Source organism: Chitinophaga oryziterrae (genome assembly GCF_009758125.1).
Taxonomy (GTDB): Bacteria; Bacteroidota; Bacteroidia; order Chitinophagales; family Chitinophagaceae; genus Chitinophaga; species Chitinophaga oryziterrae.
In genome coordinates, this window is the sequence record NZ_WRXO01000002.1 from 864,517 (window position 1) to 922,187 (window position 57,671).

Here is a 57,671-nt window from a genome sequence, read left to right on the forward strand (position 1 = left end):
CAGGTGTAAACGTTACATATTTCCCGGTAGCTGCATTATAGAGACTTGTAAAGAAGGTGACATTCCTGCGGGTATCATTCGCTGCAAACAACTGGTACAGGGTAGAATCGGCCGGTTGATCTCCGGGATATACCGCAGTATTAAAAGAAGAGAAATCGCCACTGCTTAAATTCTGTGTGCTGTTCTTGGCACCGAGGTTAGTACCAAACTGTACGGAGAAAATATGTTCTTTCCCGTTTTTGGTAGCCTGCTGAAAAGCATCTAAATAATTACTGAACAGGTCATAGCCATATCCGCCATTGATCACCGTGTTTAGTTCTGTCAATGCCTTCGCCCACTCTCTTCTTGTTACATATACCTTTGCCAGTAACGCATGTGCAGCACCACTGGTAGCCCTGCCTGTATTCGCACCGGAATAGGTAGCTGGTAATAAGGTAGCATCGGTAAGGTCAGCAATGATCTGAGCATAGATGCTGTCTTTGGGTGCTCTTGTTACTTTCTGTTTACTTACATCAATACTGGTAGGGTCATGTAAGATTAAAGGAGCCTCTCCCCAGAAACGTACAATATTGAAATACAGTAATGCCCTTATGAATTTAGATTCACGTATCAGGCGACTGCGAAGCGTTGTATCAAAATTGATATTCGGGATATTGTCTATCGCCACATTCGCCCTGCTGATACCGAAGTAGTGCTGTTGCCAGTTCTTCTTGATCCTGTCATTTGCAGGTACATAGGTAGCTGTACCCAACGCTCTTACGTCCGTATTGGTATTCGAAGGACTGAATATCTGATCATCGCTGCCATTGCCGGTCATCAGATTCAGGTTTCTGCCGTACATGGGAAAATCCCCGGCAGCATCTGTATTCAGTGTACTGTAAATAGCTGATACCGCAGAAATAGCATCAGATTGTGTTTTATAGAACTGGGATACTGTAATGATAGCATCAGGATTCTCGTCCAGCTTATTGCAGGATACGAACAGTAATAATAATATTGATAATTTTTTCATCGTACTAAGTTTTAGAAAGTGATGTTTAAGCCAGCCAGGAGGGTTTTAGTGCTTGGATAAGCGCCATAGTCTATACCCTGTTTGGTATTATCACTGTCAAAGAAATTCACTTCAGGATCTAAGCCTGTGTATTTCGTCCAGGTAAGGATATTCTGTGCCGTTACATATAAGCGCAGTTGTTTGATATGTATTTTTTCAAGCGCAGCTCTGGAGAATGTATAACCCAGCGAAAGGTTCTTCAGTTTTACATAAGAGCCATCTTCTATATACCTGTCTGTTACCTGAGCAACAGGAGCATTGGTCGCCTTTGCTACTGTACCATTGGGATTGGTCGCGCTGTACCTGTCTAACAAAGTAGCGGAAGCATTCAGAGAAAGGGTAGGGATTTCCAGTTTCTGTTGCAGGAAGTTGAATATTTTGTTCCCGTAAGAACCCTGGAAGAGGAAAGTAAGGTCGAAGCCTTTATAGTTGATAGTGTTGGACAAACCGAAGGTAAATTTAGGTTGTGCAGTACCGAGGTTGTGTTTGTCTGCAGTGGAGATAACGCCATCTCCGTTGGTATCCACATATTTCGTATCTCCTACCTGTTGGGATACACCGGTTAAGGTAGGTACGCCTTTGGAAACATCTGTGCTGGTGAGTAATCCGTTGGTATTATATCCCCAGAAACTTCCAACAGGCAATCCTACTTTTACTATCACAGGAGATACATAGCCGGTAGGCGCTAATGGGAAGTAATAATCTGTACCTGCACCAAGGCTCAGGATTTTATTCCTGTTAGCTGCGAAAGTGAGTGTAGTCTTCCAGGTGAGTTGATCATTTTTGATATTATCCGAAGTGATGCTCAGTTCAATCCCTTTATTTTCTACGCTGCCCACATTCTGTAATACACTGGAATAACCGGTGTAAAGAGGGAAAGGTACATTGAGGAGCAGGTCTGTTGTCTTTTTATAATAAGCATCAAATGTTACATTGATACGACTGCTCAGCAAACCGAAATCCACCCCTGCATTATATTGCGTAGTAGTTTCCCATTTCAGGTCGGGGTTAGCGATCTGAGTAGGAGCAATACCTGTTACCAGTGTATTGTTGAAATAATAGTTGGTAGGAGACAGGGCCGCTAATGAACTGTAAGGAGGTACTTCCGAATTACCTGTTCTGCCAGCAGATAATCTTACTTTAAGATCGGTCAGTGTAGGGCCCCATTGTTTGGCAAAGTCTTCTTTACCTGCATTCCAGGATACACCCAGGGAAGGGAAATAGCCCCAGCGGTTGTTGGCGCCCAGTTTGGAAGAACCATCCGCACGTACTGATAATGTAACGTTGTATTTATGCAGATAGGAATAATTCGCCCTTGCCAGGTAAGAATTTAATGAAGACTGATGCGCGTCTGAAACAGATAATACCGCTGTGCCTGCATAATTCAGATTATTGAAAGAGGTAAGGTCGTTAGGGAATTTCTGTGCACTGGCCACTGCAGACTCATCTTTCTGGTGTTGCATGGTATAACCAGCCAGCAGGTTTAAAAAATGTTTATTCTCAAACGTATGATCATAAGTAAGTGTATTCTCATTGATCCATGTTGTAGCTGTCAGATTACCCACTGATGCATATCCACCTGAGGAATAACCGGTACCGCTGCCGCCGGGAGAACCTGCATAACTGGGAGAATAATAGTTCTGTTTTGTATTGATCAGGTCTGCCCCGCCGGTTACTTTTAAAGTAAGGTCTTTGAGCAGTTTATACTCCAGAGAAGCATTACCCAGTATCCTTCTTAAATAGGTACGGTTGATGGTAGAAACGATATCCTGTATAGGATTGGTAGGATTGGCAGAATAGGGGCTGGTAGTATTATAGCTACCATCCGCATTTTTTATTTTAGCCACCGGAGACACCTGTAACAGGTTGGCGAAAGCTGTATTCTGGAAGTTGATACTGTTGTAGGAATTACCGTAAAGTTTATCTTCTATAGACTGACTGCCAAAAACGTTTGTGGAGATTTTTAAGCGTTCGGAAACACTTCTCTCATAATTGACCCTGGCCGAATATCTTTTGAAACCGGTGTTTAAAATAATCCCGTCCTGGTTGAAGTAGTTACCGGAAACGAGGTATCTGGATTTCTCATCACCCCCTGAAAAAGATAATTCATGGTTTTGTACCGCTGCTTTGCGGATAGCCGCGTTTTGCCAGTCGGACCCTTCACCCAGTGCCGCCAGTGCAGAATCGCTGTATGTTTTGGCGCTACCTGTACTGGTATTGATATCGTTGATGAGAGAACCCCACTGGGTAGCATTGAGTAATTTAAGTGTTTTGCTCACCTGCTGAGTACCCGCATACATGCTGTAGCTCACCTCATCATGTCCTCTTCTGCCTCTTTTGGTGGTGATAATGATGACCCCGTTTGCTCCCCTGGAGCCATAAATGGCAGTCGCAGAAGCGTCTTTTAATACCTCTATAGACTCTATATCGCTTGGGTTGATGGTAGAGAGCGCATTTACACCACCCCCGTTGGAAGCGCCTGTATTTGCATAATCGTTGTTATTGTAGATAATAAAGCCATCTATCACGTACAACGGCGCATTTCCGAAGCTGATAGAGTTGCCGCCGCGCACCCTGATAGTAGCGGTACTGCCGGGCTGTCCGGAGCTTTGCGTCACTGCTATCCCGGGCACAGTGCCTTGCAGCAGGTTATCAAAAGAAGCAGCAGGCTGTGCCAGTAAGGTTTTTGGGATACTGGCCACAGAGCCGGTGATGTCGCTTTTACGCTGGGTACCATATCCTACCACTACTACTTCATTCAGCTGACTTTCATTTTCCACCAGGGATATCTGGAGGGGAGAGCTGGTAGCTTCTATTTCCTGTTTCTTATATCCTATGTAAACAGCTTCGAGTATATAGGGTAATTTCTGGCCTGTTTTGAAAAAGAATTTGCCTTTTGTATCTGTAAGTACCTGGTTGGTTGTCCCTTTAATTCTCACCAGGGCCCCTATGAGCGGGGTTTGTGTTTTGCTGTCAATGACTGTACCGGTAAGTGTTGAATTGATTACAGGATCTGAAACGGATTGTGCCAAAAGCGTTGCCGGTGCTATCCCTGATAACCAGGAGACCAGCAAGAGAACTTTTTTCATTAAATTTGTAATTAGTGATTAGACAATAAGATGCCCTTCGGCGATTTGTTTCGCTGATCCGGCATTTCCAAGCTTGTTTTAGTCCGGCCGGAACTGTTCCCGCAGCTCCGGCCATCTTTTTTTTGCACTCTCTGATTGTTTAGGGAGCGCCGCGATTATTCACATTTCTTTTTTCTGATAACATACGTTTGGTTTATCAATAATATATTGAAAACAATTTGCTGATTTAAGTCTTGATGTGGAAGATGGAATGGAACATTCCGGGAAAAGCGTCAGTATTAACAGCAACAACAACTGTCTGCTGTAGCATTACAGCCGTATTGTTTCTGATTAATGGTTGATACTTTTTCAGTCATTTGATCTGTTATTACAGGGGATGATAAGTTGACGATCTCTATCTGGGTCAAAAATAGAAACTATTTATTAGTCCACCAAATTAATGTACTAATAAATAGTAAAAAATTAAATCCTGCTGTTTTACGCTTAGAGGAACATTGTATAAGCTACCAGGGTAGCGGCCATGAAGGAAACAACTGCTGCGATGTATGTCAGCCTGAATTGTTTTTGAACAATGGGGGTTTCAGTTGATGAGGGTTTGGGCCATGCCATATTATTGATATTTGATAGAACAAGTTTACAGAATCAAATTCTTTCATTAGTTAATGACTAGTTAACAAAATCAATTTCCCACGTTTGTGGTATTTTTGATATTCGCTGATTTATCCGAATCTGCTGATTTTTAATTATATTCACTGCATGTCAAAATATAAAGATGTAGTTGTTACCCTTTCGAAAAAACATCCTGAGACCAGTGAGCCGGTTCAGCCCGGTCACACTTATGTTGTTGGTGCGCTAGGCGGTAAAAAACGCTGGTACGAAGTAGAGACGGAACAACTCAACAATCTCAAAAACGAAGATTTGCAAAAGGAGCTGTACAAATTGCTTCATCCCCAGACGCACCACTGAGCCGGATAAGCATATCCTTCACCTCTTCACCCCAAGGAGAAATCGTAAGATTTCCCCTTTTTTATTTTTTAGGGACCAGGATATTACTGTCGGTCATCCAGTTTTTCAACAGTTCCGGCCACGCTTTTATCGACTGTAAATTGGATCTGTATCCCATATTAAATGCGTGATTCCCGTTCGCAAAAATGTGTGCTTCCACAGGTACTTTCGCTTGTCTGTATCTTTGCAACAGATTAACAATAGGAACAGAACAACATTCATCATCATTTGCCGCAATTAAAAATGCTTTTGGCGCATCTGAAGGGACTACTTCCGGTACACCTAACGGACCGGGATACACCAGTATCTGGAAGTTGGGCCTGCCATTCAGTCTGTCTACCGGATCTTTTGCTTTAGGGTCTCCCGCACCGGATGCATACGCTACCTGCGATACTACTTCTCCACCTGCAGAGAAGCCCCATATACCTACCCGGTTTGTGTCTATACCCCATTCTGCCGCACGACTGCGAACAAAACGAATGGCTCTGTATCCATCCTGTCTTACTTCTTTTTCAAGGCTGTAGGTAGAGTCTTCCCGGAACAATCTGTATTTGAGTATAATAGCAGCAACGCCTATACTATTTAAAAAACGCGCCGGTTCCACACCCTCCGAATTATAAACGAGTAGCCGGAAACCGCCGCCAGGACAGATGATTACAGCGGCCCCGGTCGCTTTCTCTTTTGGCGGAAGATATACCGTGACGGAAGGGTTGTGTATGTTTTTTACATAATAATCTTTTGCTATCTCAGGCTCGTCTTTACGTTTTTCATACCCGGGCGCGCCGTTCGGCCATAGGTGGTATACTGTTGGGGAATCCTGTGCCATGGCCTGTATGAACGGTAATGACAGGAAAGCAAAAAGAAGAAATCTGCATTGCATATAGGAACTGTTTTAAGTTTGCTTAATATAAATTACTGCTGAAACGATATAAAGAATATCTATCGGGAAAAGATGTAAAACGTTGTCTAAAGTAGCAATTGTAGTTGTGAAATACTAGTGTCATGCATTGATAAATAATAAATTATGTGGCTAAAGACGTGTTTGTACCGACAATAATTGTGTTATAACGCTTAACATTTTTATTGTTGTTTTAAAAAAAATCAGATCGATTTTCTAAGCATTTATCATACATTCGAGCTTTATTAAATTGTCCCCCCCAAATTAACCATTAACAGACCTTGCTTATATTGGCGAGGTCTTATTTTTTTACTGAGTAATTCCCCAGGATGTACTGCATTCAATTCATTCGGATCAAACAGTTCAAACTCTCCCGACAGTTTTTTTCACTTCCTGCATAAATATCTTTTGTGAGTATTTCTTTGACGGCATCACGAATCTGTTCCGGGGTAGGCGTTTCCGTATATAAATTTAAAGGTATTCCTTTGTTATAAAAACGCAGGCAACGATTATCTTCCCCAATTTGTTACAAGCTGTGGTGGCATATGTTTTGCAACCCAATAGTATAATTCCTCACATCATGCAAAACGGTACAATGATCCAATATTTTCACTGGTATACACCGGCTGATGGCAGCTTGTGGAAAACAGTGAAAGATGAAGCCCGGCACCTGGCAGAGGTAGGTGTGAATGCGGTATGGCTTCCGCCCGCATACAAGGGAGCCGACGGAGCAAACAGTCATGGGTATGATGTATATGACATGTACGACCTGGGAGAGTTTGATCAAAAAGCATCTGTAAGAACACGTTTCGGGACCAGGCAGGAATATATAGATGCGATCAATGCTATTCATGACGCAGGCATGCAGGTATATGTGGATGTTGTAGCGAATCATCTGACAGGCGCTGATGAAACAGAAAAGATCAAAGTGAGGAAAGTAGACCCTGAAAACCGTAATAAATTCATCTCTGAGCCCATGGAAATAGAGGCGTTCACGAAATTTACTTTCCCCGGACGCAATGGGCAGTATTCCAATTTTGTATGGGATCACCAGTGTTTCTCCGGGATAGATTATGATAACCTCACAAAGGAAACGGCTGTTTTCTCTATCTTAAATGAATACGGGGAAGGATGGGAAGAAGTGATTGATACCGAAAATGGTAACTTCGATTACCTGATGGGAGCAGATGTGGAATTCCGTAATCCTGCGGTGAGAGAGGAGTTCAGAAGATGGGGAGAGTGGTATTATAATGCCGTGCATTTTGATGGTTTCCGATTGGATGCTGTGAAACATATTACCCCGGAATTCTTCAACACCTGGTTGGACCAGATGCGTGGATATGCGCAAAAAGAATTATTTGCGGTAGGGGAGTACTGGGCACCCGGTCGGCTCGACCTTCTTGTACGCTATATAGAGGCTACTAATGGCAAGATGTCTTTGTTCGACGCTCCCCTGCAGCATAATTTCCATGAGGCCTCAAAAGCCGGGAAAGATTACGATTTAAGGACCATCTTCCATGATACCCTTGTTGCAGTGAAACCTTTACTGGCAGTAACTGTGGTAGATAACCATGATACACAGCCGTTAGAGGCGCTGGAAGCCCCGGTGGAACCCTGGTTCAAGCCATTGGCATATGCGTTGGTCCTGTTGCGTGAACAAGGTTATCCCTGTATCTTTTACCCGGATATGTATGGCGCCAAATATACCGGCAAGGAGGGGGAAGGGAATGACCGGGAGATATACCTGCCAGGTGTGGAGAACATTGATAAGCTCATTTCTGCCCGCGACAGGTTTGCGTATGGTCAGCAACGCGATTACTTTGATCATGCTAATTGCATTGGCTGGACCCGTGAAGGGGATGGAGAACATCCTGGTTGTGCGGTGGTATTGTCAAATGGAGAGGATGGCTCCAAACATATGGAGATCGGCAGGCAGTATGCAGGCAAAAAGTTTGTGGACCATTACGGGAAACATGATGCGGAAATAGTAATAGAGGAAGAGGGATGGGCTACGTTTCTTTGCCGTGCCGGTTCGGTATCTGTATGGGTGATGGCGGGATAAATAAATCAATATACAAGAAAAGCTGGCTATGATCTATCATTGCCGGCTTTTTTTTGTGTATTATATTTACAACCTTAACCATTTATATGATCATAAAGTTTTTGCTTCCGTTAGTCCTGTTAAGCGGGGTGCTATCAGCCCAGGCTCCTTTTAAGAACGAACAACCGGTTTCTCCGGGCCGTGTACTGGCGCTGGATTCTGCTATTGTTACCCATCACGAAGTAACGATAAAAGGGGTGCGTGTACCCTATACTGCCACTGCCGGCAGCATTCCTTTATGGGATGAAGACGGCAAAGCGCTGGCGGGTGTGTTCTATACTTATTATGAAAGAGAAGATATAAAAGAGAAATCCGGTCGTCCGCTGGTGATCTCTTTTAATGGTGGCCCTGGTACACCTTCCGTATGGATGGAAATAGGGTATACCGGTCCGAGATTGCTGAATATTGATGATGAAGGATATCCGGTGCAACCTTTTGGGATGAGAGATAATCCTAATTCCATTCTGGACGTAGCGGACATTGTGTACGTAGATCCGGTGAATACTGGTTTTTCGCGCCCGGTAAGCAAGGACGTACCTGCTTCTAAATTCTATGGGGTAAATGCGGATATTAAATACCTGGCGGAATGGATCAATACTTTTGTTACACGTAAAGGTCGCTGGGCTTCGCCTAAATTCCTGATTGGCGAAAGTTATGGAACTACCCGTGTTTCGGGGTTAGCGCTTGAATTGCAGGATGCACAGTGGATGTATCTCAACGGTGTGATCCTCGTATCACCCACCGAATTGGGTATTGATCGCAACGGTCCGCTGGATGCAGCGTTAAAACTACCTTACTTTACAGCTACTGCGTGGTACCATAAAAAGTTACCTGCTGATCTGCAGCAGAAAGATCTCAACGATGTATTACCTGAAGTAGAGAACTTCACTATCAATGAGCTGATCCCTGCCCTGTCTAAAGGCGGTGCACTGGATGATGCGCAGCGCAAGAGCATTGCCGTGAAGATTGCCCGTTACAGTGGTATTACGGAGCAGGTCGTACAGGAGAACAACCTGGACGTGTCCTTCAATCTTTTCTGGAAACAATTGTTACGTGATCAGGGATTTACTGTTGGTCGCCTTGATTCCCGTTACAAAGGAATTGATAAAAGGATTGCAGGTGAGAGTCCTGATTATAATGCGGAGCTGACAGCCTGGTTACAGGCATTCACACCTGCTATCAACATTTATCTCCGGGAAGAGTTGAAATACAAAACGGATCTTAAATATAATATGTTTGGTCAGGTCTGGCCATGGGATAATACCAATAACAAGACAGGTGAAAATCTGCGACAGGCCATCTCTCAGAACCCTTTTTTACACCTGTTGGTGCAATCCGGTTATTATGATGGCGCCTGTGATTATTTCAATGCCAAATACAGCATGTGGCAGTTAGACCCCGGTGGCAAGCTTAAAAACCGCCTGAAATGGGAAGGTTACAGGAGCGGGCATATGATGTATTTACGTAAGGATGACCTGGCTACAGCTACAGAGAATCTCAGGACCTTTATCCGGGAGTCTGTACCTGCAAAAGGGCAGCCTGCAAAATATTAAATCCCCTAAGTGAAAAGTCCGTTCATTAACGGATTTTTCACTTCTTTTGCTGATGCAACGCCTCTTAGATCACATACAGAAATTTGTAGTGTTAAGTGAAGAAGAACAGGAAATCCTTCTTTCTTACATCACCTGCCAGGAAGTAAACAAGAAAGATTATTTGTTACGTCAGGGGCAGATCTGTTCTGCTAATTATTTCATTTTGCAGGGGTGTTTTCGTTTATACTATGTGAATGATAACGGCACCGAACAAATCCTTCACTTTGGTATTGATAACTGGTGGATCGCGGATTATGAGAGTTTGGAAAAACAAACACCTTCAGAGTTTTATATACAGGCTGTCGAAACAACGGAGATAGCGGTGCTTAAAAAATCCATACAGGAAGAGTTGTTTAGTAAAGTACCAAAGATGGAGCGTTATTTCAGGCTGGTGTTCCAGAAAGCCTATACAGCTTCGCAGATGAGGATTAAATACATTTATACTTTTACGGGGGAAGAGAGATATCGTCACTTTAATAAATCCTTTCCTGGTTTTGTACAGCGGATACCACAGTATATGCTGGCTTCTTATCTGGGGTTTACACCTGAGTTTCTGAGTAAGTTAAGAGGAAAGAAAGAGAAATAATACTTTAGGTCAGATAGGACGTAATTAGTTGTTGTATAGTTATCCGGTTGAGATGTTTTGCCCAGTCAAGAGCCGTTGAATTATAGATATAATCTCTTAACTGCAGATCAGGATTAGCTGATAAAGCCAGCGCTGCAAGCGCCATATCATTTCGCTCTGCTGCTAAGTGGAGTAGTGTGGCATGTCTTTCTCCGTATTGAAAATTTACGAGTGCAGGATCATTTTTCAATAATGCTGTTGCGCGTTCTTTCCAGCCAAGGTCCCAGGCATCCAGTACTGTACAGGCAACACCATGTTTCATCAGCCATTCCGCAGAAGCAGGTTGATGGCAGTGCACAGCCAGTTGCATGAGTGTCATGCCGTTGGTTAAAGGCTGATTGAGTAATGCAGTATCTGTATGAGCAATAAGATTACCAGTACCGATTGCTTCTGCTATCGCTACCTGTGCCGCTGAAGGCGGATTATTAACAAGATTGGATCCTTTTAACCACCATGTCCATCCATCTCCCATCCATTCAAAACCTGCTTTTTGATACATACGCCGGCCTGTAGCATTCAATACTGCGTAATGATATCCTTTCTCTTTTGCGAAGGCACAGGCAGCCAGGACAATTGCTTTACCAATACCCTGGTCCCTTTCATCAGGAACTACGCCAACGTTATAAATACCGGCAACACCAGCAGCCAGTAATACGGCACTCTGCGCTACTATCCGTCCGTTAAGAACAGCAATAAACCGTTGTGTACGATCAGGAAAGGCCTGCAACACAGCATAGTTTACGCCGCTATCTTTCAGGCTGGCATAAGGGAGCTCTTTCACCTGGTAAATAGGTGTATGGCTATCTGCTTTTATCTCCAGGTACCTGGGAACAGGATAATCCGTTGCTATATTTGCCAGGTCCAGTGACATCCATTGAGGGCGCCATCCCGGCTGAAAGCCGCGTGCCAGTAGTTTTACGCCCAGATCTGCAGGTTGCGCGGGGTCTAACGACCAGCAGCCTACACCTTTGGGAGGATGGTTGAGATAATAGCCGATGATCTTATCCAGTGTTGTTCCTGCATTCTCTGCAGTAAGTTCCGGGAATGCGATCATAGATTCGCTACGCGAACCAGCATGTGTCCAGCTGACACCATTAACTGTATATACCTCACCTGCCACGACTTTCGCATTCATGCAAAATAATTCGCGGTGGTTCAATGCCGTAGCATTCAGCAGTTGCCCGTGGGTAGCATGCTGCAGTGAGTTATTTTCAGAAGATGGGATCGTACTCATAATAAAGTAAATGCGGTCTAAAGATAGGAAAATAGACCTATCGCATTTACGTTACACTGGCTTCTGTTGCTGTATGATATTTCTGATCACGAACTCTGTAAGTGCATTCCGGCCCGCGACGCCCAGTTTTCCGGCAATTCTGTAACGGTGATTTTCGATGGTTCGGATGCTTACATTTAGTTCTTCAGCCATTTGCTTGGTGCTTTTACCTTCAGCAATCATTTTGATGATCCGGTTTTCAGCTTTACCAAGTCTGTGATATAATGCCTGTTGTGCAGTATTGGGATCAGACAGTGATACAGAACTAACAGCATCAGGAGGACGTACATGATTAAATTTAGCAAAACGGCCAAGGCGCGAACGGATGCTCAGTAAGAGGTCCCGCTTCCTGAAGGGCCTCGCGAGGTAATCATCTGCGCCGAGATTCATTGCCATTCTCATTTCCTGTTTATTATCCTTCGTAGTGATAAAGATCAGTGGAATATGATCAAAGCTGGGCTCGTTTCTAAGTGCCATAATAAAGTGATGACCACCGGTTCCTCTGAGGTGAGCGCCACAAATGATCAGATCTGGTTGATATTGCTGGCAGATAATCATTCCCTCTTCTTCTGAGGACGCAGTATAGGTTTCATATGTTTGTGAAACCAATAGCTGCCTGGTTTGTCTTACAAATACCTGGTCCTCATCTACAAGCAATATTTTATAGACTACAGTATTCATCAAGAATGTGTTTGCACGTTGAGATACAGGATAAAAAGTCAGCACTAGGAATTAACGGATCCTGATCGTCTATACTTTGCTTGAAATCTGTTTGGGGCAAGCATTTGGAGAGCATAACAAAAGTTGCCTGAGAATAAGAAAATTGTTTTGTACATCTTTAATTGGTTAATATTAAGTTACTTACTGTCTGTAAGCCTCAAACGCATGACCTGAAATGGTTTTCAGACCAACGCCTGGCTCCCATTAGCTGTTATAGTCAGGTCTTTCAACTTAGATATGGCGAGAATGGTTTTCTTATGGCGTAAATATGTATGAAATAACGGGTGTGACTGCATCCTAAACTAGTCGCTATCTATAAAATAAGCGTTAGTACTCAAAAACAGGTGTGCATATACTCATTTTAGTAAGGACGGATATGAAAACGGTAGTTCTAACCAGCCTGATTTATCAACTTGCACTTTCAAAATAACAGATTCCTATATCCTAAAATCAATTCCGCACAGCCTGGTATGTTCTTGATATATGCGGGGCCAAAGAGAAAACTGCTGTTCTTCGTGATTTGTTGTCATAGTGGTTTGGATTTCAGTTGTCATTAATAACCAGTTACTTACCGGTCGTCTTACAAATAATTAGTTAAATAATGTAATCCTGTATATACCAGTCTCAACTCATTACTAATCATTGCTTATGTGTATCAGTTGGGCTATATGCTACTATAGGGCTTGCAATAATTATATTAGTAAAAATAGTTATTTATTCAATCCGACAAAGAAATACCTATACCGTTAACAAACAATTTTTACATGGAGAAAACTCTACCCACCAGAGGATATAAGCTGATTATATCCCTGCTCTTGCTACTATTAGCCTTTAAACCCCCTGGAATGGCCACCCCCGAGTGTCCTATCATTACAGGGACATTCCCCTTCGCAAACGGAACAACGGTCAGTACCGCCTACGATGGCTGGTACCTGGACGCTTCCAAAGTCGTCAGCCCCGGTTATTTCGCTGTGAAATCCAACAGGATCATGGCCGAGAACCTGGGAGGGGAAGGTGTCTGGTATTCAAACGTATTCTCTGTTGCTGGTTACACAGACTTCCAGGCTGCCGTGAAGATCACGGCGGAAGGAAATCAGAACAGCTCTGAATATGTAAAGATTTATTACAAAATAAACGGTGGTGCCGAAACACTGCTGGATCAAAGAACGGGTAACTTTGGTACGATTGATTTTACATCACCGGTGCTGACGGGTAATACCATACAGCTGGTGGTAAGGATTTATGATTATAATAACGGGAGTTCACAGACTTCCAAATACTACATCGAACAATACAGGGTGTTCAGAGAGAAAGGCCCCTGTGGAAGTGCTATCTCAGTAACGGCTGCTGCCGGTAACAGTGGTATACTTACCTGCGCAAATGCTTCTCTTACTTTATCCGCCAGTTCTACTGCTACAGGTGTTACCTATAGCTGGACTGGCCCCAACAGTTTTACTTCTACTGCACAGAACCCTGTTATTTCAACCGCCGGTACGTACACCGTAGTGGGTACAAGTACTGCCGGTTCAGGTTCCGCTACTGTAGTAGTGACAGAGAATAAAACAGCGCCGGATATTTCTGCTACAGGCGGTTCTCTTGCCTGCTTTACCAGTGTAACACTGAATGCCAATACATCAGTGGCGAATGCTACTTACAGCTGGACAGGCCCCGGTAGTTTTACCAGTACCACGAAGAATCCTGTTGTTACAACAGCGGGTACATATACCGTGACTGTTAAGAATCCCGTAAACGGATGTACCGCTTCACAATCTGTCACTGTAGCTTCGGGAACAGCTTCACAAACAGATTTCTGGGTGGAAGACTTTACATTATCAGATGGTGTTACTACTGATAATGGTACTACCAGCTGGACGTCTACCAAACCAACTTCCTCTTCACTTTTTTCTGTACTGAGTAATTCATTCAGAACAAGTGGTACTGGTCTTGCGGATGGAGTCTGGTCTTCCGCAGTAGTTAATATCGCCGGTAAGACAAACGTAAAAGTATCTGCAGATTGCAGAAGCGCCGTTTTGAATAGCTCTGTAGTGATGAATAGTTCAGGTGATCTGATGGATTACCTGCGTTTTTATTATAAACTGAATGGTGGTGCAGAAGTATTATTTGCAGAGAAAGACGGGACTATTAACAATCATAGTACTACTTATACCAATGTCTCGTTAAGTGGACTGAGCGGCAACACGCTACAGATCATAGTGAGAGGAAGGGCTACGGGTACAGATGAATTTTATTATTTCGATAACGTGAAGATGGCAGGTGTTGATCCTGCTGTTACACTGACAACTGCTGTCAGCAGAACTGTCACCTGTGCAAATTCTGCACAGATCACTGTTACGCCTAGTGGTACTGTATCTTCTTATGCATGGACGGGTCCTAACGGATTTACTTCTACTGCGCAGAACCCTACTGTTACAGCCGGTGGACAATATGTGGTAACGGCTACTTTACCAAGTGGTTGTACAGTGTCTGCTTCTGTAACGGTTGCAGAAGATAAAGCCGCGCCTGATCTTTCGGCAAGTGGTGGTTCTTTTGGATGTTTAACGAGTATTGTGATCAATGCCAGTAGTTCCATCGCGAATCCCCAATACAGCTGGACGGGCCCCAACGGTTTTACCAGTACATTAAAAAATCCTACTGTAAGTACAGCGGGAACATATACCGTTACTGTTACTAATCCTGCCAATGGATGTACTGCTACACAATCAGTACAGGTGGCGGCAGGTGTTGGTACTCCTTCTGCTTTCTGGTGGGAAGATTTCACCCTGGCCAATGGAACTGTTGTTGACAACGGCGCTACCAGCTGGTCGGTCGTTAATACAGCTTCCGGTACTTACTCTGTACAGAATAATGAGTTTAAGGTAAGCTATAGCGATGTGGGAGTAGGTGTGTGGAACTCTGCTGTAATAGATATCTCCGGGAAAAAAAATGTTATTATCTCTGTAGATCTCAGAAGTGAAGTCACCTCTGGTAAGTCGTTTGAAACAGATGATTATATACGGGTGTATTATAAACTGGATGGCGGAGCTGAAACACTGGTATATGAGGATCTTGCAGGAATAGGAAACACTACTACAGGTATTGCTTCTATCTCCATCAATTCTGCGGCATTGAATGGCAGCACATTACAGGTGGTGATAAAAACAGCTAATTCTGATGTATCAGAAATATACTACTTTGACAATGTAAAGCTCACAGGTACAGATATTGCCAATGTAAATGCCACTGCTACCGTGAGTGGCCCGTTGACCTGTAGTACCACTTCCGTTACACTGGCAGGTAGTTCTACTGTGCCTGGTGTTACGTATAGCTGGACAGGCCCCAACAGTTTTACTTCTGCTTTACAGAATCCTGTTGTCACTGCTGCAGGTGCCTATACTTTAAAAGTAACTGCTCCAGGTTCAGGTTGTACAGCTAATGCCACTGCTACAGTTATACAAAATATAACCGTACCTAACCTCAGCATCACAAAGCCGGATACTTTAACCTGTACCAAAACTGCTGTTAACCTGGTGGCTGCTTCTACTACCACCAGTGCAATTGTTACCTGGACTGGCTTCGCTGCCAGACAGAAAACAGTAAGTGCAGGTGCACCGGGTAAATATTATGTAACGGCCACAGATACTATCAGCGGTTGTACAAAACTGGATAGTGTAACTGTAATACAGAATGTCACCGTTCCTAACCTGACAAAAACCACACCTGCTGCTCTTAGCTGTACTACTACCAGTGTTAACTTAACAGCGGCTTCTACTACCACAGGTGCTACTATCACCTGGACAGGCTTCCCTGCTGGTCAGAACCCTGTTAGTGTAACCGCTGCCGGTAAATACTATGTTACGGCCAGCACCACTAACGGTTGTAGCAAAAAGGATAGTGTAACTGTCACACAGGATATTACCGTTCCCAACCTGACAATCACAGCTCCTGCTGCATTATCATGTACGGTGACTTCGGTAAACCTGACAGCAGCTTCTGCTACCACAGGTGCTACTATCACGTGGACAGGCTTTGCTGCTGGTCAGAACCCGGTAAGTGTAACGGCTCCTGGTAAATATTATGTTACAGCAACTTCTGCCAACGGTTGTACAAAGAAGGATAGTGTAACAGTAACACAGAATGTTACTTTACCTAACCTCACTAAAACAACACCGGCTGCATTAGGATGTACCACTACCAGTGTTAGCTTAACAGCGGCTTCTACCACCACCGGCGCTACCATCACCTGGACAGGCTTCCCTGCTGGTCAGAACCCGGTGAGCGTAAGCACTCCTGGTAAATACTATGTTACGGCTGGTACAGCTAATGGTTGTACAGCAAAAGATAGTGTGACTGTTACACAGGATCTCACGAAACCTAATCTTTCCATAGTTACGCCGGGTACATTTAGCTGTAATACTGCATCTGTATCATTAACGGCAAATACGAGTACAGCTAATACTACTATTACCTGGACTGGCTTTACTACTGGTCAGAATTCAGTAACAGTGTATGCTCCGGGCAAATATTATGTAACTGCCCGTAATACAGTGACAGGTTGTATAAGTACGGACAGCGTAACGCTCGTACAGGAAAATATCACGCCCAACCTGACCTTGTCTCCTACATCAGGTACACTTAACTGTAATGTGCCTTATCTGTATTTAACGGCCAGTACTACTACACCAAATGCTACCATCACCTGGTCTGGTTTTTCTCCTGGTCAGACTACCATTATGATATTTGATCCGGGTACTTATTACGTAACAGTAAGAACAGCCTCTGGTTGCGTCAATACTGACAGCGTTAAAGTAATACAGGACTATGGTAGAGGTAATATGAAGGTGCAACCTCCTGGTATTATAAGTTGTGTGTCTCCTTTTGCCAGCCTGAATGTAACCGGTACCGATCCTGGTGCTGTTATTACCTGGGCAGGCTTCCAGTCTGGTCTGAACCCGGTAGCGGTGAACGATCCCGGAACATACTATGTTACTGTAAGAGGTGCAAACGGATGTTTAACAACAGACAGTGTAAAAGTATTGCAGGATGTTAGCAAACCATTGATCACTATCACACAGGCAGGTGCGCTTAGCTGCTCCAGCATTTCTGTTAATCTGACAGCTACTTCTGCTGCAGATGCTTCTACTATTACATGGGCGGGTAACGCTGCTGGTCAGAATACCATCACAGTATATGATCCCGGTACTTACTATGTAACCGTAAGAGGTGGAAATGGATGTATCAATACGGATAGTACAAAGGTTATTCCTGATACGATTAAACCAACACTGACCGTAACATTACCTGATACGCTCAGTTGCTCTAAATTCACTGCTAACTTAACTGCAGCTACTACTACGCCGGGTGCGGTTATTACATGGGGAGGTTTTGCTGCTGGTCAGAATCCTGTAACAATAAGTACACCTGGTACTTACTATGTTTCAGTGAGAGGAACGAACGGCTGTCTGAAAACGGATAGTGTGAAAGTGGTCCAGAACCTTAAAGGACCGGATTTATCTATTGCACAACCAGACATACTTACCTGCTCCAAAGTAACTGTTACTTTGTCTGCAACTACTGCAACTACTGGCGCTACTATTACCTGGGCAGGTTTTGCCGCAGGTCAGAACGTTGTGACGGTAAGCGCTCCGGGCAAGTATTATGTAACTGTAAGAACAAATACAGGTTGTACCACATTGGATAGTGTAACTGTTATTCAGGATATCACTAAACCTAATCTTACAACAACCAAACCTGCTAATTTAACCTGCGCAACTACCAGCGTTAATTTAACCGCAGCTTCTACTACCACAGGTGCAATCATTACCTGGACCGGCTTTACAACGGGCCAGAACCCGGTAAGTGTAAGTGCTCCTGGTAAATATTATGTGACTGCCCGCAGTGCTACAGGTTGTACTACTATTGACAGTGTGACTGTTATTCAGGATCTCGTTAAACCGAACCTGACAACAACAACACCTGCGATCTTAACCTGTGGAACTACCAGTGTTAATTTAACAGCAGCTTCTACAACCACAGGTGCTATCATTACCTGGACAGGCTTCCCTGCAGGTCAGAACCCTGTTAGTGTAAGCGCACCAGGCAAGTATTATGTAACCGCAAGAAGCACGACAGGTTGTTCTGCTATGGATAGCGTAACAGTTACACAGGATATCACTAAACCGAACCTGACCACAACTGCCCCAGCTACCTTAACATGTGCAACAACAAGCGTTAGCTTAAATGCGACATCTGCTACTGCAGGCACTACCATCACCTGGACAGGCTTTGCTGCCGGACAAAACCCGGTAAGCGTAAGTGCACCAGGTAAATACTATGTAACCGCAAGAAGCACTACCGGTTGTTCTACTATAGATAGCGTAACAGTTACACAGGATATCACTAAACCGAACCTGACCACAACTGCTCCTGCTACTTTAACTTGTACTACTGTATCAGTTAATTTAACAGCCGCTTCTACCACTACGGGTGCTATCATTACCTGGACAGGCTTTGCGGCCGGACAGAATCCGGTAAGTGTAAGCGCACCGGGTAAATACTATGTAACCGCAAGAAGCACTACCGGTTGTTCTACTATAGATAGCGTAACAGTTACACAGGATATCACTAAACCGAACCTGACCACAACTGCTCCTGCTACCTTAACATGTGCAACAACAAGCGTTAGCTTAAATGCGACATCTGCTACTACAGGTACTACCATTACCTGGACAGGCTTCGCTGCGGGACAAAATCCGGTAAGTGTAAGCGCGCCAGGTAAATACTATGTAACCGCAAGAAGCACTACAGGATGTAGTACAATAGATAGCGTAACAGTTACGCAGGATATCATTAAACCGAACCTGACAACAACTGCTCCCGCTACTTTAACCTGTTCTACTGTATCAGTTAATTTAACAGCCGCTTCTACCACTACGGGTGCTATCATTACCTGGACAGGCTTTGCAGCCGGACAGAATCCGGTAAGTGTAAGTGCACCAGGTAAATACTATGTAACGGCAAGAAGCACTACAGGATGTAGTACAATAGATAGCGTAACAGTTACGCAGGATATCACTAAACCGAACCTGACAACAACTGCTCCTGCTACTTTAACCTGTTCTACTGTATCAGTTAATTTAACAGCCGCTTCTACCACTGCAGGAGCTACTATCACCTGGACAGGCTTTGCTGCCGGACAGAATCCGGTAAGCGTAAGTGCACCAGGTAAATATTATGTAACCGCAAGAAGCACTACAGGATGTAGTAAAATAGACAGTGTAACAGTTACGCAGGATATCACTAAACCGAACCTGACAACAACTGCTCCTGCTACCTTAACCTGTGCGACAACCAGTGTTAATTTAACAGCCGCTTCTACCACTACGAGTGCTACGATCACCTGGACAGGCTTTGCAGCCGGACAGAATCCGGTAAGTGTAAGCGCGCCAGGTAAATACTATGTAACCGCAAGAAGCACTACAGGATGTAGTACAATAGATAGCGTAACAGTTACGCAGGATATCATTAAACCGAACCTGACAACAACTGCTCCCGCTACTTTAACCTGTTCTACTGTATCAGTTAATTTAACAGCCGCTTCTACCACTACGGGTGCTATCATTACCTGGACAGGCTTTGCGGCCGGACAGAATCCGGTAAGTGTAAGTGCACCAGGTAAATACTATGTAACGGCAAGAAGCACTACAGGATGTAGTACAATAGATAGCGTAACAGTTACGCAGGATATCACTAAACCGAACCTGACAACAACTGCTCCCGCTACTTTAACCTGTTCTACTGTATCAGTTAATTTAACAGCCGCTTCTACCACTACCGGTGCTATCATTACCTGGACAGGCTTTGCAGCCGGACAGAATCCGGTAAGTGTAAGTGCACCAGGTAAATACTATGTAACGGCAAGAAGCACTACAGGATGTAGTACAATAGATAGCGTAACAGTTACGCAGGATATCACTAAACCGAACCTGACAACAACTGCTCCCGCTACTTTAACCTGTTCTACTGTATCAGTTAATTTAACAGCCGCTTCTACCACTACCGGTGCTATCATTACCTGGACAGGCTTTGCAGCCGGACAGAATCCGGTAAGCGTAAGTGCGCCAGGTAAATACTATGTAACCGCAAGAAGCACTACAGGATGTAGTACAATAGATAGCGTAACAGTTACGCAGGACATCACTAAACCGAACCTGACAACAACTGCTCCTGCTACTTTAACCTGTTCTACTGTATCAGTTAATTTAACAGCCGCTTCTTCCACTACAGGAGCTACTATCACCTGGACAGGCTTTGCAGCCGGACAGAATCCGGTAAGCGTAAGTGCGCCAGGTAAATACTATGTAACCGCAAGAAGCACTACAGGATGTAGTACAATAGATAGCGTAACAGTTACACAGGATATCACTAAACCGAACCTGACCACAACTGCTCCCGCTACTTTAACCTGTTCTACTGTATCAGTTAATTTAACAGCCGCTTCTACCACTACGGGTGCTATCATTACCTGGACAGGCTTTGCTGCCGGACAGAATCCGGTAAGCGTAAGTGCACCAGGCAAATATTATGTAACCGCAAGAAGCACTACAGGATGTAGTACAATAGATAGCGTAACAGTTACGCAGGACATCACTAAACCGAACCTGACAACAACTGCTCCTGCTACCTTAACATGTGCTACAGTATCAGTTAATTTAACAGCCGCTTCTGCAACGACGGGTGCTACTATCACCTGGACAGGCTTTGCTGCCGGACAAAATCCGGTAAGCATAAGTGCACCAGGCAAATATTATGTAACCGCAAGAAGCACTACAGGATGTAGTACAATAGATAGCGTAACAGTTACGCAGGACATCACTAAACCGAACCTGACAACAACTGCTCCTGCTACTTTAACCTGTTCTACTGTATCAGTTAATTTAACAGCCGCTTCTTCCACTACAGGAGCTACTATCACCTGGACAGGCTTCGCCGCCGGACAGAATCCGGTAAGCGTAAGTGCACCAGGTAAATACTATGTAACCGCAAGAAGCACTACAGGGTGTAGTACAATAGATAGTGTAACAGTTACGCAGGATATCACTAAACCGAACCTGACAACAACTGCTCCTGCTACCTTAACATGTGCGACAACCAGCGTTAATTTAACAGCCGCTTCTACCACTACAGGAGCTACTATTACCTGGACAGGCTTTGCAGCCGGACTCAATCCGGTAAGCGTAAGTGCGCCAGGTAAATACTATGTAACCGCAAGAAGCACTACAGGATGCAGCACAATTGACAGCGTAACAGTATCTCAAAACGTAGCTGTACCTGATCTCTCTATAACAGCACCTGTAATGCTTACCTGCCAGGTAAGCCAGGTAAACCTCAACGCCACATCAGCTACTCCAAACGTTACATTCACCTGGACAGGCTTCACTGCAGGACAAAACCCTGTAATTGCCTCCACACCAACTGAATACTATGTAACAGTAAAGAGTAACGTCAATGGCTGTACAAAAATCGATTCAGTAGCAGTAACTCGTAACATTACGGCTCCTGCCGGAGTAACCGCCGGTAATGGTGGTGCTATTACATGTACAAAAACAAGCACTACTATCACCGCTTCCAGCAGTACTTCCGGAGTAAGTTATGCCTGGACAGGCCCAGGTAGCTTTACTTCAACAAGTGCAACAGCAACAGTTACCACCGCAGGTACTTATAGTCTGGTAGTTGTGAATACCGCTAACGGATGTTCCGTAAGCGCTAACACTGCCGTTGCTAAAAACATCACACCGCCGGTGACTGTAATAAATCCGCCAACAGCTACACTCTCTCCATTATCATTTGACATATTAACAGCACGCAGTGTTACCGGTGCCAGCTACAAATGGACATTAACATCCGATGATGTTAACTGGACCATCGCCGCTGGAGCAACCAGTACCACGCTTACGTATATGTCAGGAGAAGAAGGTTCTACCGGGACCTTTAAGCTGAAAGTGACGGATAATACAAATGGCTGCAGCGATTCCACTCAACTGGCATTAACAGTGCCGGTAAGTACAACAATGGCAATTGCAACACCTGCAATCGCTGAAGCCCGCGTCAGCAGCATTGAGCCTGTCATTGAATACAACGCTTATCCGAATCCGTTTACAGACAAAGCCTATATCACATTTAAATCACCGGTAACAACAAAGGTGACAGTGGAAGTATTTGGCTACAGCGGATCTCCGGAAAGAGTATTGTTTAATGATCAGGCCAGGGCAGGAGAGTCTTATAAGCTGGTCTTTAATCCGGCTGACCTGCCTTCAGGGATCCATTATTGTGTGATCAGAACAAACGGTAAAGTGTATACGACACGTTTGCTCCTGGTGAGATAATAATATAGGGTGTGGAAAACCCTTTTACTTAAAATAATATTAAGGGCCGGTTATGGGGAAACCTGTAACCGGCCCTTTACTTATATAAGTAATCATAAGAAAATCCGTTACTTACATTTACAGGAAAATTATCTATACAGTCTGTCTTTTATTAAAAAAGGTTAAAATAATATTAGTAGAGGAGAAGTGAATACCACCCTTCCAACCCCTTCCATGAAAAAGTTATTAACACTGTAATGTGAGCTACTGATGCTAAAATGTGGATAAAGTGGGGTCGTTGAGGCTCAGACAGATGAGTGAATCTGTTGCTTCACAACGCAGAAATTTTGAGAAAATTGTATAAGATGACAACGTTTTACAATTAGCCTCAATCCTTTAACAGAATTGAAAATCAGGCCGTCTCACAAGTAATAAATATCATATATAAACGGGGCTGAAAAATCACTGGAAATCGTTAAAATTATTACCGTTTTTTTTTAGTATGTAGAGATGATGAATTTGTAATAGTTTGATTTATAGTAGACAAGCAATCGAGATTACTTCCTCATTTATTTTTTAAAAAATATTGTTTTATCAATAAATATGGATATTTTTATATTCGAATTTACTATATACTTGAAAATCGGGTATTTATAAATCAAATCTCTAACCAATGAATAATGCTGCCTTACAGGATATGTGGACCGCTATATTGGCGTTACTGCATATACCAGATTATCGACACCGGGAGAGCCGGTTGTATATATATAATTACCAGTCCGGTAATTTCAATATGTTAATGAAGATAAAGGGGCAACACATTTGTTAGACAAGCATTCAACTTACCTCTGTTACAGTAATCCTATGCCTATGCGCACAATTAGTTACAATTCCACCCGTTTAACCCTGCTAAATTTTATGCAGCGGCGGGAGGCTCTGGTACATGGCACTAAAACGTTGATACTGCTTTTATTGGCAGGTCTTTCCTGGCAGCCAGCAGCGGCAAATGCTGCGACCAGGACTCGTGGTGGTACCTCTCCAGCTTCTGTTAAAGCTAACAGACCTTTGAATTTCGCTTATACCGCGTGGACAACTGTTGACTACAGTGGTGCTACAGGTTATAACAACACCGTGAAAAGTGGCAATACAATAGCATATACTGTGCACGTGCATAATACCGGGACTGATCCGATTACTGCACTGACTATCATGTCTAATGTTCCTGCTAATACCACCTTTTACGGAGCTGCGCCAGGTTATATTCTCAGTGGTACTCAGTTAACATACACGCCTGTGCTGCCATTAGCCGCCGGAGACTCTACATTCTTTTCTTTCACTGTGACAGTTAGTGGTTCACTTGCAGGTATCGGCTATATAAATAATAACAGCTACGTTGATTTTAGCGATGGTAATGGTTACCAGACTGCTGCTTTTTACAATGGCGGTCCAATACCCTCCGCTACTGAATATGGCACGCAGGTCCCGGTAGATAACGGTATGAATGCTGTAGCCTGGAAAACACAGGTATATACGCCTCACGGTACAGGTGGTTATATAGCGCCGGGAGACGTTATTCACTATGTTATCTGGGTACGTAATATGGGTACCCTTGCATTGTCTAATATTAAGGTAACTGACTTTATACCGTCTTATACCTTCTGGAGATATACTTCCAATGGAACTGGTGCGGCACCAAATAATGGATTGGTGACAATGACGATTCCATCGCTGGCACCCGGCGCCCAGGATACTGTATCATTTGATGTAATAGTAGCTCAGGACCTTACAGGAGCAACCGCCATTGAAAATACAGCCACTGTAGATATTAATAATTTTAAGCCTGCTTTCAACACAGTGCCTGTGGATGCTTCGGGTAACAATCCTTCTGCTATTCCTACAACAGAACCATCTACCAGTATTCCGGTTAAAAGTATCACCTCTTTTGAAACCTGGAAAATCTGGCTGAATGACAATGATAACTCGGTAAGAACTGTATCGCCCGGTGAAGAGGTTACTTTCTATATATATGTACACAATACAGGTAACGTGGCCATTTCTACACTAACGGTAAACGACGTGGTTCCTTTTGGTATGACCTTCAAGAGTATCAAAGATGGAGGATCGTATAACCAGACTGCCAATACCGTATATTGGGGCATTGATAACGTTGCTGCCGGCGCTACAGCTACAGTACGTTTTACAGTAACAATAGATGCACATCTGGAAGGTATAAGAACCATCACCAATACCGCAAAGGTCGAATCAAAAGATACTGCATTATATACAATTGGTTGTGATCCTAATGATGCTAAGTGTGATGGTAAAGTAGGAACAGTTCTTCCTGTAGCAGGCGGAAAGAAGGACCTCTTTGTATCCACCGTAGTAACTCCTAACGGGGATGGCAAAAACGATTTCTTCTATGTAAGAGGTATAGAAAAGTTTCCCAACAGCGCTTTATTCATCTTTAACAGATGGGGGAATACTGTATACCAATCCCAAAACTACCAGAACAACTGGAGTGCCAACGGATTGAGTGAGGGTACCTACTATTATCAATTCGATCTGAGGAATACGGATGGAACTATAAAGACATACAAGGGATGGGTAATGATAATAAGATAATGATGAACTGTGATCCTAAAAGTGCAACTAATATGTACACAAAAAAGAAATGGCTTACTGTAGCATTATCACTCTGCCTTGCGGCAGGCGCCCACGCACAACAAAGCGTACAGTTCAGTCAGTATATTTTTAACGGGATAAGTGTAAATCCCGCTTACGCAGGTTACAAAGATGTATTGAACCTGAATGCCATGTACCGCCAGCAATGGAGCGGTTTCCCCGGGGCACCAACCACCGGTGGAGTATCTCTGGACGGTCCGTTGAAAAGACCTAACAGGGAAACAAATGTGGGCCTTGGTGTACAGGCCATGATGGATAATCTTGGTCCGCAAAAAGCAATATCTCTCTACGGATCTTATTCCTACCGTATAAGACTGGATGAAGAAGATACCCGTCGCTTTTGCCTGGGTATCGGTATCGGAGCTACGCAATATAGTCTGAATGGCAGCGACCTGGAATATCTTGACACGGGTGACCGTATCATTCCTGATGGTTCTGCAAAAGCTACCACTCCGGACGCACGCTTCGGTATCTATTATTATACTCCCCGTTTCTACTTCGGGCTCTCTGTACTGGACCTGTTTTCCAAATACACCAGCACCGGTTACAAATGGAGAGGATATACCTACGAAAGTATCCGCAGAAAACAACACCTGTATGTAACTGCCGGATATATGTTCAAAGTGACAGATGAAATCTCTATCAAGCCTTCCTTTATGCTGAAAGATGATTTTGCCGGACCTACCGCGGTAGACCTGAGCCTTATGCTGCACATGGACGAATTACTCTGGATTGGCGGATCATACAGAACAAGCGTTCCTTTATGGAAAAAGAATTCGCTGCCAACCACACTTGACAAAGCAAATGCTGCAAGCGCGATCGTGGAATATTATATCACTCCAAAGTATCGTATCGGCTATTCCTATGACATGAGCATGAATAAAATGCCAGGATCGCATGAAATATCAATAGGCATCTTATTTAATTCCAAGCAATACACTACTTCCAATCCCAGGTATTTTTAATTTAACAAGAGTATGCTACGTTGTTACGCGATAATATTATGCACCACGATGTTGTTTCCGGTGTTGCTGTTTGGCCAGGAGCAGAAAAGCGTTCGGGTGATGGCTGATGAAGCTTTTGAGAGACAGGAATATGCTGCTGCAGGAGCTTTATACAGTAAAGTGGCTGAAAAAGCTAAAGGAAAACATGCTGCTGAAGTACTGGTGAAAGTGGCTGAATGTTATAGCCGGATCGGACAATACGATGATGCCCAGACATGGTATCAGCGTTTGGAAGCAAGACCGGACTGCCCTTCATCTGTACATCTGTTGTATGGTGAAATCCTGAAAAGCACCGGCAAATATGTAGAGGCAAAAGAACAGATCAGCAAATTCAGAAGTGGAAAAGCTGATAGTATGCGCCTCAAAAATATTATGCTGGCTGGCTGCGACAGCGCTATAGCATGGAAATCTGAAAAGGTGGACATGGCTATGGAAAACATCAAGGAACTTAGCTCCTCCGGCGCTGACTGGGTGAGCGGGGTAACAAGACAAGGACTCCTGCTGGTATCCAACGGGTATCGCAAAATGTCAATGAACTCTACTCCGGAACATAATCCATCTATCGACGCACGTACCAACCAACCATACTTCAAAGCTTACCTCTTTAAACAATACGCACAGGGTGTAGCAAATACCTACGTAGAAGAAGTTTTACCGGAAGTACTGGGTAAAGTACCTTATCACGTTGGACCTATCTGCTTCAATCCAAGAGAAGATACTTTATATGTTACGCTGAATTCCTGGCAGCAGGATATCGCTAACCGCAGAAAACGCGGTCCGGTAAACGGAGAACGTGTCATGATGATTTTCTGGTCTGTAAAATCAGGTGATGAATGGCGCCCCCTGGAACCACTGAAAGAAATCAATTCTTCAGGAAGTTCTACCGGACAGGTTGCACTGAGCCGCGATGGACAAACCATGTATTTTGCCTCCAACAGGAATGGCGGACAAGGTAAAATGGATATCTGGTATAGCGAAAAACAAAAGAATGGCAGATGGGGTAAACCTAAAAACTGCGGACCATTCATCAACACTCCTTTCGACGAAGCCTTCCCTACTTATAATGAAAAAGGAATACTCTATTTTTCAAGTAAAGGACACCCTGGTATGGGCGGATTTGATATCTTCCGCGCTACCGGTGAAGAAGCCGACTGGACTAAACTGCAAAATCTCCGCTCACCTTTCAATTCCGGTGGTGATGATCTGGGCTTTATCATGAAAGCTAACATGTACGAAGGGTACTTCGCTTCTAACCGCCCGGGTGGTGGTGGTAGTGATGATATCTATCGCTTCATGGATACTCACTTCGCTGAAAGATTTAATGGTGATGGCGGCATTCAGCCTTATACAGATCCTTCTCCTGTTCCTGATAAACCAGATGTGATCCTGGCAGAGAAAACAACCAAACCTGCTCAGATCATCCCTGACAAACCAGAACCGGAAAAACCTGTTAAAGAATCTGTTATCGTTGCTACCAAACCACCTGTCGTGGTACCTGTGGCTGCTCCGGTGGTGGCTCCTCCTGTAGTTGTTGCAGCAGCTCCTGCTCCGGCCCCAACTTCAGATGCTCCTGCAAGAGGCAGGAGGAAAAAAGCATCCGTTTTAACCGGTGCTACTACACCTGCTCCAGATCCGGCACCAAGCGAACCGGTAGTCACCTCTCCGTTCAAAACACCGGCAGCAGCACCAATAGCTGCGCCTGTAAACGAACTGCCGGTAATGACTTCAAAACGTCAGACTTCATTGCCTGCGCCGCCTCCGGTTGATAGTCCTGCAGCAGTGGCCGTAACAAAACCAGTAACAAAACCGGTTGCAAAACCTGTAGTAAAACAAGAAGAGAAACAGCCTTTATCCGACATGGATAATGCTATCCTTAATAAAATGGAACACCTGCAGTTCTACTACGACTTTAACAGTGCTATCCTGACCACCGCGTCAAGAGAAATGCTGGATAGGGTAGCGGTTGTACTGTCTCAGTACCCAACATGGAAACTGATGGTACGTTCCTACACAGATGCCCGCGGTTCTGATGCTTACAATAAGGACCTCTCTGCACTGCGTTGTTATGCTGTAATTGATTACCTGATCAAGAAAGGCATCCCTTCCAACAAGCTTTACTATGAAAACATAGGTAAAGATCCGGAAGATCCTTGCGGAAAAGGAGTTCCTTGTACAGAGCGTCAATACCAGGCTGCAAGACGTACTACACTGAAAATCACACCTCAATGATGTAGAGAAATAATATAAAAGAAGCCCTCCCGGATTTCTCCGGGAGGGCTTTTTGCATTATCGGGAAAAAAATAAGTTTTGAGATGGTACCATATAATATTACACACGACATCTTTATTGTGAGAGCCTGATAACGTGTTGAGAAGACCTGATACATTTTTAACCATATAGCCATTTAATTCTATGAAACCCGGTCCTGTCATCTGCACGCATCCTATGCGCGGAACAGTCTGAAAAGCCTTGAAACCCGGCTGATCCCTTATCTGCAGTGATAATCCGTTAGAGAAAGAGCAATGTAGTTCCATATCGTCTAAACAAAACCAGTGATAATGAAAGTAAATGTTACTCTTCGTAATGCTTTGCCGTATGCCTATGTAAAGCATTTTTTCCTTCTTCTTTTATCCCTGTGTGGTTATGGGGCATTGTATGCCCAGGTAAGCCCGACCGTTCCGGCTACTACCAAAAACCATAAGAAACAGGTGATTGGGTACATCACCCAATGGGATGCCTGGAAGGACGTTGCCGGTATTGTACCAAAAGGGGGGTACAACCAGTTGAACGTGGATTATTCCCAGTACACCATCCTCAATTTCTCTTTCTTTGGGGTGGCTAAAGACGGTTCACTGCATAGTGGAGACTTCCGTAATAAGAACATCTACCAGGTAGGTGCTGTACAGGAACCTGCTGCTCTTGTAAATGAAGACATTTACAGCAGCTGGGACATGTTCCTTTTATACGGGGAGCTGGATGCTCCGCTGTATTATATTACTGATGGCAGTTATGCCTATTCACTGGGTTACCGTAACTCCGGCAGTGGCTGGAGCAACGTGAATACCGGCGCTACCGGTGCTTTCCCTTTATCCGTTCCAAAACAGGGCGGTGCTCCGGGCGTAATTGACCTGGCTCACCAGAAAGGTGTGAAAGTAATGGCTTCTATCGGTGGCTGGAGTATGTGTAAACACTACCCTGAAATGGCTGCTGATGCTACCAAACGCGCCAACTTTGTTGCCGGTTGTAAAAAACTGATGACAATGGGTTTTGATGGTATCGACTTTGACTGGGAATATCCAGGTAATCCCGGTATGAACATCGAACATTACAGCGCTGCAGATTACACCAACTTTGCTATCCTGGTAGAAGCAGTAAGAGCTGCTATCGGTGCAGACAAACTGATCACTGCCGCTTTCTCAGCTGTTCCTTCCAAGCTCTCCGGCTTCGACTGGCCACGTCTGAACAATTCAATGAACTACTTTAATATGATGACCTACGACTATAACGGTGGCTGGTCAAATAAAGCAGGTCATAATGCTCCATTATACGACTATCCTGGTGCTGAATATTCAGGTTTCTCTATCGATGCTACTGTAAAAGGTCTGAGAACATTAAATGTGAACATGGCTAAGGTGAACATTGGTGCGCCTTTCTATGGTCGCGGTGTCGTTACAAGCAGTGCTGCTGCATTAAATGGAGCTACTGTAAAAACTTCTGTAACATTACAGCCTGATGGCCCTGTATCTACCTCTGCCGACTTCACCAACTGGGCTTTAAACCTGTGGGATGGTACACCAAACTACAGTGCGATAATGGCTTCTTCCGGCTGGACTGAATACTGGGATGATGTGGCAAAGGTGCCTTACAGAACCAAAGGCAACTATTTCCTCAGCTATGACAACGAACGTTCAATAGGTGAGAAAGCAAAATATATTAAAGACAATTCCCTGGCAGGTGTGATCGTATGGCAGGTATTTGGTGATATGCTGAACATGACCAGCAACACCGTTGCCAAAGGCAAACTGATCTACTGTCCTTCTACTACTTCTCCGCTGGTAAATAAACTGAATGCTGTATTTGCAGATGGCAGTACTTCTACCAACGTTGCTCCTGTAGTAAATCTGACAGCTCCGGCTGCAAATGCATCTTACACTGCTCCGGGCAGCATCAATATCACTGCTTCTGCTACAGACAGCGATGGTACAATTGCTAAAGTGGAGTTCTATAATGGCACTACTTTATTAGGTACATCCACTACTTCTCCTTATTCTTATACATGGAGTAATGTAGCAGCGGGTACTTACGCTATTAAAGCAATTGCTACTGATAACAGTGGTGCTTCTACCACTTCTTCAAGTGTTTCTGTAACCGTTACTACCGGTACAACCAATCCTTCTACCGGTAAGGTATTAGTAGGTTACTGGCAGAACTGGAATCTTTCTTCATCTCCATACATCCGTCTGAAAGATGTAGATTCAAGATACAATGTAATTGAAGTTGCTTTTGCCGTAACAACAGCCAGCGACTACGCTACTCTCAGCTTTACACCTGATCAGAATACTGCTGCGGAAATCAAGGCAGATATCGCTACCCTGCAATCTCAGGGAAGAAAGGTCTTAATATCTATCGGTGGAGAAAGCGGTACGCTGGTACTGGATAACGATACCAAGAAACAAGCCTTTATCACCAGTCTGGAAGGTATACTGGATACTTACAATTTCGATGGTTTCGACCTCGATATTGAAGGTGGTACTTCTTTACAGTTAAACAATGGTGATAACAACTTCACTGCTCCAACCACACCTAAGGTAATTAACCTGATAGCTGGTGCTAAACAGGTAATCAGTTACCGTACCGGACAGGGTAAGACCTGCTGGCTGACAATGGCACCGGAAACTTACTATGTACAAACGGCCTATGGTGCTACTTACTCTCCACTGGTAGGCGCTTACCTGCCAATCATCTATGGTCTGCGTAACGAACTGACCTGGATCCAGCCTCAGTTATACAATACAGGTTCCGTAAACGGACTTGATAATAAAGTATACAGTTCTTCTACTGCAGACTTCATCGTATCTATGACAGAAATGTTGTTACAGGGCTTCCCTGTGGCTGGTACAAGTCAGACTTTCCCTGCATTACGCGAAGACCAGGTAGCATTTGGCTTACCTGCTTCTGCTTCTGCTGCGGGCAGTGGATATACTTCTCCAACCGAAGTGAAGAAAGCACTGAATTACCTGACTAAAGGTACTTCTTACGGTGGTACTTATGTACTGCGCAAAGCTGCCGGTTATCCCGGTCTGCGTGGTATCATGACCTGGTCCATCAACTGGGACAAGGTAAATAACAGCGAATTTGCAAGCAACTATTATCCCTATTTCTTTGGTACCACAGGTGGTAACCAGGCGCCGGTAGTAAGCATTACTTCTCCTGCAGCAAATGCTACATTTAATGCACCTGCTTCTGTTTCTATTACTGCTTCAGCTTCTGATGCAGATGGTACAGTCGCAAAAGTGGAGTTCTATAATGGTACTACTTTATTAGGTACATCTACGTCCAGTCCCTATACCTATTCCTGGACAAACGTAGCGGCAGGTAGCTATAGCCTTACAGCTAAAGCAACAGACAATGCCGGTGCTGTTACAACATCTTCAACTGTTGCCATCGTAGTGAATGGTACAACCGGTGGTAACTGTGCTGGTATCGCTGCCTGGTCAGCTTCTGCTGTTTACACAAACGGTATGCAGGTTGTTTACAACAGCAAATTATATACTGCTAAATGGTGGACACAGAACGAACAACCGGATACACATACCGGCGATGGTCAGGTATGGAGTTATGTAGCTGATTGCGGTGGTGGAACTAATCCGGGTAACGTATCTCCTGTAGTAAGTATCACTTCTCCTGCAGCAAGTGCATCCTTCACAGCACCGGCTTCTGTTACTATCACGGCTTCTGCTACAGATGCAGATGGTACGATCGCTAAAGTTGATTTCTATAGCGCCAGCGCTAAAATCGGTACAGCTACTGCTTCTCCATATTCTTACACATGGACTGGCGTTGCTGCAGGTACTTATTCTCTGACTGCTATCGCTACAGATAATGCCGGTGCAACTACTACAAGTGGTGCTGTTAGTATTACTGTAACAAGCAACACAGGTAATACAGGCAACTGTGCCGGTGTGCCAACTTATGCGGTATATCCTGCTATCTACAACGTAGGTGATAAAGTAGTGTACAATGGCTACCTCTATCAGAGCCTTGCCAATTCACTGTACAATGTTACTCCTGGTACCGCTGACTGGTGGTGGCAGCCACTGGGCGCATGCTCAAGTGCAAGAGTAGCAAGTACCGCTGATAACCTCGTTGATCAGTCTACTGCTATTCAGACACTGGTTGTATATCCTAACCCTGTTACAGGTTCAAACCTGCAGGTACAGGTTACTGCAGCTGCTGCTGAAAAGATCTATGTGGAAATCTGGAGCGTAAACGGTAATAGTCCTGTATTACACAAGGAATATATTGCCGGTGCAAAAGGGCAGCAATTGATCAGTCTTGATATCAGTCGCGTACCACAGGGTACCTTCATTATCAAAACTACCAATGCTACCGGCACACGCAAAGGAAGTGCGAAAATGATACGCATGTAACAACAATATAGAGATCAAATGCGGACTATTCCTGGTCCGCATTTGATTTTTAACAACCATTCTATCCCTCAAACGAAAGCACAATGACAACAAAAAAATGGATAAGAGCAGGTGTATTATCCTGTGCCTTTCTTATCTCTTCCTTACTATCATCCGCACAATTTAAAGTAGTAGGGTATATGCCTTCCTGGGCAGGAGATGTAAATGCTGTACAATACAGTAAACTTACCCATATCAATTACGCGTTTTTATTGCCTAATACAGACGGTAGCCTGCAGGCTATTGACAACTCTTCCAAGCTGTCAAACCTTGTATCTGCTGCACATGCAAATGGCGTAAAGGTGATGATCTCTGTAGGTGGATGGAATGATGGTAATGATAACGGTTTCGAAACACTGGCAGGTAACACTACCTACCGCACTAATTTCGTTAACAATATCTCCAGCTTCGTGAGCCAGTATAACCTGGATGGCGCTGATATCGATTGGGAATATCCTGATGCAGGTACTTCTGCCAATAATTACGTATCACTGATGACTCAGTTAGCTACTAAACTGCACGGACAGGGTAAACTGTTAACAGCAGCGGTAGTAGGTACTGGTGGAGAAAGTATTCTCAGTTCAGTGTTTGCGCAGGTAGACTTTTTAAACCTGATGGCATATGATTATAACAACTATGATCATTCTACTTATGCTTATGCATCGCAATCGATTACTTACTGGAAGGGGAGAGGTTTACCAGCTAATAAAACAGTACTGGGTGTGCCTTTCTATGGCCGTCCAAGCTGGGAGTCTTATGCTGCGCTGATAGCAAGAGGAGCAAGTCCTTATGCTGATACGTATAGCGGTGTAGGTTACAATGGTATCACTACTATCAAAAGTAAGACCGACCTGGCCTACGATCAGGCAGGTGGTATTATGATGTGGGAATTATCTCAGGATGCGGTGGGTACTTATTCTCTCTTGTCTGCTATTCATGATGAAGTAATAGTAAAAGGCGGTGGTAATAATCCTGGTAATCAATCTCCGGTAGTAAGCATTACTTCCCCTGCCGCAAATGCATCGTTCTCTGCACCAGCGTCAATAACAATTAATGCGAATGCTTCTGATGCAGATGGCAGTATTACAAAAGTTGAGTTCTACAATGGAAGCACCAAACTGGGCGAGGATGCTTCCAGTCCCTATACCTATTCCTGGACAAATGTAGCAGCGGGCAGCTATAGCCTTATTGCCAAGGCTACTGATAACGGTGGAGCTGTGACAACGTCAGCAACAATCGCTATCGTAGTGACTGGCACAGGCGGCGGTAACTGTAATGGTATCGCTGCCTGGCAGGCTGCCTCTGTATATACAAACGGTATGCAGGTTGTATACAACAGCAAATTATATACTGCTAAATGGTGGACACAGAATGAACAGCCGGATACACATACCGGCGATGGTCAGGTATGGAACTATGTAGCGGATTGCGGTGGTGGAACTACCAATCCGGGTAACGTATCTCCTGTAGTAAGTATCTCTTCTCCTGCAGGTGGTGCCTCTTTCACAGCGCCTGCTTCAGTAACGATCACTGCTGCTGCTTCAGACGCAGATGGCTCTGTTGCTAAAGTAGACTTCTACAATGGCAGCACTAAACTGGGTACGGCTACTGCTTCTCCCTACTCTTATACATGGGGTAGTGTTGCAGCAGGTACTTATTCCCTGACAGCTATCGCTACTGATAATGCCGGTGCAACTACTACAAGTGGCGCAGTTAGTATTACTGTTACAGGCAACACAGGTAATACAGGTAACTGTGCAGGTGTGCCAGCTTATGCAGTATATCCTGCTATCTATAACATTGGTGATAAAGTGGTGTACAATGGTTATCTCTACCAGAGTCTTGCCAATTCACTGTACAATGTTACGCCGGGTACTGCTGACTGGTGGTGGCAGCCACTGGGCGCATGCTCAAGTGCAAGAGTAGCAAGTACTGCCAACAATCTCGTTGATCAGTCTACTGCTGTTCAGACACTGGTGGCATATCCTAACCCTGTTACAGGTTCAACCCTGCAGCTTCAGGTAGGCGCAGCAGCTGCTGAAAAAGTATACATCGAGATCTGGAGCGTAAACGGTACCAGCCCTGTATTACACAAAGAATACACAGCCGGTGCAAAAGGTCAGCAATTGATCAGTCTTGATATCAGTCGTGTACCACAGGGTACCTTCATTATCAAAACTACCAATGCTGCCGGCACACGCAAAGGAAGTGCGAAAATCGTTCGCATGTAATCAGGCATATTAAGGATTAGGGCAACTAAACAGAATCAATTGCGGACTACGGGTTAGAGCGGAAAATCGCTTCAATACGTAGTTCGCATTTGGTCTTTTATCAGACAATAACTTTTTACTCCTGTTGGGTACAATACCCGGCAGATTTTCTCTCAGAATAACCATCACCGGTAAAATGTAACTATGATTAGAACTTTACTTCCCTCTTTTTTACTGCACAACAACCAAACAGATGCCGCATCCACGCCGGTATCAGATCTTTTTCACGTTATAAAAAAGTAAAACAATGAACACAGGAAAACAACTCTTCGTAAGACTATTGTTTCTTTTTGTTTTTGCCGCGATCAGCACCCATACCCTGCAGGCTCAGTCAGGTGTTTACGGTGGAGGCCCCATTTACAAGAACAGAAGCTATTCCATCAATGAACTAAGAAATTCCGGCTTTACTTATGTAGTGGTATGGACCATACATATTGATGCCAGTGGTAACTTTAATTTTAATGCGGAATTCCCCCTTATTCAGAATGGCGCTTATATTGGTGCCAGCAGTTATCCCAACTTTGCAAATGACATTGCATTGCTGAAGTCTGCCCCCTCTACTATTAACAGGGTAGAGTTTTGTTTAAGTGCCTGGGGCGGCAGCACATTTGCGAATGTAAAGAACCTGATCGCTGCGCAGGGAACGGGCAGTACCAGTACGCTGTATAAAAACTTCCAGGCGCTTAAAAACACATTCCCTTCTGTAGATGCGATTGCTTTTGATGATGAACTGACTTATGACGCTGGTTCCGCTACATCACTGGCGGTGATGCTGGGCAACCTGGGCTTTAAGGTATCCCTGGTACCTTATACCAATAAAACTTTCTGGACCACCGTAGCCACTAATACCAACAACCAGCGGGCAGGTACGGTAGACCGTGTAGACCTGCAATGTTATTCCGGTGGCAGTGGTAATGCTCCCTGTAACTGGAGCTTCGGTACCGTACCCGTTTATGCCGGTTTGTGGGATGCAGAAAAAACAACCGCACAGGTACAGAGCCAGTTGACTACCTGGAAGAATTCATGCAGCAGTATTATAAAAGGTGGGTTCATGTGGCTGTATGATGATTTTGATAATACTTCCGGTACGGCTAATTATGCGACTGCTATCAGGAATGTTTTTGGCGGAGGTACGCTCAGTACTCCTGCTGTCACTTTCTATAAGGATTGCAACTACACAGGATTAGGGATCAGTTTACCATTGGGTGATTACACACTTACAAAACTCAGGTCTTATGGTATTCTGAATGATGATATCTCTTCTGTGAAAGTTAACAGCGGATATAAAACACTGGTATATTCCGATGATAATTTTGCAGGCAGCTCATTAACCATTACAGCAGATAATTCATGCCTGGTAAGTCAAAGCTGGAATGATATTATCAGCTCACTGAAAGTGCAGACTGCCAGCGCAGCCCTTGCCAGCGCTAAGATAGCCACACCGGACCTTGCCATCTATCCTAATCCTGCAACGAATGAAATAAGGGTCCATACCAACTTTGAACTGAACGGAGGCATTATACAGGTATATGATATTGCAGGTCGTCCTGTGCGGGCATTTAAAGTAGTATCTGACAGGATAGATGTATCCGGATTAGCCGCTGGTATTTATACACTGGTATATACAAAGAACGGGAAAACCATTACCAAAAGATTTGTAAAGAATTAATCAGTATCCGTCTTACTCTTCATACAAAAAGTAAGACGGGTTTTTTTATAACCCGGATTTTAGAGAAAACCATATTTTTTTTTAACCATTTAAACAAAACCCTTTATGATGCGATCATTAAAATTACCTCTATTGTTAACCGGCCTGCTGGCACTCACCGGCAGTGCAGCCTCGGCGCAAAACTGGCAGCTTGTCTGGCAGGACGAGTTTACCAGCTCTATCGGACCCGACTGGGTATTTGAAACCGGTGCCGGCGGCTGGGGCAATAATGAACTGGAATACTATCGCCAGGAAAATGCCACAATAGAAAACGGACAGCTGGTACTGAATGCCAAACACGAAAGTTTTGGTGGTGCTAACTATACCTCTGTGAGAATGAAAACACAGGGGAGGAAATCATGGACGTACGGCAGAATTGAAGCCCGTATAGCAGCACCTGCATTCTCGGGTTCGTGGCCTGCTTTCTGGATGTTGGGAAGTAATATCGGCACTGTAGGCTGGCCTGCATGCGGAGAACTCGACATTTTTGAGCATGTGAATAACAATGCCGATGTAAACGGTACTGCACACTGGGTAGGTACTAATGGCGGACAGGCTGATTATGGTCTTACCACACCTGTTAATGTTACCGGTTATCATGTGTATGCTATTGAATGGACCCCTACTTATATCAGGTGGTTTGTAGATGCTACCATGTACACTGAAATCAATATTGCAAATAACGCAGGTGGAACAGAAGAATTCCAGAAGGATTTCTTCATCCTGCTGAACTTCGCTATTGGTGGTAACTGGCCTGGTTTTAACATCGATAACAACGCATTCCCTGCTAAAATGTATGTGGACTATGTAAGAGTGTACCAGGATGGTGGTGGCACCAACCCCGGTTTTACCAAACAGGTAGAAGCGGAGTCTTACGGCTCTATGTCTGGTGTACAAACAGAAGGTACTACTGATGCAGGTGGCGGATTGAATGTTGGTTATATCGATACCGGCGACTGGATGGCTTACAACGCTATCACTATTCCTACTACCGGTACTTACAAAATTGAATACCGTGTAGCTAGTTTGAATGGCGGTGGCAGATTATCGCTGGACCTGAACGCCGGTTCTACTATCCTGGGTTACCTGGATATTCCTTCAACCGGCGGCTGGCAGAACTGGACAACTGTTTCTCATACAGTAACCATCAATGCAGGTACCTATAACTTCGGTATCTATGCCCAGGCAGGTGGCTGGAATCTTAACTGGTTCAAGATCACCAAACTCTAATACTAACCATTAAACAGTTTACCCTATGAACACAATGCTAAAATATATATCAGGTACTGCCTTTTTATTAATGGCTGCTGCCATCACACATGGCCAGCAGAAAGCACCCTACCGTTTAGGTTCAACCGCCGGCATTTTGCAGGATCTCAGATCACAGTCCAAAGCTATTAACGCCCGACTGGTAAGCGCTGCTGAACTGAAAGTGGATGCAGGTACTGTACTGACCGGAAAAGTGAATGCCCGCCGTACAGATGGTAAAGGCGAAGAGTTAGTAGCTGGTGAAATAGAAAACGTACCTGGTTCTTCTTTCGTGCTGGATATCAAAAATGGTGTGCTGACCGGTAACATCGTATTGCGTAAAACAAAGAAGGCATACAAATATTATACGGATAATACCGGTACCGCCTATGTGAAAGAAGTACCTGTAGATTCTATCCTGTGTGTGGATTATACACCAGCTCCCCCTGTAACAGCAAGAACAGCGTCTACTGCTGCTGTGGTGGCTCAGGCGGTAACTGATCTGCAAAGTTATCCTGGTGGTAACGGCGTGGTACTGCTGGACTTTGACGGTCAGTATGTAACCAGTGCTTACTGGAATAATGGGAATCCTATTAATGCCGCTGCTTCTACGCTTACAGATGCAGAAAAACAGGAAGTTTGGGAACTGGTAAGTGAAGACTACCGTCCATTCCTGTTAAACATCACTACCAGCGAAGCAGTATACAACACTTATCCTGCCAACAGGAGAATGCGTTGCATCTTTACTCCAACAAATACGGCTGCACCAGGATCTGGTGGTGTTGCTTATCTTGGATCTTTCAACTGGGGTAATGAAACACCTTGCTGGGTATTTAATGGTGGTGTAAAGGGTGCTGGTGACGCTGCTTCTCATGAAGTGGGGCATACTTTCGGCCTGTCTCATGATGGCCGTATCAGCCCTGCTGAAGGCTACTATCTGGGTAATGGCCTCTGGGCCCCTATTATGGGTGCCGGTTATTATGTACCTGTTGTACATTGGAGCAAAGGTGAATATGCCAGTGCCAACAATACAGAAGACGACCTGGCTAAAATAGCCAGTTCTACTTATGGTGTTGGTTACAGGACAGACGACTATGGTGGTACCATTGGTGCTGCAGCTACACTGGCTGTAACCGCTTCAGGTGCTGTGAACAGCACAGGGGTGATTGAACGTACCGGTGATGTGGACATCTTTAAGTTCACTACCGGTGGTGGCAGCATTTCCCTGAATTTTGCCACACCTACCCGTCAGCCTAACCTGGACATTCTGGCTACCCTGTACAACAGCAGTGGCGGAGTAGTGACCAGCGCTAATCCTTCAGGATTGCCCGCTTCTCTCAGCGCTACACTGGCAGCCGGTACTTACTACATCGCTGTAACCGGTACCGGTTATGGAGACCCTGCTACCAATGGTTATTCTAATTATGGATCATTGGGTAGTTACGCAATTACAGGTACTGTTCCTGCGCCAACTGCAACAGCAGCCACCGTTTACAAAGATTGTAACTATGGTGGATATGCTGTTAGCCTGCCAGTTGGCAGCTATACGCTTGCACAACTGAACGCTCTTGGTGTATTAAATGATGATGTTTCTTCCATCAAAATACCAAGTGGTTTAGAAGTAGTTCTTTATCAGGATTATAACTTCACAGGTGCGGCGTACATATTCCCTGCTTCAGATTTCTCCTGCCTGGTGACCGTGGGTCTGGGCGATGGCACAACTGTTAACCTGAACGACTGGGCCTCTTCCATAGTGGTACGCGCAGCTGGATCAGCCCGTAAGGCAAGCGCAGTAGGAACTGTAGAGAAAGTTGCGACTGCTGAGGAAGACAGTAAATTACAGTCTGCACTGGCTGTATCACCAAATCCTTTTGTAAATGAAGTAGTTGTAAAAGCTACCAGCACTGCTAAGGATGGTTCCCTGTACGTAAGCGTGTACTCTATGGATGGTAAAACCGTATTGCCGCTGAAACGCATCGTTAGCGGAGATAAGTTGAGCCTGTCTAACCTGGGTACCGGTATGTATTTAATCAAGATATTTAACGGAACGACTACAGAGACGAAGAAAATAGTGAAATATTAATCGTTAGATGACGGATTATATGAAGGAGGTCATCCCGGGTTTCGACCTGGGATGACTTTCCTGTTTTTGAGCCAATATTGCCAAGGGCAATATATCAGCATTAAATACATTCTAAATAGTCTTAATTTAATTTTTTATTATAAAATAATGAACAATAAAAAGAAATGTTACTATTTTATCTGTCGGAATGATGGAGCTTTTGTTTGGATACCCAGACCCATTAAACTGCAATATAATTTGTATTATAAAAATACAATTTATATAAATGTCGTGATATGAATACACAAGATGCCGAGTTAGTCGTTAGGTTACAACAAGGTGAAGTAAACGCTTTTGATACACTGTATTGGAAATACCACCAGGCGGTGTACCGGAATATTTTCAAGTTTGTAAAGGAACAGATTGTAACAGAAGACATTCTCCAGGAGGTATTTGCCAAACTGTGGGAAAAGCGGAAGGAGATCAATCCCAGCCAGTCAGTGGCCGGGTGGCTCTTTGTGATCAGTTTTAACCTCTCAGTTGATTATGTGCGTAAAAAACTGCGGGAGCAGACCATCCACAAGGAACTCCTGAACCTTGATTTTGATGATGATTACTCGCTGGACCGTAAGAATGTATATGAAGATCAATACCAACTATTAGAAAAAGCCATTGCGCAACTTTCTCCCAAAAAACGGAAAATAGTAACTCTCTGTAAACTGGAAGGTAAGACCTACGATGAGGTAGCCGAAGAACTCAACATATCCCGTAATACTGTAAAGGAACATCTGTCCATCGCAATGGTCAAATTAAATGACTACATCCAAAAAAACAAAGAGCACAATAAATATATTGTCTTATTCCTCCTCTTCCTGAATTATCACGATTAGGACCAGTGACGAAATGTGTTCGGTACTTTAATGCAATACGTCCGTCAGGTCTGTCTTCTCACGTCTTTTAATATTACGTTTAAAAATATGTCAATATTTCTTCTATTACACCCCCCCACTTTCTGTATACCCCCGTATTTAGTTTAAATAATCAATCAAAATAGTGCAGAACAGAAAGGAATATCTCAAACATCTGTTGCATGAAAGAAACTGGAAACAAGAGGAGAGAGATTGGCTGCTGCAATATTTGAATGAAAATGATCTTACAACATTAAAGGAGATAGCAGGTGATGCTTACAATGCAGACCTGTTTACGGAAGAACCGCTTCTGGAAAGAGAAGTGTCGGAGCGGCTCCTTCAGCGTATACATGAGCGCATTGCCAGCCGCCAGTTATCCGTGGTGAAAACCGGTAACAAATGGCTACGCCCTTGGAAGGTGGCAGCGGCAGCAGCTGTTATCCTGCTGTCAGCAGGCATAGGATACCTGAACGTGATGAAGAAACCCGTGAAGCAGCTGGTATTCGTTGCAGAGAGACAGCGGAAAACATTAAAGTTGCCGGATGGGTCCCTGGTATACCTGGAGCCCGGATCAACACTGAGGTATACCGGTAATTTTGGAAAAGAAGAAAGAACGGTGGCATTGACAGGTGAGGCTTTCTTTGAAGTACAGCCTAATGCGGTATATCCCTTTATAGTGGCATCTTCCCTGATCAATACCACCGTACTGGGTACTTCCTTTAATATGGAAGCAAGGAACGGAGGAGAAGCCAGAGTAGTGGTTTTAACAGGAATGGTGCAGGTACATGCCAACGACAGTAAGAATAACAAAGCACAGGAAGTAATCCTGACCGCCAATAAAAGAGTGATATATAACACAACCACACATCAGTTACAAATGTCTGATGCACCCGATGATGCAAGATTTTATGCACAAAAGCAGCAAGGCAGATTTATATATGATGGAGCTGAGTTAATAAAAGTAGTAAACGACCTGCAGAGGTATTATAATATTAATGTTACAGTAGAAGAAAAATTACAACACTGTGCTTTTTACGGAGATGTTAATACCGTGGATGATCTGGAGAAAGCACTCACACTGATCGCTGTATCATTGAACGCCAAAATCAGTAAGGACAGTAGTGGAACAGGATATTTAATTAGTGGTGGAAACTGTCGTTAAGTAAAGAAAGATCCAGCAGTAAACCTGGAAAAAGTTAACCGAATTTGATAGCCTTATGAGATGTACTGAATCGCTACGGATAGTGTGATGATTTTATAATCCACTCACTGCCTCAGCTGGTTAACCAATCGCTGTAAACTCAATATTGCACAACAACCAAACTAAATCGAAATGATGATGTATTCTGGACCAATGCCCTCTGGTTAACCAATTCCTATTAGGTTAATCCAATAAAAAACTATGCCCCGCACCGCGGTAGGTGCGCTATTGCCCTGGTTTCGAAAAAACCGGGAACGGATATCTATTTCCTGAAATGTACAAAACAATTCAAAACCTCATGCATAAAAAGGTGACCCTATTCCTTAAACTGATAATGCTACTGCTGATCACAACAAAAATGCAGGCAGCCGGAACAGGCATACAGGATGCACTTGACAGAAAGATTTCGCTGGAATTAAAAGATGTATTATTAAAAGAAGCATTGGATAAGATCGGTAATCTCGCTGACGTGTCATTTATATATGCAGGTAATTCAGTAGTTGCGGTAAACAAGGTGAACGTGAATGCACACAATGAAAAAGTAGGTGATTTATTAAACAAGTTATTAAAACCCTATTCTCTTTCCTATACTGTATTGTACGATCGTATTGTAATCCGGCAGAGCGACAAAAAAATAAGTGCCATGCTTTCTCCACAGGGAAACAGAGGCATAGCCATGCGTTTTCAGGATGTAAGAGGGGTGGTTTCTTCTGAGAAAAAAGAATTGCTGCCCGGTGTTGCCATCATGATAAAAGGCACTACCAGAGGAACTACTACAGATGGTAATGGTTTGTTCGAGTTTAAAAATATTCCCGCTGATGCTGTACTTATTATCAGCCTTACCGGTTATGAACAACAGGAAGTAAGCCTGGCCAGTTATAAAGGCGGACTGGTGAAAATACAACTGAAAGAGAAACTCACTAAACTCCAGGAAGTTGTAGTGACAGGTTTTCAGAATATTGATAAGAATAAATTCTCCGGGGCTGCTACCCGCATAAAAGCAGAAGATGCGAAAATAGACGGGATGCCGGATGTAAGCCGTATGCTGGAAGGACGCGTGGCCGGTGTTGCTATTCAGAACGTTTCAAGTACGTTTGGTACAGCTCCTAAAATCCGCGTACGTGGTGCTACTTCCATCAACGGTGATAACAAACCTTTATGGGTGATCGATGGTGTTGTGCTGGAAGATGTAGTGAACATCTCCAACGATCAGCTGTCAAGTGGTGACCCTACTACGCTGATGGGTTCTGCCGTAGCAGGGTTGAATGCGAACGATATTGAGAGTTTTGATATCCTGAAAGATGCTGCTGCTACTGCTTTGTATGGCGCCCGCGCGATGAACGGCGTAGTGGTGATCACTACAAAGAAAGGCCGCGCTGGTACTAAACCTATGGTTGCTTACAGTGGTAACTTCAGCACCCAGCTGAAGCCTACTTATGATAATTACAACATCATGAATTCTGCCCAGCAGATGTCCGTACTGGCAGAGCTGGAAAGAAAAGGAAGCCTTACTTCCGATATCCTTTCCCGTAGTGATATAGGTGTGTATGGCAAAATGTATGAAAAGCTGAATGCGGACGAGAATGGGAACTTTCCTTTGCAGAATACGCCGGAAGCTAAACGCCAGTTCCTGTTAAGATATGCATCTGCTAATACGGACTGGTTCAACATACTTTTCAAAACCAGTTTCATCCAGGAACATTCCCTCAGCATTTCTTCGGGTACTGAAAAATCACAGTCTTATTTCTCTACCAGCTTTTATCATGATAATGGCTGGACGATCGCTGACCGTGTAAGCCGTTATACTTTAAACTTCCGCAACAACTACAAACTCTCCGACAAAGTAAATGCCGGATTTTCTGTATTGGGTTCTGTTCGTCAGCAAAGAGCGCCGGGTGCACTTACGCGTACCAGCAATCCTGTAGAAGGACAGTATGACCGTGACTTTGATATCAATCCATTCAGTTACTCCTTAAATACCAGTCGTACGCTCACTGCATATGATCAGAATGGTAAGCTGGAATATTTCAGAAGGAATTTTGCACCGTTCAACATCATCAATGAACTGCAGAATAATTACCTGGATTTGAACATGATGGATTTACGCCTGCAGGGAGATTTCTCCTGGAAGCTGGCAAAGAATCTCCGTTATGAATTTGTAGGTGCATTACGTTATGTAAAGTCTTCCCGCGAACACCAGATCACAGAGAACAGCAATATGGCAAATGCTTACCGCGCTGCGGATAATGCGACCATCGCTGAAAACAATAAATTCCTTTACAGAGACCCGGATAATCCGAATGCGTTGCCGCAGGTCGTATTACCATACGGTGGATTCTATAACCGCACAGAAGACCAGCTGATCAACTACGATTTCCGTAACAGCCTTAACTACACCAATAACTTCGGTGTTGGCGAAAAACACAGTTTGAATGCCATGATAGGTCAGCAGGTGAAGTATGCCGACAGACAGAACGCGGCGAACACCGGTTATGGTTATCAGTATGATAACGGAGGTGTACCATTCACCGATTACCGCATTCTGAAACAAACAATAGAAAGCAATTTCCCTTACTATGGTATGAGCAGGGATTACGACCGTTTTGCTGCTTTTTATGCCACGGCCACTTATGCTTATAACAACAAATATAACTTTAGCGCTACTACCCGCTACGATGGTTCCAACCGTCTGGGACGTTCTGCTAATGCGCGCTGGCTGCCTACCTGGAGCTTATCAGGTTCCTGGAACATGGACAGGGAGCCATTCATCCAAAAGCTGTCCTGGGTAGATTACCTGGCGCTGAGGGCCAGTTATGGTTTAACAGCCAGTATGGGCCCTGCTACCAACTCCAACATTGTATACAAAACTGTAAATACCAACAGGCCGCATCTGTCTGAAGTGGAATCTGTAATTAAGATAGCACACCTTCAAAACGACGACCTGACATGGGAGAAATTATATACTACCAATGTTGGTATGGATGCGACTTTATTCAACAGGCGTTTGAACGTGGCCCTGGACCTTTACACCAGGAAGAGCTTTGATCTGATCAGTATTATAAAAACTTCCGGTATAGGCGGTGAAACATACAAAGCGGCCAACTATGCGGATATGGATTCCAAAGGAATAGAGGTGATGCTGGGCGGAGATGTGATAAAACGCAAAGACTGGGGATGGAAAACCAATTTCACTTTCGGTTACAATACCAATAAGATCACCAATGCCAAGAACATCCCGGCCATATTTGACCTGGTGGTTGCAGAAGGTGGTAACAAAGAAGGTTACCCTGTAAGAGGACTATTTTCTCTGCAATACAAAGGTCTGGACCCTAAAAACGGTGCGCCGCAATTCGTTAACCAGCATGGAGATGTGAGCAAGGATGTATACCTGCAGGACCTGAATACGGCAAACCTGGTGTACGAAGGACCGGTAGATCCTCCGGTAACAGGTGGTTTCTCCAATACATTCCATTATAAGGCACTATCACTGAATGTGTTCCTTACTTACCAGTGGGGCAATAAGATCAGGATGTATCCTGCCTTTAAAACATCGTATTCCGATATGGACGCAATGCCTAAGGAATTCTATGACCGCTGGATGATGCCCGGTGATGAGAAGGCGACACAAACACCCTCCATACTCGACGGACTGGAACAAACACTGTTAGGAGGGGCATATCCTTACAATAACTATAACTATTCAACAGCAAGGGTGGCTAAAGGAGATCTGATACGTTTGAAAACGATATCGCTCACTTACCTGTTACCCGGTTCCGTACTCAATAGAACGGCATTTAACAGCATCGCCATAACTGCTGCAGCTATTAATCCCTGGTTGATCTATTCTGATAAAAGACTGAGAGGTCAGGACCCGGAATTCTTCAATACAGGAGGTGTTGCGCAGCCGATTCAAAAGCAATTTACTCTCTCATTAAAAGTAGGTATCTAAAAGAAGATGGTTATGATGAATTTTTTTACAAAGGCATCGGTCATTAGTATAAGTGTTTTAACCCTTTCAGGGTGTACGAAATATCTTGATAAATCTCCAGACAGTAGCTGGACAGAACTGGATACTCCGGAAAAGGTGACCCAGTTGCTGGGTACTGCTTATCCGCAGGGAAACTATATTGTTTTTTGTGAGGCGATGTCCGATAACGTAGCTGATAAAGCTGCCGGCGTTCTCGAAAGGACCAACCTGGACCCTTTTAGTTTCAATGATGTACAAAGTACACAACAAGACTCTCCGGAGTTTTACTGGCAGGCTTGTTACACAGCTATTGCCGCTGCCAACAATGCATTGAAGGCCTGCAATGCTGCTGCCGATACATCCCTTTACCAGGCACAGAAAGGAGAAGCACTGGTGGCAAGGGCATATGCTCATTTTATGCTGGTGACCTTCTTCTCCAAATTTTATGATGAAACAACTGCCGCCAATGACGCTGGTATTCCTTATGTGACAGAACCGGAAACTGTGGTAATGAAACAATACGAGCGTAAAACAGTGGCTTATGTATATGATATGATTGAGAAAGATCTGTTGCAGGGATTGCCACTGATCAATGATGGGAATTATAAAGTACCGCATTATCATTTTAATAAATCTGCCGCATATGCTTTTGCTACCAGGTTCTATCTCTTTAAGAAGAACTATCAGAAGGTAGTAGAATATGCAAACCTGGCATTTCCTAATAATGATGTTGCCGGTAACATGCGTCCATGGAATACTACTTACAGCACAATGACACCTGCTGAATTATTTGCTATTTACGCAAATGCTTCTCAGAGTGCAAACCTGTTGCTGGTAGAAACGCCTTCCCTGTATGGCCGTTATGTGGCACAATACAGATACGGACTTGATTATTCACATGAAACTGCGATACTGGAAAGTAATGTTACAGGTGGAAAGTTTGTGTATCCCGTGTATTACTATAATTCAGCAGATTACTTCGTGCCAAAACTGACAGAATACTTTGTAAAGTCTTCTGTGAATGCCACCATCGGAGACCCTTATGTAATGGTGCCTCTTTTCACTACAGAAGAAGTATTATTCAACAGGGCAGAAGCAAATATTTATCTCGGGAATAATGATGCGGTGCTGGCAGACCTGAACCTCTTCGCCAGTAAAAGGATCAAGAATTATAACGCTGGTACGCATAAGATTACAACTACTTCTATCAAAAACTATTATGGTATTACATCTGTAGCAAACGGTTTGTTACAGACGGTGATGGATTTTAAACGTGCAGAATATGTGCAGGAAGGATCCCGCTGGTTCGATCTTCAGCGGTATAAAATACCGGTAACGCATTACACCGTATTCGGTGAAACGTTTACACTGGCTGCGGATGATAAACGCCGGGTATTACAGATCCCTGCGTCTGCGTTAACATCCGGTATAGCGCTTAATCCCCGTTGATCTTAATTAAAAAATAACCAAGGATATGAAACTTATAAAAGCATTCTTTTTTCTGACAGTAGTAGCTGTACTGGGCGCCTGTTCCAGTAAAAAAGATGATCTCAGTGGTGTGCAGAATATCCCGGGCCTGGGCGGCGATACCTGGGTCCCGGGGTCTTTGGATGCCTGGTTGTACGACACTATCACAGTGCCTTATAATATAGAAGTAAAATATAAATGGGACCAGTTCGAATTTGATGTAACAAAAACACTGGTGCCGCCTAAAGAAGAAGTGGTAATACCTGCTATGCGGGCCATTAAGAAAGTGTGGATAGATAACTATATCAACGAAGCAGGGTCTTCTTTTTTCAAGAAATACAGCCCTAAGTTTTTCATTCTCTCCGGCAGTGCCAGCTGGAATAATAACGGTACCATCACGCTGGGTACGGCAGAAGGCGGACGCAAAGTAGTAATGTACCTGCTGAATGAATTCCGCACAAAACAAATGGACGGGTATAGACTGGGTGATACCGCGAATGTGAAACAGATCTTTCATGTGATAGAACATGAATTCGGGCATATCCTTCATCAGACTATCATGTATCCTGTAGAGTTCAAAAAGATCTGCGCAGGTTATTATACAGGTAACTGGAACAACATCTCTGATCAGACGGCGCACTGGGATGGTTTTGTAACACCCTATGCCATGTCCAGTGAAAATGAAGATTTCGTGGAGATGATCGCTACCATGCTGATAGAAGGTAAAGGCGGATTTGATAAACTGGTAAACAGTGTGCCGGCAGGTACAAGTGAAGACGGTGTTACACAGGCCCAGGCGATGGACCGGTTAAGACAAAAGGAAGCCATGGTAGTAAGCTATTTCAAATCGGCATATAACATCGACTTCTATAGTCTGCAGAAGAATACAAGGAAATCTATTGACGGTCTTTTTTATTAAAATAAACAGATGAATACCCGGGAGGGAAGCAAAACAATCCTTATGACAAAAAATCTATTCTTATATATATTACTGATCACGGCTACACTTTCTTCCTGCAGGAAAAAAGATGATTTTGTGTTTGATCAGTCTCCGGATGAGAGGATCAATAAAACACTGGCAGAATATAGTTCCGCTTTAACAGGTTCTGAGTACGGCTGGAAAGGATTTGTTTACCCTTCAGGTCTTCCGGGTACCCCCTTTGGGTTTTATTTCAAATTTGATACGGCAAACCGGGTACAGATGTTCTCGGATTTTGACTCACTCTCTGCTGTAACGGTAAAGGAAAGCAGCTATCGCCTGAAAGCCCTGCAGCAGCCTTCACTATTGTTTGATACCTATTCTTACATACACGTACTATGTGATCCCGACGCAAGTGTTAACGGCGGTACATATGGTGCAGGATTATTCTCTGATTTTGAATTTGCCATAGATGGTGTTTATGGCGATACCATAAAACTTACAGGACGTTTGCATGGCAGTAAAGCCGTGCTCGTCAAAGCTACCTCACAGGAGGCACAGGATTATTACGAGAAAAAACGGAACTGGGAGTTCAATAATATTTCCCGGTTCCTTACTTACTTTAAACAGTTAACGGCAGGTGGAAGCAAGTACGATATCTACGTTGATAAATTATACCGTCAGATACAGTTTGTATGGACTACGGCCGAAGGGGCAAAATCTTTTAGCACACCGTATTACTATACCAGTAATGGTATCGCGCTGACATCCCCGCTCAATGACGGCAAACAAAGCATCAGCGCTTTTGAAAACGTGACCTGGGATGCTGGGGGACAAATAATGAAGTTTAAAGTAAATGGCGCAGATGCCACTATTACGGCCGTTATTAAACCATTGGTGGTAGATACCGGCGCCGGTAGCCGTTGGTGGAATGCTGCGGCCAATGCGGGCGCTTACTGGGTATCTACAAATGGTTTCCATGTGGACGGTGTGGATGATGCCTATGGAATAAAGCGTATTTCCGGCTTTCAGTTTATGTTTTACTATCCCAACTTTAATTCGGGATATGATGCAGGCGCCATATTTACAACCGCTACTTTCGGCCCTGCATTAAAACCTAAGTTTAATACAAATGGCACCGTTGTTTTTTCTGCTGCCGGTACTTTCGGCACAGCTCCCGCAGATGGCGCTACACCTATGGCAAACATAACAACCAAATTCTCTGAAACCGCAGGGTTCTATTTCGTGCAAACAGGCAATTACACCTATGATATGGTGAACGTCAAAGATGCGCGTAGCTGGATCACCTGGCAAAACTGATGTACATCCATTTTTGAACCCTTAGTATAAATAAGACCCATATGAGAACTAAGCCCTTTTCTGTACTGAAAACCACCCTGTACCTGCTCTTCATGCTCTTGTCGGCATTGAGGTCGTACGGACAAACAGATGTTACCATCGGTTCCGGGACCGGTTCAAACGGCGGTACTACCTATCCGGCTCCTTTGCAGGATTACTGGGAAGGTAACCGTGCGCAATACCTTTACAAGGCAAGCGAATTAATAGCCAAAGGCATAGGCCCCGGTTTTATTAACGCTGTTAAGTTTAATGTCACAGACGTAAATGGCTGTGGTACGATTGAACAGTATACAGTAAAAATATCGGCTACGTCCACAGCTTCGTTGAGTGATGTAACCTGGGAACCTTCCGGAACAGTGATCTATGGTCCGGTTGATTACCAGCCGGTGGCTGGTTTGAACAGCTTCCCCTGTACCCCGGCATTTTTCTGGAATGGTGTGGATAATATACTGATAGAAGTTTGCTCCGGGGACCCTAATAACCCTACAGGACCTATACAATATACCAGTAACGCAGTGGTGGCATGGACAGAGGGCTTATCTTTCAATGGGTCCAGTACCTACAAAAATGATAATGAAGGGAGTCTGTGCAGTACGATCGAACCTGATAATAGCGGGAATATGGATACCCGCCCTGATATCGTTTTCAACTGGACCCCGGCTCTTGCCTGTACAGGTACACCTAATGCGGGAACAGCTGTCACCAGCGTTTCCAGTGTGTGTTTGAATGAGAACTTTACCCTGAGCCTTACCGGTGTTACCGTGGCTTCAGGGCTTAAATATCAATGGCAGTCTTCTCCGAATAATACTACATGGACAAATATCCTGAACGATACAACGGCGGCACTGACCACCACACAGCTGGCAAGTACTTACTACCGCTGCGTGGTAACATGTAGTGCAAGCGGTGCTACGGCTACATCTACTGCCGTACAGGTAACCAGTCCTACACTGGTATCAGGAACGTTCACTATCAATAAAGCATTACCTACAGGCAGTGGCAACTTTGCTTCATTTAATGATGCCTATAACTATATCAAATGCGGTATCAACGGACCAGTAGTATTCAATGTCGTTGCAGGCTCCGGCCCATACAACGAACAACTGAACATAACCCCTGTTCCGGGTGCTTCCGCAACAAACACTGTTACGTTTAATGGTAATGCAGATACACTTGCTTACTTATCGACCAACAGTAATGAACGTGAAGTAATCAAACTGAATGGTGCTGATTATATCCGTTTTGTAAACCTTGTGATCAATGCGAAGGGTAGTGCAGGAACTGAATATGGTTTTGCCGTACAACTGATAAATGATGCAGACTTTAATAGCTTCACCAACTGTACCATCCTCAGTAATACAACTTCTACTTCTACCAACTTTGCAGGTATTGTGATCAGCAGCAGCGCCAGTTCTGCTACCTCAACCGGTGCTCCCAGCTGTGATAACAACATCTTTACGGGTAATACCATTATCGGCGGTTACTATGGAATGACCATAGTTGCCAGTTCAACTGCATCAAATGCAAATAACCTGATTTCCAATAATAAATTCCGTGATTTTTATAATTACGGAATGTACATACAGGGAGCCTTTAATACCAATATTCAGAACAATACGTTCAGCAGACCTGCCCGTACTTCTGTGAGTGATTTCTATGGTATTTATATGACAGGACTCAGTACGAAGGTGAATATGAATGCTAACCGTTTTACTGATCCGTTTGGAGGGGCTTTAACCAGTACGAATACTTTCTATGGGATTTATTTAACAAGTGTGGACGCGTTGTCGCAACTGGAAAACGTGGTAAGCAATAACCTGATGTATAACCTGTCCGGAAACGGAAGTGTATATGGAATTTATAATTCCAGTTCGGATAATGTATGGTATTATCATAACACGCTTTCACTGGATGGTGCTACTACTGCATCTACTTATGTGACCAGGGGTTTTTACCAGACTTCCTCTGCTGCAGGTATCAATTTCATTGATAATCTTATCACGATCACCCGTGGCGGACCAGGCACTAAACACGCGATCTATTTTGCCAGTACCAGCAGTGTGATCGTTTCAAATTATAATGATCTCTTTATCAGCCCTACAGTAACAAATGCCTTTACAGGATATAACGGAAGCAATCAGGCTACAATGGCCAACTGGAGAACTGCTGCGTTGCAGGATGCTAACTCCATTGCTACCAATCCTATCTATGCAGATATTACTACCGGCAATTATGCTCCTACCAGTGCTGCGGTGAATGACAGGGGGACACCCATGGGTATCCTGGCAGACATAAATAATGCCACCCGTAGTACCACTACGCCGGATATGGGTGCGTATGAATTTACGCCTGCAGTATGTACGGCTCCTCCGGTAGCAGGTGCTGCCGCGGTTAACATCACACCTGTATGTGCGGATGTACCGGTATCACTGAATCTCAACGGTAACTCAATGGGACTTACGCAAACCTATCAGTGGCAATATTCAACAACTGCTACCGGTACGTATACCAATCTGGGTCTTCCGATTAATTTCCCTGATACGACTATCAAAGCAACCTCCACATTATACTACCGTGCAGCAGTGACCTGCGGTACCAGTACCACCTATTCTGATCCGGTGCTGTTAACCGTAAATCCTGCCCTGCCTGGTAATACATATACAATTGATAAAAATGCGCCGGCAAGTGCACTTAACTTCGTAAGCTTCAATGCTGCGAAAGCTGCCATGGAATGTGGTATCAGCGGACCGGTGATATTTAATGTTGTTGCGGGCCGTACTACTTATGAAGAACAGCTTTCGCTGGATTCAATAAGAGGGGTTTCTGCGATCAACACAATTACCTTCCTGGGTAATGGTAATACCATCCATTTCAGCTCATCGAATACGGATGAACGTGCGGTAATCAAGCTGAAACATTCGGACTATATTACTTTCGATAGTCTGACTATTGATGCCAGAGGTACAGGCTCATACGGATATGGTGTTCAACTGATCAATTATGCAGACAGTAATACCTTCCGCAGATGTAATATCATCACCAGCACAACCTCTACTTCTGATGCTTACGCAGGTATTGTGATGAATGCTTCTGATAATGGTGCTGATTTTACCGGTAGCACCCGTTGTACCGGTAATACTTTCAGTAATAATACTGTTACCGGTGGTTACTATGGTGTAACAGTGGTGGGTGGTGATAGTGACCCGATCATCGGCAACCGCTTTACCGGCAATACTGTTAAAGATTTTTATATCTATGGGTTCTACCTGGAGTATCCTTATAATACGCAGGTTCGTGGTAACCTGATTACCCGTTCTACGCGTACCAGTGTATCTACCTTTGACGGAATTTATGTAACTGGTCAGAGTGGATTACTGAATATCTCCGAAAACAGGATTACCAATCCTTTTGGTGGCATTCCTACCAGTACCAATGCCTTCTATGGTATCGCCTTTAGCTACTCAGATGCTCCAACAGGAGCTACTAATATTGTATCTAACAATGTTATCTACAATGTCAATGGTCAGGGTTCTTCTTATGGTATCTACAATGGTTCTTCTGCCAATGCTTACTATTATCATAATACTATCTCTATAGATAATAATAATGGCAGTTCTACCTTCAACACTTTAACAGGATTTTATCAGAGTGGTACTACCAGTGAACTGAAGTTCATCAATAATATCATTACCGTCACGGCTCCGGCTCTCAGTGCGAAATATGCGATGTACCTGGGATCAACTGGTACAGAGATCGTGGCCAACAATAATGACTATTATGTGAAGGGTGGTGGTGCCGCTAATACTAATTACACAGGTTATTTTGGCGCTAATTATGCAACCCTGGCAGATTGGAAGATAGCTACCAGTCAGGATGCTGCTTCTATAAGCATGGATCCTGTCTATGCAGATTTGCCGAATGGTAATCTTGCTCCGGTAATTGTACCACTGGATAATACCGGTGTGCCTGTAGGTATCACCAATGATATCCTGGGTGTAACAAGAAGTACGACCAAACCTGATATCGGTGCTTATGAAATAGATATACATCTGTGTCAGACACCACTCAATCCTGGTACAGCTGTAGTTACGCCTACTTCGGGTATTTGTCTGGGCAAACCAATTACACTGGACCTGACAGGCAATACACCTGGTGGAAGACTGACCTACCAGTGGCAGTCTGGTTTTACCACAAATGGTCCATGGATCAATATCACTGATACAATGTATGTATCCCTGTTCAAAACAGAACTGGGCATGAATAATTACTTCCGTTGCCGCATCGTATGTAGTGGTACGGATACCGCCTATTCAACAGTTGCATATGTGAATATGAATGCACCGTTGATCAAAGGCGTTTACACGATCGATCCTGCAGGGTCCGGTTCCAGGAACTTCACTTCATTTACAGCAGCAGTGCAGGCCATGGAATGTGGTATAGCTGGTGAAGTGATTTTTGAAGCAGTACCTGGTACATACACAGAACAGGTCCGTATGCATAAAGTAGGAGGGGCTTCAGATACAAGTCGTATCACCTTCCGCAGTCAGAACGGTGACCCTGCTTCTGTTATACTTACTTATCCGACAACGGCCGCACTCAACTATGTATTAAAACTGGATAGTGCCAGTTATGTAACCTATAAAAACCTGACGATTACAGCGGCAGGTACTACTAGCGCAAGAGTAGTAGAACTGGCAGGTACAGCAGCTTATGACAGCCTGTTGTATAATAAGATAAACATGCCGGCCACTACTGCTAACAATACAAATATAGTTGGGGTATATGCTAATACCTTCCCTGGTAAGAATATCACCATCGCAGGAAATACCTTTACCAATGGCGCCAGCGGTATCTGGTTCTCAGGTCCGTCAAATACATTGTTAGCTCCTTCACTTGTGATAGACAGCAACACTGTGAACGGCGCTTACGTGAATGGTATTTATGCCCTGAATACGACCAGTATATCTGTTACCAGGAATACAGTTAACAGAACTGCCCCACTGGCAGGTACTTCTTATGGCATTGCTTTAAGCTATGGAGACTCTGCTTACCGTGTTACACAAAACAAAGTGAACATCAGTACTACTACTACTACGGTATATGGTATTTACATGGAGTATTGTGATGCTACACTGGGTATGCAGGGACTGGTAGCAGCCAATAAGATATATGCAACAACAGGCAATACCGGTTCGCTGTATGGTCTGGATCTTTATTATTCCAGCAATAATACAACTGTCAATAACGTAGTGGGTATAGCTACCTCCGGTAGCAGCTCTTATGCTTTGTACAGTTATCTGAACAACAATGTCAATTACTACAATAATACCTTCCAGAGCAGCGCTACTTCATCAAACAACAATGTAGCCGGATACTTATACCATACAGGCGCCACCTATAGTAATATCAGGCTGCGTAATAATATCTTCTCTCATTTGGGTGGAGGGTATGCTTTACTGGTGTATTCACCTGATTTCATCAACAGTGATTACAATACACTGTATACTTCCGGTGCTACGCTTGTAAGAAGATCATCTACAGCTACTAATTTTGCTACTTTAGCCGACTGGAGAACTGCATCCGACCTGGATATCAGCTCTATCGTATACAAACCGGCATTTATAAGCAATACAAATCTGGCACCTGATGTCAACAATCCGGATGTATGGGCTATACATGGCCGTGGTGTGCAGGTAACAGGTAATGATCATGATATCAATAATCAATATCGTCCTGTTACACTGGCAGAAGGTGTACCTGATATGGGAGCCTATGAGTTCCTGCCAGCGGTTGAACCTTCATTGTTACAACCTGTACCGTTAGCGCCTGCTGCAGGTACTACACAACGGTTTATGTTTGGTACAGATACCGTGGCGAAGATCACCTGGTCTCCATCTGCAGCCGTACCAACAGATATCGCACTGAAGAGATATTCCGGTATCAGGCCGCCTAAACTGGCAGCGGGCAGAGAGTTCATGTACTTCTATACGGATATGGATGCGAACGGACCTGGTGGATACAATTTTGATCTGCAACAATTCTATGTGGGTTCATGGCAGGGTACTATGGATAAGGAAACGAGTATCCGCCTGGGAAGAACTGATACAGATTCTGTATGGCAGGTGAATGATAGCAGTACAGTGGATATTACAGCGAATATCATCGCAGATACTTCATTGAAATATATCGACAGATTTACCGGTCTGAAAGGAAATCTTCCTGATAAACCTACTCTGCCGGCTATGCCAGACAGTTCCAACAGAGGCACCCGCTTCTGGGTGGGTTACGGTCATCACCAGTTCTTTGGTACTGATAACAGTCAGAGTATGGTGTTGTACCTGAGTGCCGATCAGCTGTCGCACGTAACAGTAAAAGTAAACGGTACCTCATGGAAGAAAGAATACACGGTAGCTGCCAGAAATGTACTGGTGACGGATCTTATACCGAAGAATGGTTTAAGTGATGCGCGTCTGCTGGTGGAAGGTCTTTCCGATAAAGGTATCAGTATAGAAAGTGATGCACCGATAGTAGCTTATGCACATATTTATGGAAGTGCATCTTCCGGTGCAACCATGTTATTACCGGTTGGGACTTATGGATATGAGTACTATGCACTGATGTCCCGCCAGAGCTATGGCAGTAATGACAATACTTACTCATGGTTCTATGTAGTAGCGGACAATGATAATACAATGGTAGAGATCACTCCTTCAACGCCAACGTTGAATGGCCGTCCTGCGGGAGTACCGTTTACGATTACACTGAACAAGGGAGAAGTTTACCAGGTACTGGGTGCTATCAAGTCAAGTGCAGAAGGATATGACCTGTCTGGTAGTAAGATCCGTTCGATCTCTAATGCAAATGGTAAGTGTTATCCTGTAGGTGTATTTTCCGGTAACAGCCGTACTTCATTAAGTTGTGATGGTATGTCTGGTACCTCCGGTGATAACAATATCCAGCAGAACTTCCCTTCACAGGCATGGGGTCAGCATTATCTTACCGCACCTACTTCCAACAGTGAAGATGCTACACTGTTAGCCACAAACATTTATCGTGTAATGGTGAAGGATACTTCAACTGCAGTATTCCTGAATGGAAGAAGAATGAGAGGTCTGATAAATGCCCGTTACTATCAATATGAGAGTGGGACAGCGGATTATGTGGAAGCTGATAAACCTGTTACCGTGGCACAGTACCTGTCTTCTGAGGGGGCTTGTCCTAATACAGACGGAGACGGAGATCCGGAGATATTCTATCTCAGTCCGATTGAACAGGGTATTAACAGTGTGGGATTATATCGTAACAACGTAGAGTCCATCAATGTAAATTACCTGACATTGATCACGCCAACATCAGCATTGCCTTCTCTGATGATTGATGGTTCCAATACATACGATTATTCATATGCTCATCCAAACAAGAGTGGTTATACAGTAGTGGTAAAACGTTGGTTGGCCGCCAAGGCACAATGT

Annotated in this window: 26 protein-coding genes (2 of these 26 only partly in view); 20 read left to right on the forward strand and 6 right to left on the reverse strand. The window is 44.1% G+C overall.

The annotated features are described in order from the left end of the window. From GO495_RS11165 to GO495_RS32365, 3 genes are all read right to left on the reverse strand, one after another. Positions 1-1,012 carry the 5' portion of a RagB/SusD family nutrient uptake outer membrane protein gene (locus tag GO495_RS11165; RefSeq protein WP_157299752.1) on the reverse strand. It extends 437 nt beyond the left edge of the window, so 1,012 of the gene's 1,449 nt are visible here — the first part of the coding sequence; it begins with the start codon at positions 1,010-1,012; the stop codon falls past the left edge of the window. Positions 1,013-1,023: 11 nt separating this feature from the next. Continuing rightward, positions 1,024-4,140, reverse strand: coding sequence for a SusC/RagA family TonB-linked outer membrane protein (locus GO495_RS11170; RefSeq protein ID WP_157299753.1), 3,117 nt, complete (start codon positions 4,138-4,140; stop codon positions 1,024-1,026). Positions 4,141-4,623: 483 nt separating this feature from the next. Then, entirely contained in the window at positions 4,624-4,749 is a 126-nt protein-coding gene (locus GO495_RS32365; RefSeq protein WP_276611808.1) for a hypothetical protein, read from the reverse strand. 147 nt (positions 4,750-4,896) lie between these two features. Here GO495_RS32365 and GO495_RS11175 point away from each other — a divergent pair, with 147 nt between their 5' ends. Further along, entirely contained in the window at positions 4,897-5,106 is a 210-nt protein-coding gene (locus GO495_RS11175; RefSeq protein WP_157299754.1) for a hypothetical protein, read from the forward strand. Positions 5,107-5,167: 61 nt separating this feature from the next. On the opposite strand, the gene GO495_RS11180 is transcribed toward GO495_RS11175, so the two are convergent. Continuing rightward, positions 5,168-6,025 carry an alpha/beta hydrolase gene (locus GO495_RS11180; protein ID WP_157299755.1) on the reverse strand — a complete coding sequence of 286 codons (858 nt, stop codon included), beginning with the start codon at positions 6,023-6,025 and terminating at the stop codon, positions 5,168-5,170. Positions 6,026-6,623: 598 nt separating this feature from the next. Here GO495_RS11180 and GO495_RS11185 point away from each other — a divergent pair. The 3 genes from GO495_RS11185 to GO495_RS11195 all read left to right on the forward strand — a co-directional run bounded on the left by GO495_RS11185 (position 6,624) and on the right by GO495_RS11195 (position 10,322). Next, a complete protein-coding gene (locus GO495_RS11185; RefSeq protein WP_170302661.1) occupies positions 6,624-8,105 on the forward strand; it encodes an alpha-amylase in 1,482 nt (493 codons plus the stop codon). An 86-nt stretch (positions 8,106-8,191) separates the two neighbouring features. Further along, a complete protein-coding gene (locus GO495_RS11190; protein ID WP_157299756.1) occupies positions 8,192-9,697 on the forward strand; it encodes a S10 family peptidase in 1,506 nt (501 codons plus the stop codon). Between the two features lie 52 nt (positions 9,698-9,749). Then, on the forward strand, positions 9,750-10,322 hold the full coding sequence (locus tag GO495_RS11195) for a Crp/Fnr family transcriptional regulator (RefSeq protein ID WP_157299757.1): 573 nt from the start codon (positions 9,750-9,752) through the stop codon (positions 10,320-10,322). Between the two features lie 4 nt (positions 10,323-10,326). Here GO495_RS11195 and GO495_RS11200 read toward each other — a convergent pair whose 3' ends face one another. Beyond that, positions 10,327-11,595, reverse strand: coding sequence for a GNAT family N-acetyltransferase (locus tag GO495_RS11200; RefSeq protein ID WP_157299758.1), 1,269 nt, complete (start codon positions 11,593-11,595; stop codon positions 10,327-10,329). Between the two features lie 51 nt (positions 11,596-11,646). After that, entirely contained in the window at positions 11,647-12,315 is a 669-nt protein-coding gene (locus GO495_RS11205) for a response regulator transcription factor (RefSeq protein WP_089783081.1), read from the reverse strand. An 803-nt stretch (positions 12,316-13,118) separates the two neighbouring features. Between GO495_RS11205 and GO495_RS11210 the strand changes: the two genes are divergently transcribed. From GO495_RS11210 to GO495_RS11285, 16 genes are all read left to right on the forward strand, one after another. Next, positions 13,119-22,736: a hypothetical protein gene (locus tag GO495_RS11210; RefSeq protein WP_157299759.1), complete on the forward strand. Its 9,618-nt coding sequence runs from the start codon at positions 13,119-13,121 to the stop codon at positions 22,734-22,736. Between the two features lie 849 nt (positions 22,737-23,585). Next, positions 23,586-25,337, forward strand: coding sequence for a T9SS type B sorting domain-containing protein (locus GO495_RS11215; RefSeq protein ID WP_170302662.1), 1,752 nt, complete (start codon positions 23,586-23,588; stop codon positions 25,335-25,337). 32 nt (positions 25,338-25,369) lie between these two features. Further along, positions 25,370-26,362, forward strand: coding sequence for a PorP/SprF family type IX secretion system membrane protein (locus tag GO495_RS11220; protein ID WP_157299761.1), 993 nt, complete (start codon positions 25,370-25,372; stop codon positions 26,360-26,362). Between the two features lie 12 nt (positions 26,363-26,374). Further along, positions 26,375-28,630: an OmpA family protein gene (locus GO495_RS11225; protein WP_157299762.1), complete on the forward strand. Its 2,256-nt coding sequence runs from the start codon at positions 26,375-26,377 to the stop codon at positions 28,628-28,630. Between the two features lie 329 nt (positions 28,631-28,959). Next, positions 28,960-33,051: a glycosyl hydrolase family 18 protein gene (locus GO495_RS32145; RefSeq protein WP_157299763.1), complete on the forward strand. Its 4,092-nt coding sequence runs from the start codon at positions 28,960-28,962 to the stop codon at positions 33,049-33,051. A gap of 83 nt (positions 33,052-33,134) precedes the next feature. Continuing rightward, positions 33,135-35,321: a glycosyl hydrolase family 18 protein gene (locus GO495_RS11235; protein WP_157299764.1), complete on the forward strand. Its 2,187-nt coding sequence runs from the start codon at positions 33,135-33,137 to the stop codon at positions 35,319-35,321. Between the two features lie 286 nt (positions 35,322-35,607). Continuing rightward, positions 35,608-37,029, forward strand: coding sequence for a T9SS type A sorting domain-containing protein (locus GO495_RS11240; RefSeq protein ID WP_157299765.1), 1,422 nt, complete (start codon positions 35,608-35,610; stop codon positions 37,027-37,029). Between the two features lie 105 nt (positions 37,030-37,134). Continuing rightward, positions 37,135-38,298 carry a carbohydrate-binding protein gene (locus GO495_RS11245; RefSeq protein WP_157299766.1) on the forward strand — a complete coding sequence of 388 codons (1,164 nt, stop codon included), beginning with the start codon at positions 37,135-37,137 and terminating at the stop codon, positions 38,296-38,298. A 25-nt stretch (positions 38,299-38,323) separates the two neighbouring features. Continuing rightward, on the forward strand, positions 38,324-40,399 hold the full coding sequence (locus tag GO495_RS11250) for a T9SS type A sorting domain-containing protein (RefSeq protein WP_157299767.1): 2,076 nt from the start codon (positions 38,324-38,326) through the stop codon (positions 40,397-40,399). A gap of 275 nt (positions 40,400-40,674) precedes the next feature. After that, complete coding sequence (locus tag GO495_RS11255; RefSeq protein WP_157299768.1) at positions 40,675-41,268, forward strand: RNA polymerase sigma factor; 594 nt, start codon at positions 40,675-40,677, stop codon at positions 41,266-41,268. 163 nt (positions 41,269-41,431) lie between these two features. Next, positions 41,432-42,448: a FecR domain-containing protein gene (locus tag GO495_RS11260; RefSeq protein WP_157299769.1), complete on the forward strand. Its 1,017-nt coding sequence runs from the start codon at positions 41,432-41,434 to the stop codon at positions 42,446-42,448. A 337-nt stretch (positions 42,449-42,785) separates the two neighbouring features. Further along, positions 42,786-46,436 carry a SusC/RagA family TonB-linked outer membrane protein gene (locus tag GO495_RS11265; RefSeq protein WP_157299770.1) on the forward strand — a complete coding sequence of 1,217 codons (3,651 nt, stop codon included), beginning with the start codon at positions 42,786-42,788 and terminating at the stop codon, positions 46,434-46,436. A gap of 12 nt (positions 46,437-46,448) precedes the next feature. Next, positions 46,449-47,903, forward strand: a complete 1,455-nt coding sequence (locus GO495_RS11270; RefSeq protein ID WP_157299771.1) for a RagB/SusD family nutrient uptake outer membrane protein — start codon at positions 46,449-46,451, stop codon at positions 47,901-47,903. Between the two features lie 25 nt (positions 47,904-47,928). Next, positions 47,929-48,840: a zinc-binding metallopeptidase gene (locus GO495_RS11275; protein ID WP_157299772.1), complete on the forward strand. Its 912-nt coding sequence runs from the start codon at positions 47,929-47,931 to the stop codon at positions 48,838-48,840. 42 nt (positions 48,841-48,882) lie between these two features. Next, positions 48,883-50,160: a DUF4302 domain-containing protein gene (locus GO495_RS11280; protein WP_157299773.1), complete on the forward strand. Its 1,278-nt coding sequence runs from the start codon at positions 48,883-48,885 to the stop codon at positions 50,158-50,160. A 41-nt stretch (positions 50,161-50,201) separates the two neighbouring features. Further along, positions 50,202-57,671, forward strand: the 5' portion of a protein-coding gene (locus GO495_RS11285; protein WP_157299774.1) for an Ig-like domain-containing protein. 1,485 nt of this gene lie beyond the right edge of the window; the window shows 7,470 of its 8,955 coding nt (coding positions 1-7,470); the start codon lies at positions 50,202-50,204; the stop codon falls past the right edge of the window.

Excerpts from the sequence above, each read along its gene's own strand:
- GO495_RS32145 (WP_157299763.1), top strand. The coding sequence starts at position 28,960 with ATGAAAGTAAATGTTACTCTTCGTAATGCTTTGCCGTATGCCTATGTA.
- GO495_RS11210 (WP_157299759.1), top strand. The coding sequence starts at position 13,119 with ATGGAGAAAACTCTACCCACCAGAGGATATAAGCTGATTATATCCCTG.
- GO495_RS11175 (WP_157299754.1), top strand. The coding sequence starts at position 4,897 with ATGTCAAAATATAAAGATGTAGTTGTTACCCTTTCGAAAAAACATCCT.
- GO495_RS32365 (WP_276611808.1), bottom strand. The coding sequence starts at position 4,749 with ATGGCATGGCCCAAACCCTCATCAACTGAAACCCCCATTGTTCAAAAA.
- GO495_RS11235 (WP_157299764.1), top strand. The coding sequence starts at position 33,135 with ATGACAACAAAAAAATGGATAAGAGCAGGTGTATTATCCTGTGCCTTT.
- GO495_RS11275 (WP_157299772.1), top strand. The coding sequence starts at position 47,929 with ATGAAACTTATAAAAGCATTCTTTTTTCTGACAGTAGTAGCTGTACTG.
- GO495_RS11265 (WP_157299770.1), top strand. The coding sequence starts at position 42,786 with ATGCATAAAAAGGTGACCCTATTCCTTAAACTGATAATGCTACTGCTG.
- GO495_RS11245 (WP_157299766.1), top strand. The coding sequence starts at position 37,135 with ATGATGCGATCATTAAAATTACCTCTATTGTTAACCGGCCTGCTGGCA.
- GO495_RS11220 (WP_157299761.1), top strand. The coding sequence starts at position 25,370 with ATGTACACAAAAAAGAAATGGCTTACTGTAGCATTATCACTCTGCCTT.
- GO495_RS11180 (WP_157299755.1), bottom strand. The coding sequence starts at position 6,025 with ATGCAATGCAGATTTCTTCTTTTTGCTTTCCTGTCATTACCGTTCATA.
- GO495_RS11255 (WP_157299768.1), top strand. The coding sequence starts at position 40,675 with ATGAATACACAAGATGCCGAGTTAGTCGTTAGGTTACAACAAGGTGAA.
- GO495_RS11205 (WP_089783081.1), bottom strand. The coding sequence starts at position 12,315 with ATGAATACTGTAGTCTATAAAATATTGCTTGTAGATGAGGACCAGGTA.
- GO495_RS11190 (WP_157299756.1), top strand. The coding sequence starts at position 8,192 with ATGATCATAAAGTTTTTGCTTCCGTTAGTCCTGTTAAGCGGGGTGCTA.
- GO495_RS11270 (WP_157299771.1), top strand. The coding sequence starts at position 46,449 with ATGATGAATTTTTTTACAAAGGCATCGGTCATTAGTATAAGTGTTTTA.
- GO495_RS11280 (WP_157299773.1), top strand. The coding sequence starts at position 48,883 with ATGACAAAAAATCTATTCTTATATATATTACTGATCACGGCTACACTT.
- GO495_RS11170 (WP_157299753.1), bottom strand. The coding sequence starts at position 4,140 with ATGAAAAAAGTTCTCTTGCTGGTCTCCTGGTTATCAGGGATAGCACCG.
- GO495_RS11225 (WP_157299762.1), top strand. The coding sequence starts at position 26,375 with ATGCTACGTTGTTACGCGATAATATTATGCACCACGATGTTGTTTCCG.
- GO495_RS11240 (WP_157299765.1), top strand. The coding sequence starts at position 35,608 with ATGAACACAGGAAAACAACTCTTCGTAAGACTATTGTTTCTTTTTGTT.
- GO495_RS11215 (WP_170302662.1), top strand. The coding sequence starts at position 23,586 with ATGCGCACAATTAGTTACAATTCCACCCGTTTAACCCTGCTAAATTTT.
- GO495_RS11250 (WP_157299767.1), top strand. The coding sequence starts at position 38,324 with ATGAACACAATGCTAAAATATATATCAGGTACTGCCTTTTTATTAATG.
- GO495_RS11185 (WP_170302661.1), top strand. The coding sequence starts at position 6,624 with ATGCAAAACGGTACAATGATCCAATATTTTCACTGGTATACACCGGCT.
- GO495_RS11195 (WP_157299757.1), top strand. The coding sequence starts at position 9,750 with ATGCAACGCCTCTTAGATCACATACAGAAATTTGTAGTGTTAAGTGAA.
- GO495_RS11200 (WP_157299758.1), bottom strand. The coding sequence starts at position 11,595 with ATGAGTACGATCCCATCTTCTGAAAATAACTCACTGCAGCATGCTACC.